54 protein-coding genes and 1 riboswitch (1 of these 55 running past the window's edge) are annotated in these 56,081 nt (G+C 64.9%); of the genes, 28 read left to right on the forward strand and 26 right to left on the reverse strand.

The genetic code is table 11. From position 1 onward, the window contains the following. Positions 1–114: 114 nt before the first annotated feature. From D4754_RS23970 to D4754_RS12680, 3 genes are all read right to left on the reverse strand, one after another. The gene (locus tag D4754_RS23970; RefSeq protein WP_163025897.1) at positions 115–999 is read right to left on the reverse strand and encodes a hypothetical protein; all 885 of its coding nucleotides are present in this window, start codon (positions 997–999) and stop codon (positions 115–117) included. Positions 1,000–1,237: 238 nt separating this feature from the next. Next, positions 1,238–1,666 carry a type II toxin-antitoxin system Phd/YefM family antitoxin gene (locus D4754_RS12675; protein ID WP_121064130.1) on the reverse strand — a complete coding sequence of 143 codons (429 nt, stop codon included), beginning with the start codon at positions 1,664–1,666 and terminating at the stop codon, positions 1,238–1,240. Positions 1,667–1,754: 88 nt separating this feature from the next. Next, positions 1,755–2,354: a MarC family protein gene (locus D4754_RS12680; protein ID WP_163025898.1), complete on the reverse strand. Its 600-nt coding sequence runs from the start codon at positions 2,352–2,354 to the stop codon at positions 1,755–1,757. 332 nt (positions 2,355–2,686) lie between these two features. Here D4754_RS12680 and D4754_RS12685 point away from each other — a divergent pair, with 332 nt between their 5' ends. Both D4754_RS12685 and D4754_RS12690 read left to right on the forward strand, forming a co-directional pair. Continuing rightward, complete coding sequence (locus tag D4754_RS12685) at positions 2,687–3,133, forward strand: hypothetical protein (protein ID WP_121064134.1); 447 nt, start codon at positions 2,687–2,689, stop codon at positions 3,131–3,133. Between the two features lies 1 nt (position 3,134). Beyond that, complete coding sequence (locus D4754_RS12690) at positions 3,135–4,346, forward strand: HlyD family secretion protein (protein ID WP_121064136.1); 1,212 nt, start codon at positions 3,135–3,137, stop codon at positions 4,344–4,346. A gap of 340 nt (positions 4,347–4,686) precedes the next feature. On the opposite strand, the gene D4754_RS12695 is transcribed toward D4754_RS12690, so the two are convergent. Continuing rightward, positions 4,687–5,070, reverse strand: coding sequence for a hypothetical protein (locus D4754_RS12695; protein WP_121064138.1), 384 nt, complete (start codon positions 5,068–5,070; stop codon positions 4,687–4,689). Between the two features lie 373 nt (positions 5,071–5,443). Between D4754_RS12695 and D4754_RS12700 the strand changes: the two genes are divergently transcribed. Then, positions 5,444–6,430, forward strand: a complete 987-nt coding sequence (locus tag D4754_RS12700; protein ID WP_121064140.1) for a hypothetical protein — start codon at positions 5,444–5,446, stop codon at positions 6,428–6,430. Positions 6,431–6,469: 39 nt separating this feature from the next. Further along, the gene (locus tag D4754_RS12705) at positions 6,470–7,537 is read left to right on the forward strand and encodes a hypothetical protein (RefSeq protein WP_121064142.1); all 1,068 of its coding nucleotides are present in this window, start codon (positions 6,470–6,472) and stop codon (positions 7,535–7,537) included. A 13-nt stretch (positions 7,538–7,550) separates the two neighbouring features. Here D4754_RS12705 and D4754_RS12710 read toward each other — a convergent pair whose 3' ends face one another. From D4754_RS12710 to purD, 4 genes are all read right to left on the reverse strand, one after another. Further along, on the reverse strand, positions 7,551–9,383 hold the full coding sequence (locus D4754_RS12710; protein WP_121064144.1) for an FkbM family methyltransferase: 1,833 nt from the start codon (positions 9,381–9,383) through the stop codon (positions 7,551–7,553). Further along, positions 9,367–10,362, reverse strand: coding sequence for a glycosyltransferase (locus D4754_RS12715; protein ID WP_121064146.1), 996 nt, complete (start codon positions 10,360–10,362; stop codon positions 9,367–9,369). Before D4754_RS12715 ends, D4754_RS12710 begins: the two co-directional genes overlap by 17 nt. Continuing rightward, a complete protein-coding gene (locus tag D4754_RS12720; protein ID WP_121064148.1) occupies positions 10,359–10,883 on the reverse strand; it encodes a hypothetical protein in 525 nt (174 codons plus the stop codon). Before D4754_RS12720 ends, D4754_RS12715 begins: the two co-directional genes overlap by 4 nt. Before the next feature lie 196 nt (positions 10,884–11,079). Continuing rightward, positions 11,080–12,357: a phosphoribosylamine--glycine ligase gene (gene purD / locus D4754_RS12725; RefSeq protein ID WP_121064150.1), complete on the reverse strand. Its 1,278-nt coding sequence runs from the start codon at positions 12,355–12,357 to the stop codon at positions 11,080–11,082. A 143-nt stretch (positions 12,358–12,500) separates the two neighbouring features. On the opposite strand from purD, the gene xseA reads away from it, so the two are divergent. After that, entirely contained in the window at positions 12,501–14,063 is a 1,563-nt protein-coding gene (xseA, locus tag D4754_RS12730) for an exodeoxyribonuclease VII large subunit (RefSeq protein ID WP_121064152.1), read from the forward strand. Between the two features lie 6 nt (positions 14,064–14,069). Here xseA and D4754_RS12735 read toward each other — a convergent pair whose 3' ends face one another. After that, the gene (locus D4754_RS12735; protein WP_121064154.1) at positions 14,070–14,477 is read right to left on the reverse strand and encodes a hypothetical protein; all 408 of its coding nucleotides are present in this window, start codon (positions 14,475–14,477) and stop codon (positions 14,070–14,072) included. Between the two features lie 320 nt (positions 14,478–14,797). Here D4754_RS12735 and ftsY point away from each other — a divergent pair, with 320 nt between their 5' ends. From ftsY to D4754_RS12750, 3 genes are read left to right on the forward strand one after another with little or no spacing between them, the layout of a single operon-like run. Further along, positions 14,798–15,880 carry a signal recognition particle-docking protein FtsY gene (gene ftsY / locus D4754_RS12740; RefSeq protein WP_121064156.1) on the forward strand — a complete coding sequence of 361 codons (1,083 nt, stop codon included), beginning with the start codon at positions 14,798–14,800 and terminating at the stop codon, positions 15,878–15,880. 10 nt (positions 15,881–15,890) lie between these two features. After that, positions 15,891–16,793, forward strand: a complete 903-nt coding sequence (locus D4754_RS12745) for an EamA family transporter (protein ID WP_121064158.1) — start codon at positions 15,891–15,893, stop codon at positions 16,791–16,793. Between the two features lie 8 nt (positions 16,794–16,801). After that, positions 16,802–17,446 carry an inner membrane-spanning protein YciB gene (locus D4754_RS12750; RefSeq protein ID WP_121064160.1) on the forward strand — a complete coding sequence of 215 codons (645 nt, stop codon included), beginning with the start codon at positions 16,802–16,804 and terminating at the stop codon, positions 17,444–17,446. 71 nt (positions 17,447–17,517) lie between these two features. Here the strand turns inward: D4754_RS12750 and D4754_RS12755 are convergent, their stop codons facing one another. Next, a complete protein-coding gene (locus D4754_RS12755) occupies positions 17,518–18,114 on the reverse strand; it encodes a TetR/AcrR family transcriptional regulator (protein ID WP_121064162.1) in 597 nt (198 codons plus the stop codon). A 130-nt stretch (positions 18,115–18,244) separates the two neighbouring features. Here D4754_RS12755 and D4754_RS12760 point away from each other — a divergent pair, with 130 nt between their 5' ends. Beyond that, positions 18,245–18,643, forward strand: coding sequence for a RidA family protein (locus D4754_RS12760; protein ID WP_121064164.1), 399 nt, complete (start codon positions 18,245–18,247; stop codon positions 18,641–18,643). A 112-nt stretch (positions 18,644–18,755) separates the two neighbouring features. Here the strand turns inward: D4754_RS12760 and D4754_RS12765 are convergent, their stop codons facing one another. Continuing rightward, positions 18,756–19,691, reverse strand: a complete 936-nt coding sequence (locus D4754_RS12765; RefSeq protein WP_121064166.1) for an alpha/beta hydrolase — start codon at positions 19,689–19,691, stop codon at positions 18,756–18,758. Between the two features lie 408 nt (positions 19,692–20,099). Beyond that, positions 20,100–20,176, forward strand: a riboswitch (SAM riboswitch). A 61-nt stretch (positions 20,177–20,237) separates the two neighbouring features. Between D4754_RS12765 and metZ the strand changes: the two genes are divergently transcribed. Further along, entirely contained in the window at positions 20,238–21,419 is a 1,182-nt protein-coding gene (metZ, locus tag D4754_RS12770; protein WP_121064168.1) for an O-succinylhomoserine sulfhydrylase, read from the forward strand. Between the two features lie 169 nt (positions 21,420–21,588). After that, a complete protein-coding gene (folE2, locus tag D4754_RS12775; protein ID WP_121064170.1) occupies positions 21,589–22,692 on the forward strand; it encodes a GTP cyclohydrolase FolE2 in 1,104 nt (367 codons plus the stop codon). A gap of 649 nt (positions 22,693–23,341) precedes the next feature. Here the strand turns inward: folE2 and D4754_RS24235 are convergent. Next, on the reverse strand, positions 23,342–23,830 hold the full coding sequence (locus D4754_RS24235; protein WP_205589629.1) for a hypothetical protein: 489 nt from the start codon (positions 23,828–23,830) through the stop codon (positions 23,342–23,344). A gap of 114 nt (positions 23,831–23,944) precedes the next feature. On the opposite strand from D4754_RS24235, the gene D4754_RS12785 reads away from it, so the two are divergent. Next, complete coding sequence (locus D4754_RS12785; protein ID WP_121064172.1) at positions 23,945–25,393, forward strand: TrkH family potassium uptake protein; 1,449 nt, start codon at positions 23,945–23,947, stop codon at positions 25,391–25,393. Positions 25,394–25,534: 141 nt separating this feature from the next. Here the strand turns inward: D4754_RS12785 and D4754_RS12790 are convergent, their stop codons facing one another. Further along, positions 25,535–26,815, reverse strand: coding sequence for an O-acetylhomoserine aminocarboxypropyltransferase/cysteine synthase family protein (locus tag D4754_RS12790; protein WP_121064174.1), 1,281 nt, complete (start codon positions 26,813–26,815; stop codon positions 25,535–25,537). 615 nt (positions 26,816–27,430) lie between these two features. On the opposite strand from D4754_RS12790, the gene D4754_RS12800 reads away from it, so the two are divergent. From D4754_RS12800 to D4754_RS12820, 5 genes are all read left to right on the forward strand, one after another. Continuing rightward, on the forward strand, positions 27,431–28,978 hold the full coding sequence (locus D4754_RS12800) for an acyl-CoA carboxylase subunit beta (protein WP_121064756.1): 1,548 nt from the start codon (positions 27,431–27,433) through the stop codon (positions 28,976–28,978). 23 nt (positions 28,979–29,001) lie between these two features. Beyond that, the gene (locus D4754_RS12805) at positions 29,002–29,217 is read left to right on the forward strand and encodes a biotin/lipoyl-containing protein (protein ID WP_121064178.1); all 216 of its coding nucleotides are present in this window, start codon (positions 29,002–29,004) and stop codon (positions 29,215–29,217) included. 303 nt (positions 29,218–29,520) lie between these two features. Then, the gene (acs, locus tag D4754_RS12810) at positions 29,521–31,473 is read left to right on the forward strand and encodes an acetate--CoA ligase (protein WP_121064180.1); all 1,953 of its coding nucleotides are present in this window, start codon (positions 29,521–29,523) and stop codon (positions 31,471–31,473) included. 12 nt (positions 31,474–31,485) lie between these two features. Beyond that, entirely contained in the window at positions 31,486–32,172 is a 687-nt protein-coding gene (locus D4754_RS12815; protein WP_240453871.1) for an adenylate kinase, read from the forward strand. A 153-nt stretch (positions 32,173–32,325) separates the two neighbouring features. Continuing rightward, entirely contained in the window at positions 32,326–32,847 is a 522-nt protein-coding gene (locus tag D4754_RS12820) for a flavin reductase family protein (protein WP_240453872.1), read from the forward strand. Positions 32,848–32,924: 77 nt separating this feature from the next. Here the strand turns inward: D4754_RS12820 and D4754_RS12825 are convergent, their stop codons facing one another. Next, positions 32,925–34,007, reverse strand: a complete 1,083-nt coding sequence (locus D4754_RS12825) for an Mrp/NBP35 family ATP-binding protein (protein ID WP_121064763.1) — start codon at positions 34,005–34,007, stop codon at positions 32,925–32,927. Between the two features lie 205 nt (positions 34,008–34,212). Here D4754_RS12825 and D4754_RS12830 point away from each other — a divergent pair, with 205 nt between their 5' ends. After that, positions 34,213–34,455, forward strand: coding sequence for an HP1242/YdcH family protein (locus tag D4754_RS12830; protein WP_121064182.1), 243 nt, complete (start codon positions 34,213–34,215; stop codon positions 34,453–34,455). Positions 34,456–34,489: 34 nt separating this feature from the next. Here the strand turns inward: D4754_RS12830 and D4754_RS12835 are convergent, their stop codons facing one another. From D4754_RS12835 to D4754_RS12845, 3 genes are all read right to left on the reverse strand, one after another. Continuing rightward, complete coding sequence (locus D4754_RS12835; protein ID WP_121064183.1) at positions 34,490–35,890, reverse strand: helix-turn-helix domain-containing protein; 1,401 nt, start codon at positions 35,888–35,890, stop codon at positions 34,490–34,492. A 43-nt stretch (positions 35,891–35,933) separates the two neighbouring features. Continuing rightward, a complete protein-coding gene (locus D4754_RS12840) occupies positions 35,934–37,160 on the reverse strand; it encodes a multidrug effflux MFS transporter (protein ID WP_121064184.1) in 1,227 nt (408 codons plus the stop codon). A gap of 161 nt (positions 37,161–37,321) precedes the next feature. After that, positions 37,322–38,725, reverse strand: a complete 1,404-nt coding sequence (locus D4754_RS12845; RefSeq protein ID WP_121064185.1) for a M10 family metallopeptidase C-terminal domain-containing protein — start codon at positions 38,723–38,725, stop codon at positions 37,322–37,324. Positions 38,726–38,958: 233 nt separating this feature from the next. On the opposite strand from D4754_RS12845, the gene D4754_RS12850 reads away from it, so the two are divergent. The 9 genes from D4754_RS12850 to D4754_RS12890 all read left to right on the forward strand — a co-directional run bounded on the left by D4754_RS12850 (position 38,959) and on the right by D4754_RS12890 (position 46,251). Then, the gene (locus tag D4754_RS12850) at positions 38,959–40,491 is read left to right on the forward strand and encodes an acyl-CoA carboxylase subunit beta (protein WP_121064186.1); all 1,533 of its coding nucleotides are present in this window, start codon (positions 38,959–38,961) and stop codon (positions 40,489–40,491) included. A gap of 66 nt (positions 40,492–40,557) precedes the next feature. Next, positions 40,558–40,947 (forward strand): RidA family protein, encoded by a 390-nt coding sequence (locus D4754_RS12855; RefSeq protein WP_121064188.1) that lies wholly within the window; start codon positions 40,558–40,560, stop codon positions 40,945–40,947. Next, positions 40,944–41,474: a hypothetical protein gene (locus D4754_RS12860; protein WP_121064190.1), complete on the forward strand. Its 531-nt coding sequence runs from the start codon at positions 40,944–40,946 to the stop codon at positions 41,472–41,474. Before D4754_RS12855 ends, D4754_RS12860 begins: the two co-directional genes overlap by 4 nt. Then, positions 41,471–42,091, forward strand: a complete 621-nt coding sequence (locus tag D4754_RS12865; RefSeq protein WP_240453873.1) for a cupin domain-containing protein — start codon at positions 41,471–41,473, stop codon at positions 42,089–42,091. Before D4754_RS12860 ends, D4754_RS12865 begins: the two co-directional genes overlap by 4 nt. Next, positions 42,088–42,549 (forward strand): DUF6497 family protein, encoded by a 462-nt coding sequence (locus tag D4754_RS12870; protein WP_240453874.1) that lies wholly within the window; start codon positions 42,088–42,090, stop codon positions 42,547–42,549. Before D4754_RS12865 ends, D4754_RS12870 begins: the two co-directional genes overlap by 4 nt. Positions 42,550–42,589: 40 nt before the next feature. Then, positions 42,590–42,955 carry a hypothetical protein gene (locus D4754_RS12875; protein WP_121064192.1) on the forward strand — a complete coding sequence of 122 codons (366 nt, stop codon included), beginning with the start codon at positions 42,590–42,592 and terminating at the stop codon, positions 42,953–42,955. 124 nt (positions 42,956–43,079) lie between these two features. Continuing rightward, complete coding sequence (locus tag D4754_RS12880) at positions 43,080–43,289, forward strand: hypothetical protein (protein WP_121064194.1); 210 nt, start codon at positions 43,080–43,082, stop codon at positions 43,287–43,289. Positions 43,290–43,538: 249 nt separating this feature from the next. Next, the gene (locus D4754_RS12885; protein WP_121064196.1) at positions 43,539–45,584 is read left to right on the forward strand and encodes an acetyl-CoA carboxylase biotin carboxylase subunit; all 2,046 of its coding nucleotides are present in this window, start codon (positions 43,539–43,541) and stop codon (positions 45,582–45,584) included. Positions 45,585–45,588: 4 nt separating this feature from the next. Next, a complete protein-coding gene (locus D4754_RS12890) occupies positions 45,589–46,251 on the forward strand; it encodes a hypothetical protein (RefSeq protein ID WP_121064198.1) in 663 nt (220 codons plus the stop codon). Positions 46,252–46,534: 283 nt separating this feature from the next. Here D4754_RS12890 and D4754_RS24240 read toward each other — a convergent pair whose 3' ends face one another. Then, positions 46,535–47,539 carry a calcium-binding protein gene (locus tag D4754_RS24240; RefSeq protein ID WP_205589630.1) on the reverse strand — a complete coding sequence of 335 codons (1,005 nt, stop codon included), beginning with the start codon at positions 47,537–47,539 and terminating at the stop codon, positions 46,535–46,537. Between the two features lie 107 nt (positions 47,540–47,646). Then, on the reverse strand, positions 47,647–48,120 hold the full coding sequence (locus D4754_RS12900; protein WP_240453875.1) for a DUF4174 domain-containing protein: 474 nt from the start codon (positions 48,118–48,120) through the stop codon (positions 47,647–47,649). 162 nt (positions 48,121–48,282) lie between these two features. On the opposite strand from D4754_RS12900, the gene scpA reads away from it, so the two are divergent. Next, positions 48,283–50,412 (forward strand): methylmalonyl-CoA mutase, encoded by a 2,130-nt coding sequence (gene scpA / locus D4754_RS12905; RefSeq protein WP_121064773.1) that lies wholly within the window; start codon positions 48,283–48,285, stop codon positions 50,410–50,412. Positions 50,413–50,689: 277 nt separating this feature from the next. Here the strand turns inward: scpA and D4754_RS12910 are convergent, their stop codons facing one another. From D4754_RS12910 to D4754_RS12940, 7 genes are all read right to left on the reverse strand, one after another. Next, positions 50,690–51,088, reverse strand: coding sequence for a hypothetical protein (locus tag D4754_RS12910; RefSeq protein WP_240453876.1), 399 nt, complete (start codon positions 51,086–51,088; stop codon positions 50,690–50,692). Between the two features lie 42 nt (positions 51,089–51,130). Beyond that, positions 51,131–52,144, reverse strand: coding sequence for an endonuclease/exonuclease/phosphatase family protein (locus D4754_RS12915; protein ID WP_121064200.1), 1,014 nt, complete (start codon positions 52,142–52,144; stop codon positions 51,131–51,133). 8 nt (positions 52,145–52,152) lie between these two features. After that, a complete protein-coding gene (locus tag D4754_RS12920) occupies positions 52,153–52,866 on the reverse strand; it encodes a molecular chaperone DjiA (RefSeq protein ID WP_121064202.1) in 714 nt (237 codons plus the stop codon). Positions 52,867–52,876: 10 nt separating this feature from the next. Then, a complete protein-coding gene (locus tag D4754_RS12925) occupies positions 52,877–53,398 on the reverse strand; it encodes a GNAT family N-acetyltransferase (protein ID WP_121064204.1) in 522 nt (173 codons plus the stop codon). After that, a complete protein-coding gene (locus D4754_RS12930) occupies positions 53,395–54,012 on the reverse strand; it encodes a VOC family protein (RefSeq protein ID WP_121064206.1) in 618 nt (205 codons plus the stop codon). Before D4754_RS12930 ends, D4754_RS12925 begins: the two co-directional genes overlap by 4 nt. A gap of 300 nt (positions 54,013–54,312) precedes the next feature. Continuing rightward, positions 54,313–54,807 (reverse strand): MAPEG family protein, encoded by a 495-nt coding sequence (locus tag D4754_RS12935; RefSeq protein WP_121064208.1) that lies wholly within the window; start codon positions 54,805–54,807, stop codon positions 54,313–54,315. Between the two features lie 14 nt (positions 54,808–54,821). Next, positions 54,822–56,081: the 3' portion of a Ppx/GppA family phosphatase gene (locus D4754_RS12940; protein ID WP_121064210.1), read on the reverse strand. It continues 348 nt past the right edge of the window; the window shows 1,260 of its 1,608 coding nt (coding positions 349–1,608); the start codon falls outside the window, past its right edge; the stop codon is at positions 54,822–54,824.

Here is a 56,081-nt window from a genome sequence, read left to right on the forward strand (position 1 = left end):
CAAGGCTCGCATAACGGTCCGAAAGATCAAAGAAACCCATCTGCGTCATTGCTGCATCCCCTATATGCCGGTTCACCAAGTCACGATATCGCAGCGCCAAGGTCAGGGCAATTTTTAGAGATGCCCTCTTGATACTAATCCGCTAAATGCGACGAAAAAAACCACTGCCACCACCAAAGATGCGACGATGTACTTCGCTATTTGCCCACTCAGCAGGTAATTAGCTGCAGTTTCAATGGCTTGTTCTCGAGAGGCGTTGTCGTTGGTTGCAAGGAGGAACTTGAAGAATAAATCAAGAATCCAATTTACGATATAGAGGCCAACGAGCAAAGTCGTTAGGATATTGAGTGGACCAGAAAGACGAAATAATACTTTATCCCATATCGAGGGTTCGTCCATTAACGATTCGATATGTGACTTGATATGCCCTTCGAGATCCAAGCCCCATGATGTTCTGGTATGGTTAACAGTGTAGTTAATAACACCAAACTCAGAATTATCATGCCCGACAAAAAATTGGATTTTGTCGCCTGCCATCCGAAAGGTGCTGTCACTTGTGACCATATCGACGGTCTCGGATATCGCTTCCGACGACCTTATTGTGAGGTCGATTTCTTGTCTTTCCTTATCAGCGCTATCAGGAAAGCTCACAAGGTATGATAAATGAATTGTTACTAGAGTTGGGTGTCGTTTGCGTGTCTCAGCGTATTCTTGGAAGGACTTGATGCTGGGAAATTTCCTTGAAGTCCCGTCATTGTAGTAAACAGTAAACTCACAAAGTATGGCGGTAGCGCCATTCTGCTCGCTCACACGTTGATCTACAAGGTGATAGAAATTCTCAATCGAGTTTAGATTCAGATCGAATACACCACGAAGGGCTCCAAATATTACTTTGGAGTCTTTCGTGGATGCTTTCAGCAGTTCTCTGAGTTTTTCGCTTTCGATAGCCTCTGGAGGCGTTCCAGAAGCTCCATCACCAGTTTGTGGAAGTCCATCCATTTGCCCTCTAGTTGACCAACTGCACTAAAACACAGGGAAGTTTTAAAATGAATTAACGCGTCGGTCTCTCGTGAGTTCCGTTGCGTTAAATTTATGCATGATCTGTGTTTCGAGCAAGTTTCAATTTTCTTTACTTTTCATGTACTTGCAGGATTCAGTCTTCTGTTTTCTTGCCATAGCTCAAAATCAGAGTGCCTTCAAGGGTAGTCGAGCTACGGTCAAAGAGAGTTCGGACCGATCACCCAAACCGATCCACCACCCACTGCACCCACCGCTTCTCCGACCGTATCCCGATCTCTCCGCCCTCCACCGGGTCCAGGCCTCCGGCGCGGAGGATGCGGCGTTCCTCGGCGCGGGTCATCTGGATTTCCTGCATCTGCAAGGCCGCCTCGCGCTGGGTCACCAGCTTGCCCTTGCAGCCATAGACCAGATCCCAAGGCGTTTTCGGCGGGCGGCCGCGGTAGCCGGTGAGCGGGTTCCAGAAGCCCGTCTGCTCGTAATCCTCAAGCTGCCAGATCCGCTTCACCTCCTCGATCGAAACGATGGCGGCGATGGCGTTGCCGTGCCGCGTCAGGATGATCGCGTCGCGCGGGTCCTGGGCACGGGTGCACAGCTGGCCCAGGCAGGCGCGGGCCTCGGATATGGTATAGCGACCCTTCACGGACATGGGCGGATGCCTTTGTACAAAACGAAGTTCGGGGTCTGAAATCCTTGTACAAAACGGTTGATTTCGGGTGACGGGGCCGCGCGGTGGGTCAGGCCGCCATGAAGGCCTTGTACCCGGTCAGCGCGAACTGGATGCCCATCGCGACGATGATCAGACCCATGTAGCGCGACGCCATCTCCCGCCGCAGGCTGGGCTTGCCGTCCCCCGGCCCCTTGACCGAGGCTACCATCAGAAGCCCCCATGTGAACACGCAGACCACCGCGATCGACACCAGCGCGGTGACCGGGAACCCGTCCCGCGAATGCGCCGTGGCGATTGTGATCACGCCGGTCATCGTGCCGGGGCTGGCGGCGAAGAGGACCAGCTTGCCGAGGCCGGGATCCTCGTCGGCGGTGTCTCCGGAAGGCGAGGAACTGCCGCCGGCCAGCATGGAAAACCCGATGAACATCAGCACCGCCCCGCCCGCGACGGAAAAGGCATCGAGCGAAATTCCGAACGCTTTCAGCACGTTGGTACCGAACAGAGCGGCGATGGTCAGCACGAAAGCCACGATCGCCATCGCGGCCGTGGCCTCGCGGAAGGCGGCGGCCCGGGGCTTGCCGGCGACGAGGCCGGAAAAGATCATCACGCAGACGACCGGGTTGACCAGCGAAATGATCGTCGCGAGGGCCTGCAATTGTTGGTTCATCCGGGCACCTTTGAAACCTGCGAAACTGGCCCAAGAATTGTCCAGCCCGCCGGGTTTGGCAATCGCGCGCGCCAAACGCGCCCCGCGGCCGTGGCCCGCGTGCCAGCCTGCCCGGGGTGCACCATCACAAGGCGTTGATAGCGCGCGCATTTTCGCGTGTGCCACGGCCTTCCGTTCGACTCCTGCCCGCGTTTCGGGCTTTGTGTTTGGCCCCGGGGTTGCTAATACGAAAGCGGTATAGATCGCCGGCGTGTGCCGCCCGGCGCGGATCTTGTTGAGGCATGGGGCATCGGACGTCGCAGGATGCTGGCAGGACTGGGAATTTTATCCGTATGAGTGACACCACAACCGCGCCGCAAACACCGACCCTGGACCCGGGGCCGGGATCATGGGTCGCTCCGGGTGGGTTCGATCACACCGGCTATGTCGGGCTTGCGATCCTGCTGATGGTGCTGTTCCTCATCATCTATCTTTACGCCGTATTCGACCGGTATTCCGAGCATCGCGGGTCGACAACGCCGCTGCGGACGACGATCCCGACGATGCTGACGGTGGGCCTGGCTTACGACCTGCTGCCGCCGCTGGAAGGGGTGAACTTCCTTCTGCCGCTGTCGCTGATCGTGGGTGCGCTGGCGCGCGACATGGTGCTGTGGTTCAAGCCGCAATCCGGCCCGGAGGTGATCCGCGTCATCGAAACGCGCGAGGTCATGGCCGGGGGGCCGACCGAGGCCGATCAGAACGATACTGCCGCGACGGCCGGCAAGGGCGAGGACAAGTAGGATGATCGAGCTTCTGCTGACCTCGTTCCCGTTCCTGATCCGGATCGCTTACCTGCGGTATCGCGGCTGGGCGATCACGCTTTACAACGTGCACCGTTCGGTCTTCATCTGGATCTGCCTGTTCATCGCGCTGATCTTCACCATCGAGTATTACCATCCCGACACGCACAAGGCGCTGGTGCCCTTCCGCATCGTGCCCGTCGTGCCCGAACGCAGCGGCACCGTGACCTCGATCGCCGTGAAGCCCGGCAGCGAAGTGAAGGAGGGCGATCTTCTCTTCACCATCGAGGACAGCCGCGAGAAGGCGGCCGTCGACGTGGCGCAGACCCAGATCGCGAATGTGCAGGCCCAGATGAAGGTCGCGCAGTCCGAGGTCGACCAGGCGAAATCGCAGGTCACGACGGCGCAGTCGGCGTTGAAGGACATCAACATCACGCTGAACAATCAGGAAGAACTGAAGGCCAAGAATTCGCCCGCCTTTGCGGAAGACAATTACGAACGTGCCAAGGACCGGTCGGAATCGCAGCAGGCGGTTGTCGACGGCGCGAACGCGCAACTGGCAACGGCGCAATTGAAGGCGACACAGCTTCTTCCGGCGCAGCTCGCCTCGGCCCAGGCCGAGCTTGAGAAGGCCAAGGTGCAGCTGGCGCTGACGCAGGTGCATTCCCCGGTCGACGGGCGGATCGCGCAGATCACGCTGAACGTGGGCGACCGGGCATCCCAGGTGGCGCTGTCGCCGTCGATGGTGATCATCCCGGATCGTGCGGCGGACGAGCCGAAGGAGATCGTGGCGGGCTTCACGCAGGTGCAGGGAACGGTGATCCACCCCGGCATGGCGGCCGAGGTCGCCTGCCGCAGCAACATCAACAACAGCATTACCGGGACGGTTCTGCCGGTCCGCGTGACGCGGGTGCAGGACCAGATCTCGTCCGGGCAAATCGCGCCCAGCGGCGGGCTTCTCCAGCCGTCGAACATGCCGCGGCCCGGCGATGTCGTGGCGTTCCTGGAACTCGTCTATCCCGAACAGCAGGACCTGTTGATCGACGGCAGCGCCTGCCTTGTGCAGGCCTATACGACGAAGGTCACGGGCAAGCTTGCCGGGACATTCCTGGGCGAGGTCATCCAGGCATGGGCGCTTGAAAAGGCGGTGGTTATGCGGATGAAGGTCTGGATCATGCTGGCCACCGGCGCCGGTCTGGGCGGTGAGGGCTGAAGGCAGCCGGTGGTGCATCCCTGGCGGGCGCGGGGCTGGCCTGCGCCCTGTCCAGGTCTTAACCGTGGTGACGTGCATGTTGGCCTTCATCCTGCATCTGTTCATCGGGGCCACGCTGGCCGGGTCCGCATCGTGATCGTCCTTGTTGCGGGGTGGGGATCGGCATGGACACTGGGCGGCGCGGTCGTCGCCGGAATGGTGATTGCTTTTCCGGTCGCGCGGATCGTTGCGAAGGCGATCGAATGAGATCTGCCGCAGAATGACCTGAAGGGTCTCGGACGGGAAAACAGACAGGGCCGGCACATTGCCGACCCTGGTGCATCAACTCTGGAAAGGGCTGTTACGAATTGTCGTCGACAGCTTCGGCCTTGGCGGCATTGGCCGCCAGAATGGCGCGCATTTCCTCGATCGTTTCGGTGAATTCAAGCGTGCCGCCCGAAACCCATTCCTTGTCGAGCGTAAAGCGCAGGCCGGCGAATTCGTCTTCCAGTTCTTCGTTGAAGTCGATCAGCAGGCTGTGGTCGCCGGTTTCGGTAACGCTTGCACCCGAGACGGTGCCGATCATGACGCCATTACCGTCATAGACAGCATCGCCAAGAAAGTCGGAGTTCTTTTCGAAAACCGTTTCGCTTTGGTCGCTGGCGGTCACGCCGTTGGAAACAACTTCTGCAGCAGCGGCGGTTGCAAGAAAGGAAGTTGCAGCCAGAATTGCCAGGGTCTTCATGGTGATTTCCTTCGTTGTTGTTATTCATGCAGACAACGTGCACCTTCAGGATCTGTTCCCGTCCCCGCGCGGCTTCCGGAATACGGGAACCGCGGATAAGCGGAACTTTGCCCGCGGTCCGGGGGCGGGCGATCCGCAAGTGCCGAAACGCGTCTGATCGCGGGCGATCCGCACTGTGGCGGCGGGTACGAGACCGCCGGACGCATCGTCGCCACACCACGGGGATGTGGCGGTGGAGCGATCCGGTAGAGAGCGGGCGTCCGGACCCAACTCCCCACTGGCAATTCCGGCACCGACGGTCCACAAATCACCGGATCGGTCGACGCAAGAGCCGGCAAGGAGGAGATGATCTGATGAACGCAGGGGCGCCGAAATGACCAGGAAGACCGTCTATCTTCACATCGGGTCGCACAAGACGGCCACCACGTCGCTGCAAAGCACGTTCAGCGTCAGCGACGCTCTGATGGAGGCCGCGGGCGTCCTGTTCCCGAAATCGGGACGCAAGTACCAGGCGCATCACCCGCTGGCGTGGCAGCTGCGGGATCAGGACACCGTCGATACGCCGCTGGACGCCCTGGGTGACTGGCCGGCGCTGTTCGACGAGATCGACGCCAGCCCGGCCGAAGTGGTGGTGATCAGCTCGGAAGATTTCGAGTGGATCCCGACGCTGGACCGGCTGGAAGACCTGAAACGCCGATACGATCTGCGCGTCCTGTTCTACATGCGCAGCCCGGAAACCTATCTCGAAAGCTTCTACAACCAGATCGTCAAGGATTTCGTCACGCGCGAGACCCGCACGCTGGAAACCTACATGACCGAAGAGGGGCTGTTCTTCCTCGACAACCTGCGGATCCTGAGCCGGTGGAGCAAGGTCGTGGGGCAGGAGAACGTCATCGTACGGCTCTTCGACCCGGACTACCTGAAGGGCGATATCGTCACCGACTTCATGGATGCCATCGGCTGCAAGGCCGAAATCGCGTTCCGCGAGCCGGACGTGTCGGTCCTGCACAAGGTTTCGCTGCCGCCCGACGCGCTGGAATACCTGCGGCTTTGCAACCGGCACCTGACGCAGGAGGACGGGCACCATGCCTTCGTGGTGGACCTTGTGCAGATCGCGCGGACGAACCGCGACGGGCTGATGGAAACGCGCGGCGGGCAGCTTTCGCTGGCCGCAAAGACCGCGGTGCTGCGCCGCTTCGTGCCCATGAACCGCGAGGTGTCGCGCCGCTTCCTTGGCGCCGATCATTCGCCCTACCTGCCGCAGCGCGCGAAGCCGCATCCCGATTACGATCAGCGCATGGCCGTGGCCGATGCCGGGGTTGTTGCCAAAGTCGCTGTCATGATACGTAACCGGGATTGATTTTCGTTCCCAACACCACGTTTTCATACGGCAAAAGCAATGCACGTCATCGTCCATATCGGCTCTTACAAGACCGGCTCCACGGCCATCCAGGCGTCGCTCGACGCGGGTCGGGATACGCTTCTGGAGCAGGGATGCTACTACTACCCGGGCGAGAAACCGGCACGCGTGCAAAGCCTGTCCATGCTGTACGCGCGCGGCGGCAAGGCGCCGTCCGAAGGCCTGCGCCAGTTTTATCCGACGATTGACGAGACCCGCCTGTGGAGCGAACAGTGCTGGCAGAATTTCGAGGCCGACATCCGCGCCCGCAAGCCTGCGCTGACCGTGATCTCGAGCGAGCATCTGTCGGACATCAGCGACATTCCACTTTTCATTGCCCGCCTGCGGCAGACCTTCGACCGCGTGTCCGTGATTGGCTACCTGCGCGAACCACTGGACCTGTATTGTTCCAGCCTGCAGCAGAAGATCCGCGGTGGCGGACGGGCGCTGTCCGAGATCAATTCGCCGCTCTCCTACAACTATCGGCTGCGGCGGTTCTTCAAACAATACCGCGATGCCGTGGGCGCCGAAAATTTCATCGTGCGGAAGTATTCGCGGACCAATCTGAAGGATGGCGACGCGGTACAGGATTTCCTGGCCCAGGTGTCGGCCATCGGAACGCCGGTGTCGGTGCCGTCGGTGCGGGCCAATGAAGCGGTGCCCGGCGCCGCGGTGGCCTGGCTTCTGACGCTGAACGAGACCGGGCTGTCCGCAAAGGATCCGCAGCGGATGGCGATCATACAGCGGTTCCAGAACTCGGACGCGGTCCAGGCCCTGCCCAAGCTGAAGCTGACCGACCCGGCGCTGATCGCGATCATAAAGAACAACACGCATGGTCAATGCGCCTGGCTGAACAAGACCTTCCTGAAAGGGCAGGAGCCGCTGCAAGCCGGGCTGGACGATGATCTGCCCGAGGGCGTCAGCGTTCCGGAAAAGGAAGGCGAGGCACGGGCACTGATGCGGAATTGGCTGCTGGGCTACCTGACGTCCGAAGCGACCCGGACCATCGCCGACGCGGCCATCGCGAAGGGCCGCAGGAAGCCGGACACGGCGCTCGCGGTGCAGTAAGCGCCGCCGCGTGTCATCGTGAGGCCTGCATCATCCGGATGAACTCCGGCTGCCAGCGCCAGTTTTCCATCTGCGTGAAGTTGTAGTCGGTCTTGTCCTCGACCATCGCCTGAAGGCGCAGCTCCGTCAGGAAATCCAGCCCGTCGATCCCGACACGGGCCAGATTGACATCGGCCAGCGCCTCGCGCCCGAAGGTCCGGGCGATCATGGCAAGGAACTCGACCGCCGCATCCTGGTAGATCGGCTTCAGATCGGGGCGCAGCCCGTCATAGGACCAGTGCATCGTGTTCAGAAGCGATTCGACGGCGGGGCGGATATCCAGCCACGCCTCGGCCTGCGCCCGCTGGAACACCTGCCGGAACATGTCGAAGCTGTAGAAATGCCGCTCGTCGCCTTGCTTGATGTCCTGCGCGGCGTGCTGGCGGTAGTGGTAGCTGTGCCCGAACACATGCGCCGCGCGTCCGCAGTGATAGGCGCTGAGCAGCTGGAAGATCTGGTCGTCGAAGGCCCGGACATGTTCCGGGAAGACGATATCCCGATTGTCGAGGAAATCGCGCCGGTAGACCCTGCGCCAGATCGACGGCTGGCCGTGCATCGCCTGGATCCCGTCGAACATCGCGTAGCGCAGCCCGCCCAACTGGCGGTCGGGCCCGCGCTTCCACGTGTCCTTTTCGTAGCTGGGCCGGAATTGGTCGTCGCCGTCCTCGTCCACGTCGAAGAACACGAACTCGCCTTCGACCATGTTCAGCCCGGTGTAGCGCGCGACCTCCAGCAGCGACGAGAACAGGCCCGGATCGACCCGGTCGTCGGCATCGACGAAGGCGATATGCGCGGCCTGCGAATGCAGCCGGCCGTAGTTCCGGGCCGACGCACAGCCGCCATTGGCCTTGGGCAGCAGCTTCACCCGCGGGTTGCCGTCGAACCGCCGCGCGACGATGTCGCCGCTGTCGTCGGTCGAGCCGTCGTCGACCACGAGAATTTCGATATCCGGGTTGCCGTCGGCCAGCAGGCTGTCGATGCATTCAAGGATGTAGGCCCGCGCATTGTACAACGCGACCACGATGTCGAGCTTGGGCTGGCGGTTGTCGAACCCGTCCTCGAAATCCCGCCGCACCACGTGGCGACCGTGGGGCAGGTAGATCTCGCGCTTCCGGCGCGCGTCTTCGGGCAGCAACAACCGGCTGGGCACGTGGGTGTAGAGCTTGCCCGTCAGGAACGTCGTGGGCGCGCCGTGCAGCGCCTGCGCCAAAGCGGTTTCGACACCGGGCGCATCCAGTTTGACAAGGTCGGGGCTCGCGGCGGCCAACAGGGCCGGGGCGATGCACGGGGTGTCCACGATCGCGCCGCCCTGGACGTCGCCGGCCGGGGCCAGCCTGAAGCCTATCCCGGGCAGGCGGCGGAACGGGGCAGGCTCGCCCGCGCGCATGGCGTCCACCAGGGTCTTGGAAAAGCCGGGCTCGGGCAGGTTTTCGAGCGCCGCGTCCGGGTGAAACGCCGCGTGGATGCAGGTTACGTTCTTGAACTTGTTGTACTGGACCGTGGCTTCCAGGCTTCGGAAGCAATCGGCGTCGGGTTCGAAACACACCACGTGCCATGACGGGAACGCCTTGGCGAAGGGCAGGGCGAACCAGCCGGCGCCGGCGCCCACATCGGCCAGCAGCCCGTCCTTCGGGATCACGCGCGACGCAAGGAAGGGCTCGTAGACCTCCCGCACCTCGGCCAGTCGCGTCCGCGCCTCATGCGCGTCGCCGGAATGCAGGATCTCCATGTCCTGACCGAAGGCACTGACGTTCGCGATCGTCAGGTCTTCGGGGGGTGTGTTGAACAGTTTACGCCGCAGGTTCATCCGTGGCCCCCTGTAACTGAAGATGCTCGCGCACGAAGTCCTGCAACATCTCGCGTTCGTCCCGCGGGTCGGGGGCGCTTTCCGAGATCACGAAGAACCGCGGATCGACGCTGCGCAGGGCCTGCCGCAGCACGGCCCGGTAGGATGCACGGCGATCCAGCGATATCGTCATCTCGCACCAGCGCAGCAGGCGCAGCACACCGATGGAGACCGCGCCGCGCATCCGTTCGTTGGCAAAGGTGGGGTGGGCGGCGAAGATTTGGAAGGTGACGGTCGCCACGCCGATGATGTCATAACGGATGGTCTGGTTCGATCCGGTCAGCTGAGGGCGCAGCTGGCGGTGGAAATAGGTGAAGCTGCGCGCGTTCAGGAATTCGATCGATTGCGCGTGCGCGACCGCCATCGTGTGGAACATGATGTCTTCGAAGAAATGCCCGTTGGGAAAGCTCAGCTTGCCCCGGTCGATCAGCGCGCGGGCGATGAACTTGTTGGCGGATTGCGGCTCGAAGCTCGCGGCCCACGCGCGCTTTGCGGCGATGTCGAGCTTGCCCGTCTGGGCGACCTCGTCCTCGGCCCCTTCGGCGCTGACTTCGTCCATGAAGAATTCCAGCGGCCCGTGCGGGCGGGCCATCACGCCGCGCACCAGCAGAAGCTCGGCGCCCGAGATCTCGATGGCGCGCGCGGCTTCGGCAAAGGCCCAGGGCGCGCGGGTGTCGTCGGCATCCAGAAAGCACACGTATTCGCCGGTGCAATGCCGCAGCCCGCGGTTCCGGGCCGATGACAGGCCGTCATTCGATTGTTCGATAATCCTGATCCGCGGGTCGGACAGGGCGGCGAGTTCGGCCTTCGTCTCGGCGCTGCCGCCATCGTCGACGATGATCAGCTCCAGATCCTCGTGGGTCTGGTTCAGGATCGATGCCACGGCCTGCCGCAACAGCTTGCCTTCGTTGTAGGCCGTCATGACGCAGGAAATCTTCATCGTGCCGTCATCCCGGTGCCGTGGCCGTCCAGTGCCGTGACCGCAAGGTCATGAATGCGGATTTCCCCGTTCTTCGGCGGCAGGAACAGGTGCAGATCCATCGCATGTGCCTTTCCGATCAACCACGCAGGGACCGTGATCTCGAACCCGTTCGTTTCCGTCCTGGTCGAAAGCGTCATCGTTTCGCGCGCGAAGACGTCGTGGAAGCCTTCCTCGGGCAGATGGGCGCGCAGGGCCGGGCGGATCTCCATCTCCGGACCGGCAGAGGCGCGCAGCCGGACGGCGTACCGGTCGCAGGCCAGCCAGTCGCCCGCGCCCAGGACAAGCGCGATCTCCAGCCACGCGGCATCCTCGGCCACGTCCCGGAACCGCAGGTCGATGGCGGCGCTGTCCCCGCCCTCGATCAGCCCCTTCCCGGGATCGATGGCCGAACGGATGCCGTCGGCGATGAGCAGATGGTCCATGGGTTCCGGCGGGGGCGGCAGCCGTTCGGGAGAGGAAAGCTCGAAATTCACAAACATCTCGCGTCCTTTCCTTGAAACACGGGGCCGGTCCGGACCGGGCGGTTGTGGGGCCCCGTATCGCATGCGTTCCCTGACCTTTCGGCCCGGCAACGCGTCCGGTCAGCGATAACCATCTTGGTCAGACACGGCAACACGATAGGCCATTGGTCGAAGGCAGTCTGTGGCGCGCAGGGCATAGTGTGCGGGCCGGGTCTCATGAGGCCTCCGGTTCAAGCGTCCGCCAGCCGATATCGCGCCGGTAGAACCCTTCGGGCCAGTCGATCCGGTCGATCATGGCATAGGCGCGGTCGCGCGCCTCGGCCAGCGTGTCGCCCCGCGCGGTGACGTTCAGCACCCGGCCGCCCGACGCGGTGATCTCTCCCCGCGTGCCTGAAGTTCCGGCGTGAAAGCACATCTCGAAGCTGGTTTCGGGCAGATCCTCCAGCCCCCGGATCGCGGTGCCCTTCTTGTAGGCCCCGGGATAGCCTTGGGCCGCCATGACAACGGTCATCGCGTGATCGTCGGCCCAGTTGACCTGCATCTTGTCCAGTCGGCCGCGCGCCGTCGCCAGCATCAGGTCCAAGGCCTGACCGCCCAGCCGCATCATCAGCACCTGCGCTTCGGGGTCGCCGAAGCGGACATTGTATTCCACCAGCCGCGGCGCGCCGTCCCTGATCATCAGGCCCACGTACAGTACCCCCTGGTAGGGCGTGCCGCGCCGCGTCATCTCGGCCATGGTGGGGCGGACGATCTCGTCCAGCGCGCGGGTCGTGACGGCGTCGCTCATCACCGGCGCCGGGCTGTAGGCGCCCATGCCGCCCGTGTTGGGACCGGTATCGCCTTCGCCCACGCGCTTGTGGTCCTGCGCCGTGCCGATGGGCAGCACGGTTTCCCCGTCGCAGAGCACGAAGAACGAGGCCTCCTCGCCCTCCATGAATTCCTCGATCACCACCTCGGCGCCCGCGGCCCCGAACTGGCCGGAAAACATCTCGTCGATGGCATCCAGCGCGTCCTGTTCTTCCATCGCAACGACGACGCCCTTGCCGGCCGCCAGCCCGTCGGCCTTCACCACGATGGGCGCGCCCTGGTCGCGGATATAGGTCTTGGCGGCCTCGGCTTCGGTAAACCGTGCCCAACCGGCCGTCGGCGCGCCGGAGGCATCGCAGACCTCCTTGGTGAACGCTTTCGACGCTTCAAGCTTTGCTGCCTCGGCGGACGGCCCGAAAACAAGCAGCCCGGCATCGCGCAGCCGGTCGGCCACGCCCGCGGCCAGCGGGGCTTCGGGGCCCACGATGACGAAGTCCATGGCGTTCTCTTCGGCAAAATTGGCGACCGCGCCGCCGTCTTCGATATCCAGCGCGGCGCATGTGGCGATCTGGGCGATCCCGGCATTGCCCGGCGCCACGATCAGCTTGTCGCATTTCGGGTTCTGCAACACGGCCCAGGCCAGCGCATGTTCGCGCCCGCCGCCGCCGAGGATCAGGATGTTCATGCGCGCCTCCGCCGGTTTCGCCCCGGCCTTCTAGGCGGCGGGCCGGTCGGCGGCAAGTCCGGGCTTGGGGCGGTACCGGCCCTTTCGGGCCCGGAGCGGCTGGGCTAGGGTCGGCGGACCTGACCCAATGCGACACCGGTGCCATGTCCGATCTGATCGACGACCCGACCCCCGGCGGCAACATGCCGGAATTTTCCGTCTCCGAAGTGTCGGGGGCGATCAAGCGCACGCTGGAAGACCAGTTCGGCCGCATCCGCGTGAAGGGCGAAGTGGGCCGCGTGTTCCGCGCGCGGTCGGGACACCTGTATTACGACATCAAGGACGACCGCAGCGTTCTGGCCTGCACCACGTGGAAAGGCCAGGTCGACAAGCTGTCGGTGGTCCCCGAGGAAGGCCTGGAAGTCGTCGTGACCGGCCGGCTGACGGCCTATGGCGCGCAATCCAAGTACAACATGAATGTCGACGAGGTCGCAGTGGCCGGGCAGGGCGCGCTGATGGCGCTGCTGGAAAAACGCCGCAAGACGCTGGCCGCCGAAGGCCTGTTCGACCCGGCGCGCAAACGCCCGGTGCCGTTCCTGCCCGAGGTCATCGGCGTCGTCACCTCGCCCTCGGGGGCCGTGATCCGCGACATCCTGCATCGTCTGCGTGAACGGTTCCCCCGCAAGGTGCTGATCTGGCCCGTCGCCGTACAAGGCAACGCCTGCGCGCCGGAAGTCGCTCGCGCCATCGAGGGGTTCAACCGGCTGACCCCGGGCGGCGCGTTGCCCCGGCCCGACCTGATCATCGTCGCCCGCGGCGGCGGCTCGGTCGAGGACCTGTGGGGTTTCAACGAGGAAATCGTGGTCCGCGCGGCTGCGGCGTCCGACATCCCGCTGATCTCGGCCGTGGGGCACGAGACGGATACCACACTGATCGACCACGCTTCCGACCTGCGCGCGCCCACGCCCACGGCGGCGGCGGAACTGGCTGTGCCCGTGCGGCTGGAACTGATGGCCACCGTCGACGGCCATGGCAATCGCCTGATGCGCGCCGTGACCCGCGGCGCGACGCTCTCCCGCCAGCGGCTGGGCGACCTGTCCCGTGGGCTGCCCCGGCCCGAGACGCTGTTCGACACGCCGCGCCAGCGGCTGGATCAATCGGGCGAGGCGCTGGGGGCCGCGCTGGAACGCTATGTCAGCCGTCGGCGGGTGACGCTGTCGGAACTCGGCGGCGGGCTGAGGCCATCGGTCCTGAACCGCCTGATCGCAAACGAACGTCGCAGCCTGACCGGCACCGCCGCGCGCCTTGGTCCGGGTCTTGCCCGCTCTGTCGCAGCGCGCCGCGACCGGTTCGATGCCCGCGCCCAGCGGCTGACGCCCCGGCCCCTGCAGCGCGACGCGGCGGACAAGGCAGAAAAGCTGGAAACCCTCACCCGCCGCCTGTCCCGCGCAGGCACGGCCCAGCTCTCGGCCCTGCAATCGCGGCTCGAAGCGGCGGACCGTCTGCGCGAGACGCTCAGCTACAAGGCCACGCTGGCCCGCGGCTACGCGGTCGTGCGGGCAGGTGAGGACGTGGTGACCGACCGGGCGGCGGCCGAAAGCGCGCCGCTTCTGGAAATCGAGTTCCGGGACGGCCGCGTGCAGGCCATTCCGCAGGGCGACAAGCCGGTCACGAAACCGAAGACGAAAGCCACTCCGAAACCGCCCGAACAGGGAACGCTGTTCTAGCCCCCGTCAGACGCCGACATCCGGCCCCTTGCACATCATCTCGTCCCCGGTGTCCTGCGCTTCGTAAAGCTCGGTCGCGGTCGGATTGTCCTCGAACCGCGCGATCAGGCCGCCGGGGCCTTCCCGGAACGTCCAGCATTGCGGCTCGATCCGGTCCTCGTAGACGAAACAGATCTGGCCCGAGGTCTCGTACCACGTGCCGTACTTGCATTCGCCATCGAGAAACGACCAGATCACCTGCCGCCCGTCCAGGTACCGTTCCGCCCCGTAGGCCGTCCCGTTCTGGGCGTAGAAAAGCGTCTTGCCCCGCGTATAGGCATCGAATTCCGCGGCCGACATGGTCTGGGCGGCAGAGGGGAGCGCGCTTGTGCCCAGAAGGGCGGCGCAGACGGGAATCAGGTACGGAAATCGCATAGGGAATATTTGCAGATCCCGCCTGCGCGCGCCACTGCGTCCCGGTAATTCGGCCACCATGGGGGCCGATCGGCAACCGCCCGCTGCCGCCGGATGCGCCTGAACCCGGCCCGGTCACGTGTTGCGGCGCGGCGGGCTGCCTCCGGCGGAGGTATTTTGGGACCAAAGGCGTCAGGCACACGTCCCGGCTTCTTTGGTCCCCAAATACCTCAGCTGCGTGGGGACAGCGTCCCCACGCACGGACCCGCCAGGCGCGCGGCGTGCCTTTCCAATCCGCGCGTTCCGCATTAGGTGAAGTGAACGCCACCGAAGGGATCCAGATGTCGTTCTTTGCCAAACTCAAGGACCGCATGTTCAAATCGTCCTCGAAACTGGGCGACGGGCTCGATGCCATCGTGTCCGAGGGCGAAGACAAGGCGCCGCCCGCGGACGTGCCGGAGGCCGCGGCCCCGGAAGTAGAGACCCCGGAAGCGGATGTACCGGCGCCGAGAGAGCCCGCGGCAGAAGCCCCGGCAAGACAACGTACCGGCGTCATGGGCCGGCTGCTGGGCCGTGACGACACGCCCCGCCGGGTGCTCGACGACGATATGTTGGAAGAGCTGGAAGAGCTCCTGATCCAGTCCGACATGGGGGTCGATACCGCGCTGCGTGTCGCGGCCAACATGGCCGAGGGCCGGTTCGGCAAGCGTCTTTCGGTCGACGAGATCAAGACGCTGCTGGCGGCCGAGGTCGCGCGGATCATGGAGCCCGTGGCCCGGCCCATGCCACTTTATCCCAAGCGCCCGCAGGTGGTGCTGGTCGTGGGTGTGAACGGGTCGGGCAAGACGACGACAATTGGCAAGCTCGCCTCGCAGTTCAAGGCGGCTGGCAAATCCGTGGTGATCGCCGCGGGCGATACGTTCCGTGCGGCGGCCGTCGAACAGCTGCAGGTCTGGGGCGACCGTGCCGGCGTTCCGGTTCTGACGGCACCCGAAGGGTCCGACCCTGCCAGCCTCGCCTTCGACGCGATGACCAAGGCCGAGGCCGAGGGCGCCGACCTGCTGCTGATCGACACCGCGGGCCGGCTGCAGAACCGCGCCGACCTGATGGAGGAGCTGGCCAAGATCGTCCGGGTCATCCGCAAGAAGGACGCGACCGCGCCCCACAACACGCTCTTGGTGCTCGATGCGACCACAGGGCAGAACGCGCTGCGGCAGGTCGAGATCTTCCGGAACATCTCGGACGTGTCGGGCCTGGTCATGACCAAGCTCGACGGCACGGCCCGTGGCGGCGTGCTGGTGGCGCTGGCCGACAAGTTCGGCCTGCCGATCCACGCCATCGGGGTGGGCGAACAGATCGACGATCTGGCCCCGTTCGATCCGCAGGACTTTGCCGCAGCCCTGACCGGCCAGACCGGCAGATAGGCCGCGCGAGGTGGATTTCGACATTCTTGCCATCGCCGGGACCGAGACCGGTCACCTCGTCGCGCTGGGGCTGGCGCTGCTTGCCGCCATATTTCACGCGATCTTCGGCGCGATCCAGAAGGGGCGGTACGATCCGTGGCTGTCGCGCGGGGCAATCGACATTTCCTATTGCCTGATGGCCGCGCCCATCGCGCTGTTCGTGGTGCCGTGGCCCGCGCCCGACATGTGGCCGATCTTTGCCACCGTGGTGGTGATCCACATCGTCTACAAGATCCTTCAGGGTTTTGCCTATGTCTCGGGCGACTATACCGTCGTCTACCCCGTGGTGCGTGGCCTTGGCCCGCTGTTCACCGTGATCGGCGCCTATTTCATCTTCGGCGAGACATTCACGCTCACCCAGTGGCTGGGCGTCGCGGTGCTTCTTTCGGGGATCTTCGGGCTGGCCGTCTACAACATGATTTTCCTGGAAACCAACCGCGAGAAACTGCCCCTTGCGCTGACCTTCGCCATCGGTACTGGCTTGTTCGTGGCGCTTTACACCACGGTCGACGCTTATGGCATTCGCGCGGCATCCGATCCGTTCACGTTCCTCGCGTGGTTCTTCATGCTCGACGGCATGACGATGCCGTTCTATGCCCTGTACCGCTGGAAGAACATGGAAACACGGCCGCCCCTGCCCCCCCTGATCCGCAAGGGGATCATTGGCGGGTTTCTGGCTTTCGGCAGCTTCGGGTCGATCATGCTGGCCACGCGGCTCGACAAGGTGGGGGAAGCCGCCGTCCTGCGCGAGACATCGACCGTCTTCGCCGCGGCGATCGGCTGGATCTTCCTGAAGGAAACCGTCGGGCCGCGCCGCCTGACATTGATGGCGCTGATCGCGCTCGGCGCCGTGATCGTAGAATTCGGCAGCTAGGAGAGCCCATGTCCGACAAGCCAGTCAGCCCCCGCGGCAGAGAGCGAACCGAACGGACGGAACGCAAGGTCAACCCGGTCCTGAAACAGGTGCTGGAACTGGGGCCGACCATTGCCTTCTTCCTGATCTACCTGCGCCTGCGCGAAGAAAGCTTCTTCTTCGCCGGCAATGAATATTCGGGCTTCATCGTTGCCACGATCCTGTTCGTACCGATCCTGCTGGCGGCGATGGGGGCACTATACTTTCTGTCCGGTCGGCTCAGCCGCATCCAGATCTTCACCGCGGTGATGGTGATCTTCTTCGGCGCGCTGACGGCATGGTTCAACGATGAACGCTTCTTCAAGATGAAGACGACGCTGGTCTACGGCACCTTCGCACTCCTGCTGGGGATCGGGCTGTTGCAGGGCCGGTCCTACCTGGCCTTCGTGCTGTCGGAAATGCTGCCGATGGAGCAGGAGGGCTGGATGATCCTGACCCGCCGCCTGTTCCTTGTCTTCATCCTGCTGGCCGCGGCGAACGAGTTCGTCTGGCGGACCATGTCGACCGATACCTGGGTCAAGATCGAAACCTTCGCCTTCCCCATCGCGCTGGTGGCGTTCCTGTGGATCCAGATCCTGTCGATGCAGAAATACCTGATCGAGGACGACGAGTAGGTTACCGTTCGCGGGGTAGCCGGGTGCGGTGCGTGGGGACCACGCACCCTGCGGCCAGCTTTCCCCGTGGGTCATGGTTTTCGGGCGAGGATACCCGTGGCCAGACGTTCGAAGGCGCCCCGTGCGCGGGGCAGGGTGGCTTCGGGATCTTCGCTGGCGGCGATCCAGAGCGCCGCGTTCAGCGCTGCACCGTTGAGCAACCGCGCCGTGGCCTCGATATCCAGCGGTTCCACCGTGCCATCGGCGATCAGCGCCTCAAGCACCTCCATCGTGGCGGCCAGGCAGGCGTTCTGGCTGGGCCATTGCGACGGGTCGCCCAGGAAGGCGGGGCCGTCCCGCAGGACGATCCGCTGCACCTCCGGGTTCAGCGCCATCTCGATATAGGCCGCACCTTCGGCCATCAGCGCCTCCCACAGACCGTCCTTCCGCTGCCCGATCTCGCGGGCGCGGGCGGCCATGTCGGCGTCGATCTGGTGGACCACTGCGGCCAGAAGCCCGGTCTTGTCCCCGAAATTGTGATAGAGCGCGCCCCGGGTCAGTCCGACGGCCGCGGTCAGATCGTCCATCGACGCCGCCGCGAAACCCTTCTCGGCAAAGGCCTTCCGCGCCGCGGCGATCAGCTTGGCGCGGGTTTCCTCCATCTTTTCCGCCCGGCGTCCCGTGGCCATCGCGTCCCTCCGAATACACATACGCTTCGTATGCGAGTTGACATACGCCGCGTATGTGATGCAGTTTGCATACGGCTCGTATGTGAGTCGCTTCTCGCATCCTCTCCACCGCATCACAAGGATCAACCTGATGTCCTATATCCAACCCGTCTTCCCCGAAGGCCGCCATGCGCTTTATGAACAGCATGGCTATTCCGCCGCGATCCGGTCAGGCGATCTGCTGTTCGTGTCGGGGCAGGTGGGCAGCCGCACCGACGGCTCGCCCGAACCGGATTACGCAGCGCAGGTGGATCTTGCCTTCGAGAACCTGAAACGCGTGCTGGCCGCGACGGGCTGCACCTTGGCAGACCTGGTGGACGTCACCACGTACCACACCGACCCGGAGGCGCAATTCGAGGCGTTCATGGGCGTGAAGAACCGGCATTTTCCGGCCGCGCCCTATCCCAACTGGACGGCCGTGGGCGTCACCTGGCTTGCCGGGTTCGATTTCGAGATCAAGGTGACAGCGCGCATTCCCGACGCGGCCTGAGCCGCAGGGTGCGTGGGGACCACGCACCCTGCGGCAAGGGTCCCCGGCCGGGGATCGGATTCCGACGGTCGGTATGGTGCGTGGTTTCCACGCACCGCGTCCCCCGACACGATCACGACGCCTTGGCCACCGGGGGCAAGGGGCGGGGCAGGGCGGGCATGGCCACCAGCCGCGACCAGCGCGGATCGGGCTGTTCTGGCAGGCCGCGGCGTAGGCGGTCGAAGGTGAAGATCTCGGGCCGCCGGATCAGCCGGTCGTAGAAGCGCAGCACGCCGGGGCGGCTGTAGGCCGACCAATGGCAGACCCGGCGCTGGGAGGGTCCCACGGGGCAGCCCAACCGATCAAGATGCGTCAGCGTCTGCGCGCTATCCAGTTGCAGAGTCAGCACGTTGTCGTGCGCCAGCCCCAGTCCGATGGCCCGGTCGCCGGGCCGGGGTGGCGCGATCAGGCGTTCGTAGAGGAAATCGAACGTGTCGTTCTCGCGGCTGGTGACGTTGATGAATTCGGCCCGCGCGCCCGCCTGGGTGGCAAGCGCCGCCTCGACCCGGCTTTGATAACAGGCGCCGGTCAGCGACAGGATCCGCGACACGGCACCGGGCGGCAGATGGTGCAGCGCCTCCAGCGCCACGCCCGTGCCCATCGAATGGGCCACGATGTGCACGGGGCGGTCCGGGCACTGCCGGTGCAGTCGCTCCAGAACCCGGGCCAGCGCGCGCCCGGCTTCGGTGGCGCGGGCCTGGGCCGTCCACAGCGCGCCGCGCGCGTTCCAGCCGAACCCGATCCCCAACCCTTCGTCCGCGCGCCCGGTGCCGAAGCCCAGTTGCCGCGGCCAGCTGGGCGCCCCGCGCGCGGTGTGATCGGAGAACGGCGACAGGATCCCGCGATGCGGGCAATGGTATCTGTCGCCGGGACGGTACTTGTAGCCGTGGATCATCACCACGACCGGCCCCGGCGCATCGGACACCCGGTCGAAGCGCGATCCCAAAAGCGCCCCCGTCCCGTGCCATACGGGAGCGTCACCCTCTGCATTGATCCGGAGAAAAGGCATGTCGGCCCCGCCCGTTCCGCTTTGTCGGAGCAAGTGCCGCAAGCGTATGAAACGCCCGTGAAGCCAAGGTTACACCACCGTGACGTTGCCTTAATGACCCACCTGCAAAGCCGCCCCTGTCCCCACCTCGACCCGGTCCCGAAGCCATCTTCGCGGAGCCGCCGTCGCGCTGCCGGAACGGGCCGGGGCGGGTTTCCCGTCAAGGGGGCGCGAGCCCCGCGCGGATGCGCGGCCTGCCCTTGACGGGGAAGGCGGCCTGGTCCCGGGCAGCAGAAGCGATGGCGGGTGCGTGAAGATGGCGTGGGTCATCTACGTGGTGGGCCCAGAGCATCCACCAACCGGCGCTCAAGTTCCCAGACTGCCCAAATATGCCGCAACTGCATTGACCGGTCTCAACCCACGCGCTACCAACTTGGCCGTGGCGATTTGTTACCGGATTGCGGGCCACGTAAAACATCCCGCTAAAAGGTCAGACGAAAGGCCCCTTTCGCTTGACCGCGTCTGGGGCTTTTTGTTTGCGCCCGTGGAAGGGCTGAAAGGATCATCATGAGTAAAGACTGGAACAAGCGAACAGCCGCCGTCCATGGCGGCACGCGCCGCAGCCAATATGGCGAACTGAGCGAAGCGATCTTCCTGACCCAGGGCTTCGCCTATGACAGCGCCGAAGCCGCCGAGGCGCGGTTCATCGAGACCGGCGAAGACGAATACATCTATGCCCGCTACGGCAACCCGACCGTGCGGATGTTCGAAGAACGCATCGCCGCCATCGAGGGCGCCGAGGATGCCTTTGCCACCGCCAGCGGCATGGCCGCCGTTTCGGGCACGCTGTTGTCGATGCTGAAGGCCGGGGACCATGTCGTGTCCTCGAAGGCGCTGTTCGGATCGTGCCTCTACGTGCTGGAAAACGTGCTGGGCAAGTTCGGGGTCGAAGTGACCTTCGTCGACGGCGCCGACAATGCGGCATGGGACGCGGCGATCCGGTCCGATACCAAGGCCGTGTTCTTCGAATCCGTCGCCAATCCGACGCTGGAAATCGTCGACATCCGCACCGTGTGCGAGCTGGCCCACAAGGTCGGCGCGCTGGTGGTGGTCGACAACGTCTTCGCCTCGCCGGTCTTTTCCGATGCCATCGCGCAGGGGGCGGATGTCGTGGTCTATTCGGCCACCAAGCATATCGACGGGCAGGGCCGGGTTCTGGGCGGCATCGTGCTGGGGACCGAGGAATTCATCCGCGGCACGTTCGAGCCCTTCAACAAGCATATCGGCGCCTCGCTCAGCCCGTTCAATGCGTGGGTGATGCTGAAGGGGCTGGAAACGCTCAGCCTGCGGGTCAACGCGCAATGCGATACCGCGACGGCGCTGGCCAACAGGCTGGACGGCCACACCAAGGTCGCGCGCGTGCTGTTCCCGGGGCTGGAAAGCCATGCACAGCATGAATTGGCCAAGACGCAGATGAAGCGTCCCGGAACGGTCGTGTCGATCGACCTGGCCGGCGGGCAGGCGGCGGCGTTCAGCTTCATCAACGCGCTGAGGATCATCAAGATCTCGAACAACCTGGGCGACGCGAAAAGCATCATCACCCATCCCGCCACGACGACACATCAACGCCTGACGGAAGAGCAGCGACAGGCGCTTGGCATCACCCGCGGGCTGGTGCGGATCTCGGCCGGGATCGAGGACACCGATGACCTGCTGGCCGATGTGGCACAGGCGTTGGACGCGGTCTGAACTGGCCCCCGGCCGGAGCGGCGGGTCAGCGTTGGCCCGCCCGGCGCGGACTATGCGTGCGCGAGCCTGACGGTCGGCGAAAAGGGTCCGGGGCATTGACACTTTGTCATGGCGGACCATCTTTGGCCTGCGTCGTTCCATCGGCGCAGTGCCGAAGGGGGACAGCCTGATGAACGTCCATGTATCGCCCGAAGACGGACCGGCAGACCGCAAAGATGTGGCCGAGGCGCTGGATCTCCTGCGCCGCTGGGCCGAAACCGCCGCGCCCGAGGATCTGGCCGCGCTCGACCCGGTGACACGCCGGCTGATGAGCGGGGAATCGAATGCGGGCTATCCGCTGCTGTCGCGGGCCTATCCCGACGATTTCGTCGTCGACGGCGACTACCGCGCGCGCATGCCCGACCTGCAGAACGGGCCTGCCAGCCTGATCCGGGGCGAAAAACGGGTGATCCAGCATGTGGGGATCTCGAACTTCCGCCTGCCGATCGGGTTTCACCGGCGCGACGGGCGTGACCTGACGTTGGAGACCTCGGTCACCGGGACGGTGAGCCTTGAGGCCGACCGCAAGGGCATCAACATGTCCCGCATCATGCGCAGCTTCTATCGACACGCGGAAAAGAGCTTCAGCTTCGAGGTGATCGAGGCGGCGCTGGACGATTACAAGGCCGATCTCGACAGCCTGGATGCGCGGATCCAGATGCGGTTTTCCTTCCCGATGAAGGTGGACAGCCTGCGGTCGGGGCTGGAGGGCTACCAGTATTACGACATCGCGCTGGAACTGGTCGAGGCCGAGGGCGTGCAGCGCAAGATCGTGCACCTGGATTATGTCTATTCGTCGACCTGTCCGTGCTCGCTGGAGCTTTCGGAGCACGCCCGTTCCGAACGTGGACAGCTGGCCACGCCGCATTCGCAGCGTTCGGTCGCGCGGGTGTCTGTGGCGCTGGAGCCCGGTGGCGACTGCCTGTGGTTCGAGGACCTGATCGAACTGTGCCGCCGCGCGGTCCCGACGGAGACGCAGGTGATGGTCAAGCGCGAGGACGAACAGGCCTTTGCCGAGATGAACGCGGCCAACCCGATCTTCGTGGAAGACGCGGCGCGGCTGTTTTCGGCCGAATTGCAGGCCGATCCGCGGATCGGCGATTTTCGTGTGGTCGCCAGCCACCAGGAAAGCCTGCACAGCCACGATGCCGTGTCGGTGCTGGTGGAAGGGGAGACCTTCCGCGCGGCGTCGCTGGATCCAAAGCTGTTTTCGACGCTGTTTCACGTGGGCTGACACGCGGGCCCGTCGGGGATGCGTCCGCATCGCGCCCGCGGCGGCCCGCCCACCCACCCCCGTCGGATCGCTGGCGCGATCCTCCTTCCCGCCGCCGGCGCGATGCGCGCGGTGGGGAGCTTTTGCCGGTATCGGCGGAGACGGCGTCGGCGACCCAAGGACCCCATGCAGGACTGATGCCGCATTGCAGCATTTCGATGCTGCGTTTGCGAAGGATACGGTGTATGGTAGGTTCAGGACGTGCCGGATCGGGCATGTCCGGAAGACCGGGGCAGCGACACGCCCCGTGCCAGGGCGTCGGGCGATTTCTGTCAGAGATCCCCTGCGCTTGTCCGGTCCGCCAGGAGCGAGCACCATGTGGACACGTTCATTCGAAACGAGCCCCGGCCAGGTTGCGGCCTGCACCGTTGATTCGATGGGACTGGCCGCACTGCGCGGGGCGGGCCTTCTGGACCGGCCGGGGCGCTCGCCCCACCCCGCATCGGTGCGCAGGCGAACCCGCCGCGGCTGGCTGGGGCTCACACACAGTTTCACTGCGCGCATGCAGCGGGCCGGACGGCCCGGCGTGCCGACGCAAACGGAGTAGGACCATGATGTCACCCCTTAGAACACACCTGCAATTTCAGGCGGCCTGCATGCGCATGGCAGGCTACACGATGGCCGCGCACATGCAGCTTCTGCGCAGCATGACGAAATCGGCCGTCGAGGCACAGAGCCGGACGACAAGGGCCTTCAGGCTTCGGTCCGTTGGTCTGCCCGTCGAAGCCTCAGCGGCCGCACCGGCCCCGACGGCGGCGACGGCGGCGCCGGAAAAGCCCAAGGCCCAGGCGGCAAAGCCCGCGGCGGCCAAGGCCAAGGCGCCACCGAAGAAACGTGCGGCCCCGGCGCGCCCCAAAACGCCTGCCGCCAAGGCGAAGAAGCCATCGGCGAAACCGGCCGCAAGAACGGCGGCGGAGGCGGCGCCCAAGACCGCGAAGACCGCCACGGCGACGGCCGCGTCGAAACCGGCCAAGAAGGCTGCAACGCCGGCGGCGACGCCGAAACAGGCGCCGAAGCCGGCCCCGAAACCGGAGGCGAAAGCCTCCGGGGCGGCAAAACCGGCGGCCCCGACCGGGACGACGACCCCGACACCTGCCAAACCCGCGGCAAACCCGAAAACGGGTACCAGGACCGCCCCGAAGGACCAGGGCTGAGCCCGGGCCCGGTGACTGCTGCTTGACAGCGACAGGGCGGCGCGCCAAGGCTCTCATCCATGCCGGACTTGCGCCCTGTCGGATATGTCATCGGCCTGTTGGTCACCATATTGGGCGCGACGATGGTCGTGCCCATGGCGGTCGACTTGATCGAAGGGCAGGGCCACTGGACGGCCTTCCTGGAAGCGTCGCTGATCACCATGACGACAGGCGTCGCCATGTCGCTCGCCTGCGCCAACGGCGTGAAGGAAGGGCTGACCATCCAGCAGACCTTCCTTCTGACCACGGGCGTCTGGGTGGCGCTGCCGATCTTCGGCGCATTGCCGATGATCCTTGGCGCGACCGATGCCGAATTCGTCGACGCGTTCTTCGAGGCGATGTCGGGGCTGACGACCACCGGGTCGACGGTGCTGGTCGGGCTGGATGACCTGCCGAAGGGGCTGCTCTTGTGGCGCGGCATCCTGCAATGGCTGGGCGGCATCGGGATCATCGTTGTCGCCATGGTGTTCCTGCCTGAACTGCGCGTGGGCGGCATGCAGATCTTCCGCGCCGAGGCCTTTGACACGATGGGCAAGATCCTGCCCCGCGCGACCGAGATTTCGGCCCGCATTTCAAGCATCTATGTCGGGCTGACGGTGCTGTGCGCGCTGTCCTACGGGGCTGCGGGGGTGGGCACGTTCGATGCCATCGTGCACGCGATGACCACCGTGGCGACCGGGGGGCTTTCGACCTACGACAATTCCTTTGCCGAGCTGCCGCCGGCCGCCGAATACGTGGCCGTGGTGTTCATGCTGCTCGCCGCGATGCCCTTCGTGCGGTACGTGCAGTTCCTGTCGGGCACGGCACGGCCCCTGTTCCTGGATGCCCAGGTGCGCGGGTTCTTCATCGTCCTGGTGATCATCGTTCTGCTTCTGACGCTGTGGATGATGCCCGAGGCCAACGGCAATTATGCCGACACGTTCCGGGCCGTGCTGTTCAACACGACGTCGCTGATGACGGGGACGGGGTTTTCCAGCGAGAACTACATGGAATGGGGCAGCTTTCCGGTCATGGTGCTGTTCTTCACCGGGCTGATCGGGGGGTGCGCGGGCTCGACCGCCTGTTCGATCAAGATCTTCCGGTACCAGCTTCTGTTCGCGTCGATCCGAAGCCAGATCCAGCAGCTGCGATCGCCCCACGGGCTGTTCACCCCGCGCTTCCAGGGGCGGCCCGTGGCGCACGACGTGCTGAGCTCGGTCATGTCGTTCTTCGTCTTCTTCATCGTGACCATGGGTGCCGTGGCGTGGATGCTGAGCTTCACGGGGCTGGATTTCATCACGTCGGTGTCGGGGGCTGCGACGGCGCTGGCCAATGTGGGGCCGGGGCTGGGGGACGAGATCGGGCCGGCGGGCAATTTCGGCGGGCTGAACGATTCCGCCAAGTGGATCCTGTGCGGCGCGATGCTGATCGGACGGCTTGAACTGATGGTCGTCTACACGATCCTGACGGTCAGGTTCTGGCGCGTCTGAGGCCGTGCGTGTCCGCCCGTTCCGCCCGCGCGCGGGCCGGCCCACCCGCCCAACCCCCGCCGACCGCCCGTTCGGGCGGCCGGCTTGCCGTCCCGCGCGTGGGCGGAACGGGCGAGGGCAGGTCGTGAATCAGGCGGTGAATCAGGCGGTGGCCTGGGTCAGCGCCTGGTCGAGATCGGCGATCAGGTCGTCGGCATCCTCGATCCCGATGGAGACGCGGACCATGTTGGGTTCGGCCCCCGCGGCCTTCTGCTGTTCTGGGGACAGCTGGCGGTGGGTTGTCGAGGCCGAATGGATGATCAGCGAGCGCGTATCGCCGAGGTTCGCCACGTGGGAGAAGATCTCGAGCGCGTTGACCAGCTTGATGCAGGCCTCGTACCCGCCCTTGACCGCGAAGGTGAAGAGACCGCCGGCGCCCTTGGGGCAGATCTTCTCCACCCGGTCGTAATAGGGCGAGGAGGGCAGGCCGGCATAGGTCACGCTTTCGATCCGGTCGTCGGCTTCGAGCCAGGCGGCGACCTTCTGCGCGTTCTCGACATGTCTTTGCATGCGCAGGGACAGCGTTTCGATCCCCATCAGCGTGTAATGCGCGCCCTGGGGGTTCATCGTCATGCCCAGATCGCGCAGGCCCACGGCGATGCCGTGGAAGGTGAAGGCCAGCGGGCCGAACGTCTCGTGGAATTTCAGCCCATGATAGGCGGGCTCGGGCTGGGACAGGGACGGGAACTTGTCGGAGGCCGACCAGTCGAACGTGCCGGAATCGACCACCACGCCGCCGGTGACGGTGCCGTTACCGGTGAGGTACTTCGTGGTCGAATGGACCACCAGCGAGGCGCCGTGTTCGAACGGGCGGCAGAGGTAAGGCGTGGCCGAGGTGTTGTCGACGATCAGCGGCACGCCGGCGTCGTTCGAGATCGCGGAGATGGCATCGAGATCGGTGATGTAACCGCCGGGGTTGGCGACGGATTCGCAGAACACCGCGCGGGTGTTTTCGTCGATGGCGGCCTTCACGGCGTCGGTGTCGTCGAAATCGACGAAAGTGGCCGACCAGCCGAAGCGCTTGATGGTCTGGCTGAACTGGGTGACCGTGCCGCCGTAAAGACGGGTCGAGGCCACGATATTGCAGCCGGGCTGCATCAGCGGGAAGAGCGCCATGATCTGCGCCGCGTGACCCGACGAGCAGCAGACGGCGCCGGCGCCGCCTTCCAGCGTCGCGATGCGTTCCTGCAGGACGGCGACGGTGGGGTTGGTCAGGCGGGAGTAGATGAAGCCCACTTCCTGAAGATTGAAGAGCGCGGCGGCATGATCGGCGTCGCGGAAGACATAGGCCGTGGTCTGGTAGATCGGCGTCTGCCGGGCGCCCGTTGCGGGATCGGGCTGCGCGCCGGCGTGGATCTGCAATGTGTCGAAACCATGGGACATGGGGTATTCCTCCTTCGGATGGGCGCAACGTTGCGCCGCGCGGGGCGGGCGTCAACTCTGATATGGCGTATGGCGGCGACAGACGGTTTCTGCTTCGGCTCACCACGTAGATGACATCGCCACCTTAGCGGCGCCGCCATCGCGCTGGGTACCTGACACCTCCGGCACGGTCCATCAAGGGCAAGCCGCCGGTTCCGTTCCGGGCGGGGTGTCGCGCTTCAGGGCTTGCCGTGGAAAAGAGTCAGGGCGGCAACGTGTTCGACGTTGCCGCCCCGCGCCCTATGCAGGGCTCGGGCATCGATGCCCGATCGCGCATGAAAACCGTCGGCGTCATCCACAGGAGCGACCCGTGGCAACTTCAGGTCCTGAATTCCGAACCGCGTGGGGCGAAATTTATCGCACTCTCTTCGCGGTTTGCGGGTGGGACCGTCATCGGCGCCATGCGCACCTCCCCTTCCTCCAAGACGGGACTAGATCGCGACATTATGCCCGTGTCAAGCTTTCAGAAAGGATGACTGGGGACCTTGAAAAATGCGGCAGCGCAGCATTCGCGGTGCGGCTGACGGATGACAGCCAGAGTTGACACGGGGCGCCGACAGCGCCTTGATGCGCGCCATGAGCTGGAGAGACGAAGCCGACAGGATCGCCGCCCGACGGGCCGCCGCCACCGCGCAGGGCGGGCCGGAAGGCGTTGAGAAACAACATAATGCCGGGCGCCTGACGGTGCGGGAACGCATCGACGCGGTGCTGGATCCCGGGTCGTTCGACGAGGTCGGGCGCACGGCGGGCGATGCCGAAACCGGCGAGAACGGGGAGCTTCTGTCCTTCGATCCCGCGAATTTCGTGCTGGGTTTCGGAGAGATTGACGGCCGGCCCGTTGTCGTCGGCGGGGAGGATTTCACGCTGCGGGGCGGGTCGCCCACATTGGCGGGGCTCAGGAAGAGCGTTTACGCCGAGAAACTTGCGCTGGAGTACCGAATCCCGCTGGTCCGCCTGCACGAAGGGTCGGGCGGCTCGGTCGGCACGCCAAAGCGTCCGACGCCGCCTTCGCCCGTGTTCGATGCGCCGCGATTCCGGACGGTGGCGGAGACGCTGGCGACGGTCCCCGTGGCCTCGGCCGCGCTGGGCGCGGTGGCGGGGTTGCCCGCGGCGCGGCTGGTGTCTTCGCATTTCTCGGTCATGTCGAAGAGCACGGCACAGATTCTTGTGGCGGGGCCGGTGGTGGTGAAGCGCGCCATGGGCGAAGACCTGACGAAGGACGAACTGGGCGGCGCACAGGTCCATGCGAAGAACGGCACGGTCGACAACGCAGCCGAGGACGAGGCGGCCAGCCTGGCCGAGATCCGCACCTTCCTGAGCTACCTGCCCGGCAATGTCTGGGAGCTGCCGCCGGTGATGGCGTGCGATGACCCCGAGGACAGGGCCGAGGATTCGCTGGTGGATATCGTTCCGCGCGACCGGCGCCGGGCGTTCGACATGCGCAAGGTCATCGGGCCGGTTGTCGACACGGGATCGTTCTTCGAGATGGGCCGGGGATACGGGCGGTCGCAGATCACGGGGCTTGCCCGGCTGGGCGGACGGCCGGTGGGGATCTGGGCCAATGACGGGCGGTTCCTGGCGGGGTCGATGACTGCCGATGGCGCGCAGAAGGCGCGGCGGTTCCTGGAGCTGTGCGAGACGTTCCATCTGCCGGTCATCAGCCTGATCGACGAACCGGGCTTCTGGATCGGCTCGCAGGCGGAAAAGGACGCCACGATTCGCCATGGCGCCAACGTGGTGCTGACGGCGGCGATGCTGTCGGTGCCGTGGGCCAGCGTGATGATCCGCCGGTCCTTCGGCGTGGCACAGGCCGCGCATTACGGGCCGGGCGGCTACGTGCTGGCCTGGCCATCCGCGGAAACCGGGCCGCTGCCCGTGGAAGGCGGTGTGGCTATTGCCTACCGGCGCGAGATCGAGGCGGCGGCGGACCCCGATGCGAAACGGCGCGAGCTGGAAGAGGCGATGGCCGCCAAGCAAAGCCCCTTCCCACGGGCCGAGGCCTTTGCCGTCCATGAACTGATCGACCCGCGGGAAACGCGGGGGCTGCTCTGCCGGTGGCTGAAACGGCAGGCGCCGAAACTGGAAACGCTGAAGGGCCCGCCGCGCTTTCTGCCGCGGCCCTGATCTGAGGAAACGGAGCCGGAGACATGGCTGTGAATATCGAAACCGAAACCGGCGGGACGATCTGGAAGTGCCTCGTTGAAAACGGGCAATCGGTGGCCGAGGGCGATGTGCTTTTCATCATGGAGGTGATGAAGATGGAGGTCCCCTACGAGGCACCGGTTGCCGGCACGGTTTCCGATCTGGCGATTGCCGAAGGCGACGCGGTGCCCGAGGATCATCTGGCGCTGGTTCTGACATGACGTACCATTTGCCGCAGCATGGGCGCGGGGCGCCATCTGCCCTGCGATGTGTTGACGGGTCGCATCTTGCCGTTACGGCATTGACAGGCAATGGGCTTGAGGGCCAAGACAATTCCGCCGTGTCAAACCACGGCTTTACAGAATGCTGCGGCGTGACGAAAAGTCTTTACAAACAAATCGTTTCTTTCCCGTGCCTTATTTAATAATTTTCCAAGCCCGTTAAGATGCGCGGCAAAGGCGTGGTGAAGAATTGGTGAGGATCCTTCGCCGCGTGCAGATGACTGGGATTGGGAGGAGCCTGAGATGACCAGCGAAGTTGCGAGCTATCCGCCGTCGGCAGATTTCGTGGGCGGCGCTCATGTGGACGCCGCCAAATACGACGAGATGTACAAGGCCTCGATCGCGGATCCGGAGGCGTTCTGGACCGAGCATGCCAAGCGGATCGACTGGATAGAGCCCTTCACCAAGGTGAAGGATGTCAGCTTTGCGCCGGGCAATATCGACATCAAGTGGTTCGAGGACGGCGTGCTGAACGTCGCCGCCAACTGCGTCGACCGTCACCTGGAAACCCGCGGCGACCAGACCGCGATCATCTGGGAGCCGGACGATCCGTCCGACCCGGCCATGCACATCACCTACAAGGACCTGCACGCATCCGTTTGCCGGATGGCCAACGTGCTGGCCAAGCTGGGCGTGGGCAAGGGCGACCGGGTCGTCATCTACATGCCGATGATCCCGGAAGCGGCCTATGCGATGCTGGCCTGCGCGCGGCTGGGCGCGATCCATTCGGTGGTCTTCGCGGGCTTCTCGCCCGATGCGCTGTCGGCGCGGATCAACGGGTGTGACGCGAAGGTCGTGATCACGGCCGATTATGCGCCCCGCGGTGGCAAGGCCACGCCGCTGAAGTCGAACACCGATGCGGCGCTGCTGCACACCAAGGACAGTGTCAAATGCCTGATGGTCCGCCGCACCGGCGGCCAGACCACGTGGATTGCCGACCGCGATTACGACTACAACGCGATGGTCCAGGAGGTCGACGATTACTCCGAACCCGCGGAGGTGAACGCGGAAGATCCGCTGTTCATCCTGTATACCTCCGGCTCCACCGGTCAGCCCAAGGGCGTGGTGCATTCGTCGGGCGGGTATCTTGTGTATGCCGCGCTGACGCACGAGGTGACCTTCGATTACCACGATGGCGACATCTACTGGTGCACGGCCGATGTGGGCTGGGTCACCGGGCACAGCTACATCGTGTATGGCCCGCTGGCCAATGGCGCCACGACGCTGATGTTCGAAGGCGTGCCGACCTATCCCGACGCCTCGCGCTTCTGGCAGGTGTGCGAGAAGCACAAGGTGAACCAGTTCTACACCGCGCCGACCGCGATCCGCGCGCTGATGGGGCAAGGCAACCAGTTCGTCGAAAAATGCGACCTGTCTTCGCTGAAGCTGCTGGGCACGGTGGGCGAACCCATCAACCCCGAGGCGTGGAACTGGTACAACGATGTCGTGGGCAAGGGGAAATGCCCCATCGTCGACACGTGGTGGCAGACGGAAACCGGCGGCCACATGATGACACCGCTGCCCGGCGCCCATGCGGCCAAGCCCGGTGCCGCGATGCGGCCCTTCTTCGGGGTGGAACCCGTGGTGCTGGAGCCTCAGACGGGCGAGGAGATCCACGAAAGCCCCACCGAAGGCGTGCTGGCGATCAAGGCCAGCTGGCCCGGGCAGATGCGCACCGTCTGGGGCGATCACGAACGGTTCGAGAAGACCTATTTCTCGGACTACAAGAACTACTATTTCTCCGGCGACGGCTGCAAACGCGATGCCGATGGCGATTACTGGATCACCGGGCGTGTCGATGACGTGATCAACGTCTCGGGCCACCGGATGGGTACGGCCGAGGTCGAAAGCGCCCTTGTCGCCCACGTGAAGGTTGCCGAGGCCGCGGTGGTGGGGTACCCGCACGACATCAAGGGGCAGGGCATCTATTGCTATGTCACCCTGATGAACGGGGTCGAGCCCTCCGACGAGCTGCGCAAGGAGCTGCGCGGCTGGGTCCGGAACGAAATCGGGCCGATTGCGTCGCCCGACGTGATCCAGTGGGCGCCGGGACTGCCGAAGACGCGGTCGGGCAAGATCATGCGGCGGATCCTGCGCAAGATCGCCGAAAACGATGTCGGCGCGTTGGGGGATACCTCGACTCTGGCCGAGCCGGCCGTGGTGGACGACCTGATCGCCAACCGGCCTGACGCATAAGAAGGGGAAGACATGGACGGATCGAACGCCATGGCCGCACCAGCCGTACTGATCCTGCTTGGCCCTCCGGGCGCCGGCAAGGGCACCCAGGCCCGCAAGCTGACCGACCGCTTCGGGCTGGTGCAGCTTTCCACCGGCGACCTGCTGCGCGCAGCGGTCGCTGAAGGGACAGAGGCCGGAAAGCAGGCCGAAGCCGTCATGAAAGCCGGCGGGCTGGTGTCCGACGACATTGTCATCGCCATCCTGCGCGACCGGATGAGCCAGCCGGATTGCGCGGCCGGCGTGATCCTGGATGGCTTCCCGCGGACGGCGGGGCAGGCAAGGGCGCTCGATTCGCTTCTGGCGGAATCGGGGCAGGAGATCGCGGCGGCGATCAGCCTCGAGGTCGACGATGCGGCGATGGTCGAACGGGTGTCCGGCCGCTACACTTGCGCGAAATGCGGCGAAGGCTATCACGACAGCTTCAAGCAGCCGGAAACCGCCGGGGTCTGCGATGTCTGCGGCAGCACCGAATTCAAGCGCCGACCCGATGACAATGCGGATGCCGTGGCGACCCGGCTGGAAGCCTATCACGCCGAAACCGCGCCCCTGATCGCCTATTATTCCGACCAGGGTGTGCTGAAGACGGTCGATGCGATGGCCGATATCGACAGCGTGTCGGACCGGATGGCCGGCATCGTGCAGGACGCGTTCGCCTGAGGCAGGCGGATCCCGCCGGTCGGTGGCCCGCCTCTCGCCCTTGACGCCGGGCGCAGGATCGCTCAGGCCATGGGGGCTGTGGCGGGGTCTCGATGTGGCGGGCCGTGTCGCGGCAGTTGCGCGTATTCGTTCCGGCAAAGGCAATTCCGTCCGATGACAGATCCCGACCCGTCCCGGCAGCTGTCGGAATTCACCCCGAAACCCGGGACGACGAAGGCCTTTCGCGAGGCGCTGGGCTGCTTCGGCACAGGTGTGACAATCGTCACGGCGCTGAACCACGGCGCGCCGGTGGCGATGACCGCCAATTCCTTCTCCGCCGTGTCGCTGGATCCGCCGCTGGTTCTCTGGTGCCCGGCGCGGAAGTCGCAGCGGCATGACTGGATGGTCGAGGCGCAGCATTTCTCGATCCACGTCGTGGCCGAGGACCAGGAGGATCTCGCCGCACGCTTCGCCAGGACGGGGGACGATTTCGACGGCGTGGACTGGGTGAAGGGACCGGAAGGCGTGCCACATCTGGCGGGCTGTCTTGCGCGGTTCGACTGCCACCGCCACGCGGTGCATGACGGGGGCGATCATTCGATCATCGTCGGACATGTGGCCCACGCCGCCTACCGTGCCGGCCAGGGCCTGATCTTCAAGCGCGGCCAGTATGGCGGGTTTGCAGGGCCGATTTGAGCCTGTGACGGCCCGGCGCTTGGCGGGGCGACCGCACCCGCCGGATCATGTGTGATCCGGGTCGCGCCCGACCCTCCCTAAGCGTCCGCCATCGCAACCAGCGCCCGGGCGATCTGCGAGAACACCTGCGTGCTTTCCCCGCCCGTGGCCGCGACCGGCGTGCCGCCATCGCCGCTCAGCCGGATGTCCAGATGCAGCGGCACGGCGCCCAGCAGGGGCACGCCCATCTTCTCGGCCTCAAGGCTCACGCCGCCATGGCCGAAGATGTGCTCCTCGTGCCCGCAATTCGAACAGATATGGGTCGACATGTTTTCGACCAGGCCAAGGATCGGCACGTTCAGGCGGTTGAACATGTCGATGGCCTTGCGCGCGTCCAGCAGCGCCACGTCCTGCGGCGTGGACACGATCACCGCGCCGTCGATCACGAATTTCTGGCAGAGCGACAGCTGCACGTCGCCCGTGCCGGGCGGCAGGTCGATCACCAGAACGTCCAGATCGCCCCACGCGACCTGCATCATCATCTGTTGCACCGCGCTCATCAGCATGGGCCCGCGCCAGACGACGGATTGCGCTTCGTCCAGCATCAGCCCCATCGACATCATCTTCACGCCATGGGCCTGCAAGGGATCGATCACCTTGCCGTCGGCACTGGCGGGCCTGCGCGACACGCCCATCATTCGCGGTTGTGACGGCCCGTAGAAATCGGCGTCGAGCAGCCCCACGCGCTGCCCTTCGGCGGCCAGCGCGATGGCGAGGTTGGCCGACACGGTCGACTTGCCCACACCGCCTTTCCCCGAGCCCACGACGATCACCCGCCCGACGCCCGGCACACGCTGCGGCCCGGCCGGGGCCGGTTGCCTGGGCGTCTGCGCGGCGCCCTTGCCCTTCAGGTCGGGCGGCGCCTTGGCACTGTGGGCTGTCAGCAGGACCGACGCTTTCGCGACGCCGGGCAGGGCGGCAACACGCGCTTCGGCTTCCGCCCGCACGGGTTCCATCTTTTTCGCTGCGTCGGGCGCGATTTCCAGCACGAAGCGCACCGTATCGCCATCGACCGTCAGTGCGCGCACCAGGTCGGCGGCGATCAGATCCTTGCCGCTCACCGGGTCGGTGACCTGTTTCAGCTCTTCCAGAATGCGGTCCCGCAGGGTGTCGGCGCTCATCAGATCTTTGTCCTTTGCAATCACTGCCCCCTGTATATCGCCGCCTGTCGCGGTCACAAGGCGATGCGGCGCATTCTGGTGCACCAGGAACCACAACCTGCCGGAAACCGCGGAAAATTTCTTTTCCGGGGACGGGGTTTGATCCGGGTCAATGTCGTCCCCATGTGTGTTCTTCAAGATCGCGTTGACCATAAAGGAGGGCAGAATGACCCACACTCCCCACGAACTCGCCGAAGAGTTCCCCGACAAGGTCGAGGCGATGCACAAGCTGAAGTCCTCGGACGCGCATTTCGCGAAACTGTTCGAGGAATATCACGAGCTGAACCGCACGATCCACCGGGCCGAAACGAATGTCGAACCGATGGAAGACCTGGCCGAAGGCGAGTTGCGCAAGAAGCGCGCGGCGCTGAAGGACGAGATCTCGCGGATCCTGGCGAAAGCCGCCTGATAAGCTGAACGGCGCCGGGCCCACGGGTCGGGCGCTATCCCACCTCGTAGGGTAGCACGCCGCGCGTGTCTGCGTCGATGGTCAGCTGCCGCTCCAACGGCGGGACCGACCGCTGGTGGCAATTCTTCCGCTCACAGATCCGGCACGAGATGCCGATGGGCTCGAACGCGGTGGCCTTCGTGGTGTCCAGCGTGTCGGCATAGACAAGCGACGCCGCATGGCGCACCTCGCACCCAAGCGCAATTGCATAGCGCCGGACCGGCGCGCCGTAGGAGCCGCCCGGCTTCGACACGTCGCGCGCAAGGCTGATGTAACGCACGCCGTCGGGCGTTTCGGCCAGCTGGCGCAGGAAATGACCCGGGGTTTCAAAGGCCCGGTGCACGTTCCACAGCGGGCAGGCGCCGCCGAAGCGGGCGAATTGCAGGCGTGTGGCGGAGTGGCGCTTGGTGATCGTGCCCGCCTGATCGACCCGGACGAAGAAGAACGGAATGCCCTTGGCGCCCGGTCGCTGCATCGTGGACAGCCGGTGCGCGACCTGTTCGATCGAGGCGCCGAACCGGCCCCCCAGTAATTCCAGATCGTGCCGGCATAGCTCGGCGGCCTCAAGGAACGGCGTGTAGGGCATCAGCGCGGCGCCGGCGAAGTAGTTCGCCAGCCCGATCTTGGCGATGTCGCGGGCCGTGTCGCTTTGGAAGCGGGCGAGATCCAGCGTCGCCTCCAGCAGCGCGTTCTGCTGCACCAGCGCCAGTTGCAGCAGCAGCTGGAAGCGGCGGGTTTCGGGGGGCACGCGGTTCGACAGCGTCAGCTCTCCGGTCGCGCCGTCGAAATGGCGCAGACCGGGCATGTCGGCAAGCGTTACGGTGATGTTGTGGGTACGCAGCGTAGCGGTGGCTGCATCGGCGATGTCGCGGTTCGCAGCGACCGATGTGCCGAACCGTTCGGCAGCACGATCCACGGCATCGATGTAGTTGTCGCAGTAATGAAAGAAATCGCGCACCTCGTCCCACGGACTGGCGGGGGCGCTGGCATCCGCGCGGCCCAGTGCTTCGTCGAGTGAAGCCAGCCGTTCGTGCGTCTGCCGGTAGCGTCGGTGCAGTTCCAGGAAGGCGCGCGCCAGTGCCGGCGCGTTCGACGCCGTCAATCTCAGATCCGCCATCGGGGGCGCGCCATCGGCGAAGACGGGATCGGCGAGCGCCTCGCGCATGTCCGACACCAGACGTTCGGCATCGCCTGTCGACAGCTCGGTCACGTCGACGCCGAATTCCATCGCCAGCGCCAGCACCACCGTCGTGGAAACGGGGCGGTTGTTGTTTTCCATCTGGTTCAGATAGGGCAGCGACACGCCCAGCTTGGCGGCGAAATCCTTCTGGGTCAGGCCGAGACGGGTGCGGATCTCGCGCAGCTTGGCGCCGGCGTACAGCTTCTGGACGGTCATGGGTTTGCTTCTTTGCGGATATGTTGCCCGCACTTTGCAAAACCTATTGCGGTGAGGAAAGCCCCAATTGCCGTTCGCGGAAGATCACCACCAGAACCGAGAAGAAGCCCAGCACCGCCGTGATCAGCATCATCCAGATCAGCGGGTAGGGACCGGTTTTCTCCGTCAGAAGGGCGCCTGCCAGCGCGCTGAGCGCCGCGCCGCCGCCCAGCATGATCGCGCCCGACAGGCCGGATGCGGTGCCGGCAAGGTGCGGCCGGACAGACAGCGACCCGGCCATGCCGTTGGGCATCGTCATCCCGTTGCCAAGGCCCACGCTGATCATCAGCCCGAAGAAGACGAAATGGCTGTCGAAGCCCAGCGAGAACAGCGCCAGAAGCAGGATCATCGTGACCCCGGTCACGATGCAGCCGGCGATCATCATGTTGTTGATCCCGATCCGCATCGAGAACGTGCCCGACAGGAAATTGCCGACGATATATCCAATGGCGGGCGCCCCCATGAACAGGCCCAGAAGGCCCGGCTCCAGGCCGAAATAGGTGGCGCCGATAAAGGGCGCGCCGCCGAGATAGGAAAAGAACGCCCCCGACGACAGCGCCGTGGCCAGCGAGTAGCCCCAGAAGCGGGGCGAGGTCAGAAGCTCGGGATATTCGCGGAACTGCTGGCCCAGCGTCTTGCCGCTGGAGCGCGCGGTTTCGCCGAAATCGGCGCGTGTCAGGAAATAGCACAGGATGCCGAAGCCGATCAGCAGCAGGAAGTTGGCCTTCCAGCCGAACATCTCGCCCACGGCGCCGCCGATGACGGGCGTGATCATGGGCGCGATGGCGAAGCCCATGGTGACGTAGCCTATGACGCTTGCCGCCTGGTCGGCTGGGTACATGTCGCGCACCGCGGCCCGGCTGAGCACCATGCCCACCGTTGCCACTGCCTGCGCCATGCGGAAGGCAAGGAACACCTCGACCGTGGGGGCGAAGATGCAGCCGATGGTGGCCAGAATGAAAAGGACGATCCCCCACAGGATCACCGGCCTGCGCCCGTACTTGTCCGACACCGGCCCGATCAGTGCCTGCAGGATCGCGTTCACCAGCAGGTAGAGCGCGACCGACAGCTGCATGATGCCATAATCCGTGCCGAAATAAGCTGTCATCTGCGGCAGGCTGGGCAGGAAGATGTTCATCGCGATCGGCGCCAGGGCCGACAGGAAGATCAGGGTTGCGATGTGGGGCGGTGTCGAGGAATCGAGGAACCGCAAACGCTTTGGCTGGGACATGTCGGGTGGCGTAGCGCCACACCTGCACGTTGTCCATCCTGACGGCACGGCCGGGCAAGTCGCCGCAGGTCAATGAAACAAGGCCCTGTGCGATTCCGCACAGGGCCTTCTACGAAAAACATCAATATTCTTGGGGCAAGTTCAGACGCCAAGACCTGCCGCTAAAGTCCGATATCGTCGCTGACGGCGCGGATCGTCGTATCCTCGACGGTCAGCGATCCGCGGTTGCCGAAATCGAAGATCACGTCGTCACCCACCTGCTCGGCGTTGTTGTTCAGGATCTTCTTGACGTTGCCGAGGTTGACGAACCGGATCTCGTCGATGCCGTTCTGGAAATCCTTGAACGTGTCCTGACCGTCGTTCTTCTTGAAGACGATGGTGTCGGCGCCGCCCTGGCCAACGAGCTTGTCATTGCCCTTCTGCCCGCGCAGCAGATCGGCCCCGTCGCCCCCCTTCAGCAGGTCCTTGCCCTTGCCACCGAACAGCTTGTCGTTTCCGTTCTGACCCAACAGCTTGTCGCGGCCTGCCTGACCCACCAGCTTGTCTTTCGCACCGCCGCCATTCAGCGTGTCGTTGCCGCTTCCGCCTTTCAGTACGTCCCGCTGACTGAACCCCAGCAACTTGTCATTGCCGCCGTCCCCGAACAGCCGGTCGTTTCCGCCAAAGCCCTTCAGCTTGTCATTGCCGCCGGCGCCGCGCAGCGTGTTGCCCAGCCCGTTGCCAAGGAGCTTGTCGTTCCCGCTCCCGCCGGTTGCGTTCTCGATCTTCGTGCCGAAGGTGATGACGACATCGTCGGTACTGTCGAAGCTGGAGAATTTCCCTTCGCGCAGGTCGATCGAAACGTCGTTTCGCCGGTCGCCTGCGGTGAACGTGTCGGTGCCGCCGGTATCCCAGACCGCGTAGACCGTATCGTTGCGCGGCCCGTCATACGTCGTGTCGCCGGTATTGTTCGCGGCCTCGCCCCACGTGTCCTGCAGGGCAAGGATATCGTAAAGCTGCAGCCCGTCCGAACGCTGCCCGTTGTCCGGATTGGCGACGTAGGACATGACGGTGAACTTGTTGTTTTCCTGGGCCGCAGGCAGGGCCGGGGGGCTGTCTGGGTGTTTCAGCCCCAGCGCATGGCCAAGTTCGTGCAGCAACAGGTTTTCCGTGGTGTTGCTGCCATCCGCCAAATTCAGCGTGTTCTTGAACACGGCGAAGGCCTCGTAGGACACGATGGTGTCACCGATCGAAGAACTGCTGTAGCCGCCTTTGCCCGTTGTCGTGCCTGTCAGGTCGATCTTGCCGACATCCAGCACCGGGTCGGCCTGGCCCCTGACCTCGACAAAATTGACATTGATCACCGATTCCAGCTCGGCCAGCGCCTTCTCGAACGCGGTCCTTTCAGAGGCGGAGAAGGGCGTCCAGCCGCTGTACTCGCCCGGCCTCGGGAAATTCGAAGGTTCGGACGTCGTGGCGTACTGGTACGTGATCGTATAAGCCCGCGCGCCAGTCGTGTTGATCGCGTTCTTGCTGTGGATGCCTTCGAACTGCATCTCGGCGATGATGGAGGATTTGTTGGGCACGGTGTTTTTCCTTGTCGTGACTCAGCCTATATTGATGACTCGCCCCCGCATCGCCACCCTTTCTCATGGAAAAGTGTAACGATGTCATTGACAAGTCATCAGCGACCAAATTTGCTAATTTGCTTTTCACATTTTTGAAGCTGTCAATGATTTGCAAATTTGCGGAAAACCGCTTTGGTTCGTTGCCACGCAGCGTTAAGGTCTTGCAAAATTGCAGCAAGGGACCGGGCAAGATGAAGGATATTCTATCCGAACTGGAAGATCGGCGCGCCGATGCGCGTCTGGGTGGTGGCCAGCGCCGGATCGATGCGCAGCACGCCCGCGGCAAGCTGACGGCGCGCGAGCGGATCGACCTTCTGCTTGATGAAGGCAGCTTCGAGGAATTCGACACCTTCGTCGCCCACCGCTGCACCGATTTCGGGATGGAAGAACAGCGCCCCTATGGCGACGGGGTCGTCACCGGCTGGGGCACGATCAACGGCCGGCAGGTCTATGTGTTCAGCCAGGATTTCACGGTCTTCGGCGGCTCGCTTTCGGAAACCCACGCCCAGAAGATCTGCAAGATCATGGACATGGCGGTGCAGAACGGCGCGCCGGTAATCGGCATCAACGATTCCGGCGGCGCGCGGATCCAGGAAGGCGTGGCCTCCCTTGCCGGCTATGCCGAGGTGTTCCAGCGCAACATCATGGCCTCGGGCGTCGTCCCGCAGATCTCTGTGATCATGGGGCCCTGCGCGGGCGGGGCCGTCTATTCGCCGGCGATGACGGACTTCATCTTCATGGTGAAGGACAGCTCGTACATGTTCGTCACCGGTCCGGACGTCGTGAAGACCGTGACCAACGAACAGGTGACGGCCGAAGAGCTTGGCGGCGCTTCGACCCATACGCGCAAATCCTCGGTCGCCGATGGCGCGTTCGAAAATGACGTGGAAGCGCTGGCCGAAGTGCGCCGGCTGGTCGATTTCCTGCCGCTGAACAACCAGGAAAAGCCTCCGGTCCGTCCGTTCTTCGACGATCCGGCGCGGGTGGAGCAATCGCTGGATACGCTGATTCCGGCCAATGCCAACACGCCCTACGACATGAAGGAACTGATCCACAAGGTCGCGGACGAAGGCGATTTCTACGAGATTCAGGAGAATTTCGCCAAGAACATCATCACCGGCTTCATCCGTCTGGAAGGTCGGACCGTGGGCGTGGTGGCGAACCAGCCGATGGTGCTGGCGGGGTGCCTCGACATCGACAGTTCGCGCAAGGCCGCGCGCTTCGTGCGGTTCTGCGACTGCTTCGAAATCCCGATCCTGACCTTCGTCGATGTGCCGGGCTTCCTGCCGGGGACAAGCCAGGAATATGGCGGCGTCATCAAGCACGGCGCGAAGCTCCTTTTCGCCTATGGCGAGGCGACGGTGCCGAAAGTGACGGTCATCACCCGCAAGGCCTATGGCGGCGCCTATGACGTGATGAGCTCGAAGCACATCCGGGGCGATTTCAACTATGCCTGGCCCACGGCGGAAATCGCGGTGATGGGCGCCAAGGGCGCGACCGAGATCATCCATCGCGGCGACCTGGGCGATGCGGACAAGATCGCGAGCCACACGAAGGATTACGAGGACCGCTTCGCCAATCCCTTCATCGCGGCCGAACGCGGCTTCATCGACGAGGTGATCATGCCTCAGTCGACCCGCCGCCGTGTCAGCAAGGCGTTCGCGTCGCTTCGAAACAAGACGCTGAAGAACCCCTGGAAGAAGCACGACAACATTCCGCTGTAAGCGCAGTGGTGCGGCGACTCGGTCCAGTTCGGGCGGGGCGGTTTTTCTGGTGCGAGGGCAGAGCCGATGATCGACTTTCACATGATCCCGGGCGGGCCGCGGCCCGTGGCGCCGTTCTCCCACGCGGTGGAGAGCGACGGCTGGGTCTTCCTGACCGGGCAGATGCCGACCGACCCCGACGCGCCGGATGCGGCCCTTCCGGAGGAGATCGAGGCGCAGACGGAACGGGTGATGGAGAACCTGAAGATCGTGCTGGCCGGGCTGGGCCTTGGGCTGGAACATGTCGTGCAATGCCGCTGCTTCCTGACCGAATTCGAGCGTGACTATGCCGGGTTCAATGCCGTCTATCAGGGCTATTTCCCCGAAGACCGCCGGCCGGCGCGGACAACGGTGGGCGTGACGGCGTTGGCCGTGGGCGCGTTGGTCGAAGTCGACTGCATCGCGAAGCGGCCGTGAAGAAGGCCCGCTGGCATATCCTGAGCGAGGGCGAGACCCTTGTGCTGGCCCGGCGGTTGCCGGTGCGAATGGATGTGTCTGCGGAAACCGTGCTGGCGGATTCCAACCGTCTGAAGATCGCCCAGCAGGTCCGGCAGGACCTGTGGCGCGCGCTGCAACGGCTGCGGGGATTTTCCCCGGTGGTCCGGGTGACGCGGACCGGGGATGGGTTGCACGTGTGCGCCGGTGGGCAGGTGGATGGGGCGGTTTCGGCATCGGTGGTGGAGACTATCGAAGGTGTTCTGAACGATCCACGCAAGCGGAAGCGTTGGGTGCGACACGCAACTCGCATGACGACGATCACAAGCGATGAGGGGCGCGCCGACCCGCGGGGGGGCGCATCGCGCCGCCCGTCGAGCCGAAGGCACGCCAATGGCGTGACGGGGGGCGGGTCGGCGCGGCCCGGCGTGAACGCCGGGCGGGAGGATGATCAGCGGATCGTCGCAACAATTCGCCACGAAGCTGCCAGTAGCGGAGGTCAGCCATGACGAGGTGTTGGGTCTACGAGAACTGGACGCTTAAGAAAGCCATTTTGCATCTGCCAGAGTGCGGGTATTGCAACAATGGTGAAGGTATCCACGCTGACAAAAGCGACAAGAACAGCAAGTGGCATGAGTTCAGTACGTTGGATGACGGAATGGCGTTTGTACGCGCGTCAGGCTACGAAAACGCAAGAACTTGCAAGTCATGTTTGGACTACAGGATTGCTGATGGAGGGCTCTGGAAAAACCAGGCGTTCTCCATTGCTCATGCCGACAAGGGGCCGTTCATCGGCGGGCTGCGCGCTTTCTTCGAATACCGCGACCTTGGCATCAAGGACGCGACCCGCGGCAAGTACGGCGCCCATGTCATTCGCGCTGTGCCGGGAATGGAAAGCCCCGGCGGCTGGCATACGCATGATCTCGACTTCCAGGTGGTCTACGTGACGAAGGGCTGGGTCGTCTTCGAATACGAAGGGCAGGGCGAGCACATGCTGCGCGAAGGGTCCTGCGTGCTTCAGCCCCCCGGTATCCGCCATCGCGAGGTCCGGCACTCCGACGACATGGAATTGTTGGAAATTATCTCGCCCGCCGAATTCCCGACCGCGGAGGCCGCCGTCCCATGATCCGTGCGCCGCGTTCTCCTGCAATCCGCCGCTGCGGTCCCCACGGGCGCGCGCCCGTCCGGGCGTGCTGGGGCGGTGCGGCGGCGTTGGCCCTGATCCCGACCTTCCCGGCGGCCGAGGAAGTTGCCATCGACGTGCCCTCCGGCCAGCCGGTGGCGTTGTTCGAAGTGCTGATGGACGACACGCCCGGCCAGCTCTGGGCGCGGTTCCGCTTCGTGGCGCCCCGGATCGGCGGCGATGCGGGGCGGGTGAGCTATGATGTGACCATGCTCGACATGGACTGGACCTGCGACAACGTCGTGCTGCCCTACCTGGCCGAAACCAGGCTGGAACCGGAACGCGTCGTGATCTCGTTTTCCGACCGGATGCTGCCTTTCGGCGAAACGGCGCACGAGGCGGCGCAGTTCTTCGAATTCTACCGGCCCGCCAGGACTGGCTGCATCTGGGTGGAGTACTGACCATGACCGCACCCGCCATCCCCCGACCGGAGACAGCCCCATGCTGAAACACCGCGGTTTTCCCGGCCGGCTGCCCGGCACGGATTTCCAGTTCACCATCCGCCGCGCCAACCCCAAGGGCGTGACGCCGATCACGTCGCGCGAACGACACGCCGACCGCCGCCCGGCCGACCGCCGCGCCGATGCGGGATTCATGAAGGCGCTGTGGCAGCAGTTCGGCACCGAACCGTTCGAGCGCGGCAACCTCGATGCGGGGCGGATCAGCTGGCTGTTCGGGCGCGAGGTCCTGCCCGTCGAAGACCCGTTCGACCCGGCAAGCTATGATGCGCTTCTGATCATCGACGAGGCCGCAGCGCGCGCCAGCTTCCCCCAGGCCTTCGAGCCGGACGAGGAGGACTGGGCATGACCGGCCGGTTTTTGCCGACCTTGCCGTCCTGCGGGAAAGCCGGAAGAATGATATGGAACAACATTGCGGACCGGCCCGTTACCCCTTTCGAGACCCAGATCTTGAAACAAAGGGGAACGGATCCATGCCTTTCGTCAAACCGGCTCTTCTCATCGCTGTCATCGGCGGCGGCCTCGCGGCCTGCGGCGACACCACCGGCAAGCAGGCGCTTTATGGCGGCGGCGCGGGTGCGGCCGTTGCCGCGGCCACGCAGAACAACCCGGTCACGGGCGCCGTCATCGGTGCCGGCGCGAACATTGCAGCGTGCGAGTTCGGCAACCAGCCATGTGAATGACACAGCTCTCCCGGCCCGGCCGCCGCGCATGAAGCGCGTGGCCGGGCCTTGGGGCCGCGGCCCCGCCCGGCGCAGCAGCGCTCCTTTCCCAGATCAAACCCGTTTCCGGCCGCCGTGCGCATCGCACAGAGCGGCCTTTTCGCGTTTTTCCGCGCCGGGGCCTGCCCCTTCGTGCGCGCCGATCCGCGTGGCGGCAGGCCCGGACGGACAGCCCCGCGCCAACAGACCCTCGAAACCAAAGGACGTTCCATGTTCAACAAGATCCTGATCGCAAACCGGGGCGAGATCGCCTGCCGCGTCATCAAGACCGCGCGCAAACTGGGGATTGCCACCGTCGCCGTCTATTCCGATGCCGACCGCGACGCGTTGCACGTGGAAATGGCGGACGAGGCGATCCATATCGGCCCGCCGCCCGCCAACCAGTCCTATATCGTGATCGACAAGATCATGGCCGCGATCAAGGAAAGCGGCGCGGAAGCGGTGCACCCCGGCTATGGCTTCCTGTCCGAGAACGCGAAATTCGCCGAGGCGCTGGATGCCGCGGGCGTGGCCTTCGTGGGCCCCCCGGTGAAGGCGATCGAAGCGATGGGGGACAAGATCACCTCGAAGAAGATCGCGCAGGAGGCGGGCGTGTCGACCGTCCCCGGCTACATGGGCCTGATCGCGGACGCGGACGAGGCGGTGAAGATCTCTGGCGAGATCGGCTACCCGGTGATGATCAAGGCCAGTGCGGGTGGCGGCGGCAAGGGCATGCGGATCGCGTGGAACGATGATGAGGCGCGCGAAGGCTTCCAGTCGTCCAAGAACGAGGCGGCGTCGAGCTTTGGCGATGACCGGATCTTCATCGAGAAATTCGTGACCCAGCCGCGGCATATCGAGATCCAGGTCTTGTGCGACAAGCACGGCAACGGCATCTACTTGGGCGAACGGGAATGTTCGATCCAGCGCCGGAACCAGAAGGTGGTGGAAGAGGCGCCGTCGCCCTTCCTCGATGAAGAAACTCGCAAGGCGATGGGCGAACAGGCCGTGTCGCTGGCCAAGGCCGTTGGGTACGCCAGCGCGGGCACGGTGGAATTCATCGTCGATGGCGACAAGAACTTCTACTTCCTTGAAATGAACACCCGCCTGCAGGTGGAACACCCGGTGACCGAGCTGATCACCGGTGTCGATCTTGTCGAACAGATGATCCGCGTCGCCGCCGGCCACGAACTGGAGATGACGCAGGACGACGTGAAACTGACCGGCTGGGCCATCGAGAACCGGCTTTACGCCGAAGATCCCTATCGCGGGTTCCTGCCGTCCATCGGCCGCCTGACCCGTTATCGCCCGCCGCAGGAGGTCGCGGCCGGGCCGCTGGCCGACAACGGCAAATGGCATGGCGATGCGCCCACGGCCGCGCAGGCCGTGCGTAACGATACCGGCGTTTTCGAGGGTGGCGAGATCTCGATGTATTACGACCCGATGATCGCGAAGCTGTGCACATGGGGCGCGACGCGGGAGGCGGCGATCGAGGAAATGCGCGTGGCGCTCGACAGTTTCGAGGTCGAGGGCATCGGGCACAACCTGCCGTTCCTGTCCGCCGTGATGGATCACCCGCGCTTCGTGTCGGGCGAGATCACGACGGCCTTCATTGCCGAGGAATATCCCGACGGTTTCGAAGGGGTCGAGCTGCCCGAGGCGGAGCTGAAACGCATCGCAGCGGCCACGACGGCGATGAACTACGTGGGCGAAGTCCGCCGCACCCGGATTTCCGGCCGGATGGACAACCACGAACGCAAGGTCGGCAACAACTGGGTCGTGACGTTGCAGGGCAACAGCTACAAGGTGACGATTGCCGCCGAAGCCGGTGGCTCGACCGTGACCTTCGAAGACGGGACCGACCTGCGCGTCGAAAGCGATTGGCGTCCGGGCCAACCGCTGGCCCGCCTGACAGTGGGGGGGGCGCCCCTGGTGCTGAAGATTGGCAAGATCTCGGGCGGGTTCCGGGTGCGCACGCGCGGGGCCGACCTGAAGGTCCATGTCCGCACGCCGCGTCAGGCGGAACTGGCGGCCCTGATGCCCGAAAAGCTGCCGCCCGACACATCGAAGATGCTGCTCTGCCCGATGCCGGGCCTGATCGTGAAGGTCAATGTCGAGGTCGGCGACGAGGTGCAGGAAGGCCAGTCGCTGTGCACCGTCGAGGCGATGAAGATGGAAAACATCCTGCGCGCCGAACGCAAGGGCACCGTGTCGAAGATCAACGCGGGCCCGGGCGACAGCCTTGCCGTCGACGAAGTGATCATGGAGTTCGAGTGATCCAATGACGCGGGCCAGGCTTCTTTGGGTGGCATTGTTCGGCATCGTCGCGATACTCGTGACGGCGCTGATCCTGATGCCGCTCGACTGGAGACAGGTCCGCGTCCAGCAGGCCGCCATTGCCGCCGTAGTCGTGGCCGCAGGCTGGTTCGCGGCGTTCCTCTTGCGCGAGTTCAGCCAGCAACTGGGCCGGTCGGAGCGGTTGCGGGACGTACACCGCGCGCTGAAGGCCGAGATCGGGCACTACATGGGCGCGCTGCGCAGCGTCGAGTACCTGACCGAGGTCCGCAACGAGATGCTGGACCAGATGGAAGGGCCCGAGGGTTTCATCCCCTTCGTCCCGCGCGAACGCAACGACACGGTTTTTCAATCCATCGTGGGCGAACTGCACATCCTGCCAAGGTCGAGCATCGAACCCGTGGTGGCCTATTACAGCCAGCTTGCCGCGCTGGACACGTTGATCGACGATATGCGCGGCGAAGGGTTCAAGGCGCTCACGCCGCGGCGGCGGGCGCAGATCTATTCGGATTACATCAACCTGAAAGCGGCGGCGCTGGATTACGGCACCCATGCGCGCGCGATGATCGACCTGTATCACGAACAGGGATGGCGCGCGGCGGATGCAGCACACCGGGCCTACATGAAAGGCCGGTCAGATGGTGGTTGAAATGGTCGACCCGGCGCGCGGATCCGGCGCTCAGTACCCCGGGCGGGGACCGTTGCGGCCGGAGACTGGCGTGCGCGGGGCGTTCTTGGCGGAAGCACTCATCGCTATGTCTCCTTCACTGCGGGGCAAGGGGACCCTGCATCATCAATATAGGCGTTTCGGGGCGGTCTTGCAATCTGGCACGGGTTGCGCGCCGCTCCAGTCCTCGCGCTTCGCGCCCTGCCTGTCCCTGCCAGGGGAGAGATGGGCGGCCCGTCGCGACACGCCGCCCGTGCGACCGGGATCAGAACAGGAAATCGCCGGGGCCCAGATCGTCGGCGTCGATGCCGACAAGGATCATCTTGCCCGCGTCGAATTCGACTGCCGCACCCTTCTTGGTGTCCTTGATGGTCAGATCCTTGAAACGGTCGGCGTGCTGGATGCTGATCTTGTCCTTGCGATCTTCGAAATCCTTCACGATATCGCGGCCCTTCCGGCCAAAGACGAAGACATCTTCCCCCACGCCGCCGATCAGCGTGTCGTTGCCGGCCTGGCCCAGCAGTACATCCTTGCCGCTGCCGCCGCGCAGCGTGTCATCGCCCGCGCCGCCGGCCACCCTGTCGGCGCCACCGCCACCGCTGGCAAAGTCCTGACCTGCGCCGCCCTTCAGCTTGTCGTTCCCGCTCTTGCCAAAGAGCGTGTCCTGTCCCCCGCCACCTTGAAACTTGTCGTTGCCGGCGCCGCCTTTCAGCGTGTCTTTGCCCCGTCCGCCCTTGAGGAAGTCGTCGCCGCTGCCGCCGAAAAGGATATCCCGGCCGGCCTGCCCAAGAATCACGTCGTTTCCGTGGCCGCTGAAGAAGCGGTCATCGCCGCTGCCGGCCTTCATCGTGTCATTGCCGGAAAAAAGGAACGGGCCGAAGGGCCTGAGAAAATCGTCCGAATAGTCTTGCCCGAACACCCGGTAGTCTCCGTCGTTGGCCTTCGCCAACCATGGGCCGGTGTCGAACCTGTAGCCGTTCGCTGCGGCAACAAGGACCTCTCCCGGTTCCACCGTGAAACCGGAGAATTCCAGGCTGATGCTTTCACCGCCCCGGTCGTAAAAATTGATTGTTGTCGTGAGGATGGTATCGAGATGGGTTCCGGTCGAGTTAGGGCCAAAAAAGAGCACCGAGGCTCCGAAGACGTTCTGATAGATTTTGCCCCGAAGGAATTCGTAGCCGGTCTCAATGGTCGGCCAGATGATCTCTCCGATCTGGGAGAACGCGGACTGAATGCTCTGATAGCTTCCGTTTACTTCAAGTCTAGGCAAATCGCTAACTCCCAATACTGCGCGCACATATCGGCTGTTGCGCATTTAGGCTGGAGGCAGAGTGTCCGTCCAGTTGGTTACATCGTACCGGCGCTTGGGCGCCGCGGTCAGTTCCCGAAATTCACTCCACGCCGTTCTTCCACCTCGCGTTGGCGGGCGGGCTGCTTGTCTATGGTGCGGGTAATCTCGCGCACGCTCGACGGGAATGGCTTGCGGGCGATGATCGTGCCGTCCTTCGCGATCACCACCAGCTGGAACCCCCGCGGCCGCAGCTGTTCACGTATAGGGCTCAGCACGGACGGGTCGGTGTCGGTCAGGACGACCACGTCGCGTTCGGCAAGGCGTTCGATCTCGGCCTCCAGCATTTCGATCTGGTCTGCGAAGCGCGGATCGGCGGGGCTGTCGGCCAGAACCACGATGGGCCGGTGCGTCCACAGGAAGCTGTCGAGCGACGTATCGCCCGCCGGCCGGATCAGCGGTTCGGCCTCGGACAGCTGGCCGTCGGCCGCGTGGACGGCCGGGCCCGTCAGGCCGGCCAGCAAGGCCATCAGGATGGCGCGGCGTATGATCGAAAATCCCATGCACATGAATATAAGCCCGCCCGCGGCGAATGCGATCAAAGTTCCGCTACGGGCGCAAAGAAATCCCGATCCGGTGCCGATATGGCCCGGACCCGATCCAAGGCAGGGCGCAACCGTGTCCCGCCCGTTCCCAATTCAAACGACATGCAGGAGGAAGTCGCCATGACCGACAAGCAGGCAGAATGGCGCGCCATTGCCGAAAGCGAGCTTCGGGGTAAAAGCCTCGACGATCTGACGTGGAAGACGCTTGAAGGCATCGACGTCCAGCCGCTTTACACCGAGGCCGACACGGAAGGCCTGCCGCACATGGGCTCGATCCCCGGCGCGGCGCCCTATACGCGCGGGCCCAAGGCCACGATGTACGCGGGCCGCCCCTGGACGATCCGGCAGTACGCGGGCTTTTCCACGGCCGAGGAATCGAACGCCTTCTACCGCCGCAACCTTGCCGCCGGTCAGCAGGGCGTGTCAGTCGCGTTCGACCTAGCCACCCACCGCGGCTACGACAGCGACCACCCGCGGGTGGAAGGCGATGTCGGCAAGGCGGGTGTGGCGATTGATTCCATCGAGGACATGAAGATCCTTTTCGACGGCATCCCGCTGGACAAGGTCTCGGTCTCGATGACGATGAACGGCGCGGTGATCCCGGTGCTGGCGAACTTCATCGTGGCCGGCGAAGAGCAGGGACACGACAAGTCGGTGCTGTCGGGCACGATCCAGAACGACATCCTGAAGGAGTTCATGGTCCGTAACACCTATATCTATCCGCCCGAACCTTCGATGCGGATCATCGCGGACATCATCGAATACACCGCGAACGAGATGCCGCGCTTTAATTCGATCTCGATCTCGGGCTACCACATGCAGGAAGCCGGCGCGAACCTGGTGCAGGAGCTGGCCTACACGCTGGCCGACGGGCGGGAATATGTCCGCACGGCGATTGCAGCGGGCATGGACGTGGACAAGTTCGCCGGCCGCCTGTCGTTCTTCTTCTGCATCGGCATGAACTTCTTCATGGAAGCAGCGAAGCTGCGCGCCGCGCGGCTGCTGTGGCACAAGATCATGTCGGAGTTCGAGCCGAAGAATCCGAAATCGTCGATCCTGCGGACACACTGCCAGACTTCGGGCGTGTCCCTGCAAGAACAGGACCCCTACAACAACGTTATCCGCACGGCGTACGAGGCGATGTCGGCGGTCCTGGGCGGTACCCAGTCGTTGCACACCAATGCGCTGGACGAGGCCATCGCGCTGCCCACCGATTTCTCGGCCAGGATTGCGCGGAACACGCAACTGATCCTGCAGGAGGAGACGGGTGTCACCAATGTCGTCGATCCGCTGGCGGGATCCTATTACGTGGAGAAACTGACCGCCGATCTGGCCGAAAAGGCGTGGGAGCTGATCGAGGAGGTCGAGGAAATGGGCGGCATGACCAAGGCCGTGGCCTCGGGCATGCCCAAGCTCCGGATCGAGGAGACGGCGGCCATGCGGCAGGCCAATGTTGATCGCGGGGACGAGGTGATCGTCGGCGTCAACAAGTACCGCAAGGACAAGGAAGACCCGATCGACATCCTGGATGTGGATAACGTCAAGGTCCGCGCCAGCCAGATCGCGCGGCTGGAGAAACTGCGGGCCGAACGCGACGACGCGGCCTGTACCGCCGCGCTGGACGAACTTGCGCGCCGCGCGCGCGAGGGCGGAAACCTTCTGGAAGGCGCGGTCGAGGCCGCGCGGGCCCGGGCAAGTGTTGGAGAGATCAGCATGGCGATGGAAAAGGTGTTCGGCCGCCATCGGGCCGAAGTGAAGACGCTGGCAGGGGTCTATGGCAAGGCCTACGAGGGCGACGAGGGCTTTGCACAGATCCAGAAGGACATCGAGACCTTCGCCGATGAAGAAGGCCGCCGCCCACGGATGCTGGTGGTGAAGATGGGCCAGGACGGCCACGACCGCGGCGCCAAGGTGATCGCGACGGCCTTCGCCGATATCGGTTTCGACGTCGACGTCGGGCCGCTCTTCCAGACTCCGGCCGAAGCGGCACAGGACGCTGTGGACAACGACGTGCATATCGTGGGGATTTCCTCGCAGGCGGCGGGGCACAAGACGCTGGCGCCGCAGCTGGTGGCCGAGCTGAAGAAGGCGGGCGCCGAGGACGTGATCGTGATCTGCGGCGGCGTGATCCCGCAGCAGGATTACCAGTATCTGTACGATAGCGGTGTGAAGGCGATCTTCGGCCCGGGGACCAACATCCCGAAGGCCGCGCGTGAAATCCTGGAAATCGTGCGCGCCACCCGCACCTGAAACGCGCCCTCAGCGCCCCACCCACCTCCCCCCGGCGGTCCCCTTCGGGGCCCGCCTTGGCGCTTCGGGCGCGAGATGTATGGTCCCGGACTTGGCACCGAAGGGCCTGCCGCTACGCCTGTCCGCCTTCGGCGGAGGTAATGGGAGACCAAAGAAGACCGGGCGTTGAGCTCGTACTTCTTTGGTCCGGATACACCTCAGGGGCGGGGGGAAAGCGGCCGCACGCATCTGGAGGCGATGGCAGGCGATTGCATGCCATCGGGCCCGAGAAGGTGCGTCAGATATCTGTCGTTGTGTCCGGATCTTGCGGGACGGGCAGCGCGGGGGTGTCTGCCGGGGGCTCGGGCTCCGGCAGTTTGCGGCGGATGATGATGTCGCCGTTGGGCAGCATCTCCGGCGCCTCGTAATTGGCCCAGTCCTCGACCTGATCGATCAGGTCGGTGAGGGCCGGCCCCATTTCTTCGACGAAGTCGCGCATGCCGGGGCCCACCTGGTCGGCGAGATCCTGAAACTGGCGGAGGGTCGGGGCTGCCTCATCCCGCAGGCCGTCCAGCAGCATGCCCAGCCCGCGCTGGATCTTCGAGGCGCCGTCCTCGACCGGATCCTGCGCCGCGGCAGGCGCGGTCAGGCAAGCAGACAGGAACAGGGCGGCGGGCAGGCGGTATGGCATGGCCATGGAGATAGGGCGCGTTGTCACAGCCTGCAAGTGTGGGGCGGGTCAGATCTCCAGATCGACCGTCACCGGGAAATGGTCGGACGCGGCCAGAAGCGCATCGCGCAGGGCGGGGGTTTCCCAGCATTCGACATCGTCGAACGGATGCCAGACCCGCCAGCGCGCGCCGCGTTCGACCAGCCCGGGCGACAGCATCGCGTAGTCCATCAGCGCCTGGGCATAGCGCTTGCCATCCTCGAGCTTGTAGCGCGTCGTCGTCGGATGCCCGGCACCCGGGCGCTGGAGGGCCGCGCGGGCGTGCGGATCGTGCATCTCGCGCCCCAGCAGGATTTCGAAGGACGAGCGGCTGAACAGGTCCTCGAACGCGAAGAGGCCGGGGCCGTCGTTCAGGTCGCCCATCAGGATGACGTGGTCGCCTTCGGCCAGGTGCATGTCGATCCGCGAGCGGATCCAGACGGCCTGCGCCAGCTGCTTGCGGCGGTCGGCGATCAGGCGAGCCATGATCTCGTCATGGGTGCCGGTGCGCCGGGGCGAGAGCGATTTCAGATGCACGCCGATCAGGCGCAGCGCGGTGCCCGAGGCGGTGGTCAGGGCAAGCTCCATAGGCGGTTTCGAGAACCGCACCAGATCCTGTTGTCCGTCGGCGTCGAGATCGATCCGGAAGGCGCCATCGAAGCGGGGCGCGCGGGCGCTGCCGTCGGGGCCGGCGACGCGGCCACGGGGATCGTGTTCGGCCGACAGCTTCGCAGGGTCATAGAGCAGCGCCAGTTCCTGGTGGGTGGGGCTGGGAAAGCCCATCGCGGCGGCGGTGGTGCGCAGGCCGTATTCCTGTGCAAAGCCTTCCAGGGCGCGGATGGTGTTCTGCTTGCGCCCGGTATTGGGCGCCTCGACGATCATCAGCGCATCGGCATCGAGCGCGCGAAAGACGGTCGCCAGGGCTTCGGCCTGCTGGGCGCGGCTGGAGCCGTCATGGCCCGATGGCAGATCGTCGGCCGTCAGGTGATCGGCGCGGTCGAAGAGGTTGGCGAACCATTCGATATTGTAGGTGGCGATCCGCATCGTGCCCGTCAGGCCGGATCGGGCGCGGCGTGGCGCTGGTCGCCCCTGCGATGGCGGCCGATCTCTTCCCAGGCGGAGTTGATGTCGGCCATGCGGCGTTCGGCCAGGCGCACCGCTTCGGGCGGCACGCCGCGGGACATCATCGCATCGGGGTGGTTCTCGCGGACGAGCCGCTGGTAGGTGCGGCGGATTTCGTCGGGCGGGGTGTCGGGCGTGACTTCGAGCACTGTGTAGGGATCGCGCGGCAGGTTGGGCACGAAGCGGGCGCGCATCGCCTTGAAGGCGGGATCGGGAATGCCGAAGATCTCGGCCACGCGGGTCAGGAACTCGTCCTCGTCGGGGTGATAGTCGCCATCCGCCAGGGCGATGTGGAACAGGCCCTCGACAAGGTCCGACAGGGTTTTCGGATCGTCCCGGAACATCGCGGCAATGCGGCGCGCGTAGACGTCGAAGCCCGCGACATCGGTGCGGGCAAGGTTGAAGACATGGGCCGCGCCGGCTTCGTCTTCGGGGGCGATGTGGAAGACCTCGCGGAAGGCCGTGACCTCGTCCTTGGTGACGTGGCCATCGGCCTTGGCCATCTTGGCGCCGATGGCGATCACGGCAATCGCGAAGCCGACCGAGCGTTCGGGCGGGGTGCGCAGACGTGCGAAGACTTCGGCCAGGCTTTCGCCGTGGCGAAGAGCGGCGATCGCCTGCGCTATGCGTGTCCAGAGTGACATGGGGGGCAGATTAGCCTGTGCCGGGCAGACTGTCAGGGCCGTCTGGGCCTGCGGGGCGAAGAAATTTCTGAAGCAATACAAGATCCAGCCTCCGGCCGAATTTCTGGCCGACTGCGGGCAGACGACCGGTTTCGGTGAAACCGATACGGGTGTGGAAGGCAAGTCCGTCGCGGTTCGTGGCGCTGACGCCGCCGATGAGGATATCGACCCCGTCCGCAAGGGCAACCCGTTCCAGCTCCTGCATCAGGGCGCGGCCGATCCCGCGGCCCCATGCGGCGGGGGCGACATGGATCGTGTGTTCGCGCACGAAGGCGTAGCCCGGCCCGCTGCGGAACGGACCATAGGTGGCAAATCCCGCGATGCCCGTCCCGGTTTCCGCGACAAGGAAGGCCGGAAGGCGTTGGGCGATCCGGGCCGCGATGTCGGCCTCCGCCACTTCCTCGGTGGTGAAGGTGATGTCGGTCTCGCGGATCGCGCGGTTCTGGAGCGCGGCGATGGCCGGGGCGTCGGCGGGATCGGCCGGTCGGATCATGTCAGGACGCGGCGGCCGTGCGGGGTTTCGAACTCGGCGCTGAGGCTGGCCGGGCCGGTCGCGAAGGACAGCCGCGGATCGTCGAGATGCGGCGTGAGCCGGGCCGACAGCTGCGCCGCGTCGGGGTGGCGGATATCGAGACGCAGGAGCCTGCATCCCGCATCGGCAAGCCGCGCGGCGGGGTGGGCGGTGCCCTCCCACTGGATCAGGGCCGGGTGCAGGCCGTCGAAGGGCAGGGCGCCATCATCGGGAACCGACATCTGCCACGCAAGATCGCCGCGGGTGAGGGCCACGGGGCTCCCTGCATCCTCCATGCCGGGGGGCAGGTCGGCAAGATCGTCGGTGGCGCAGATCCAGGTCGTCAGGCGGGCAGGGCCGCCGAACTGGTCAAGACCGAACCAGCGCGGGCGGTCGGGTTTCGGCGCATCGGGATCGATGGCGATGGCTTCGAGGTAGAGACCGTCGGCCAGCCCGAGGAGCGTGTTGTGCGTGCCGAAGCGGGGATGCTGGCCGCCGGGCTGCAGGGACACACCGAGAGCGTCTTCGATATGGGCCTTCGCTTCGGCCAGCGTGTTTCCGGCGACGGCGATGTGATCGAGGCGGAGGCGCGTCATGTTGGACTTCCCTTGTCGTTGGTCCGGTGCTTCCCGGTTTCGCGAGGAGTGCCCGGGATTGCGCTGCTCCGCAAGGCGTCGCCGTTCTGCCTGTCTCTGTCCCGCCTCTGGCCCACGCCCGGGACCGGCCCGCCTGCCCACCCCCGTCGGATCCCGTGCCGGGATCCTCCTTGCCGGCCCCGGGCGTGGGCCAGAGGCAAACCGGGCGCCCCGGCAAAGCGGCGCTTGACCCGCCGGAGACGGCGAAACTGACGCAGATAGCCTTTTGTGTCCGGAAGCCTGATCGGGCGCACTGCGGCGTCAGAAGGTCCGTGCGGCCCAGCTGAGCCCGGACCATATCAGGGCCAGGACCGTCGCATAGAAGGTCCCGGCGAACCCCATCGACCGGAAGGGCGGGGCGGCGTGGTAGCCGAGCCAGAAGATGGTACGGAAGACCGCGAAGCCCGCGCCGAGGACGATGACGGCCGCACCGCCCTGAACCATCGCGACGAACGGCCAGACAAGCGCCGCGATCAGCGCCTGTTCGGCGGTGTTGGTCAGGACGCGCTGATCGATCTCGGCTGCCGTATGCGGCGCTGGGCGATCCCCGTCGATCAGGTCTTCATCGAAGAACCGTCGTTGCGCGATCCGGCCGATGACGGCGACCAAAATTATCGCGGGAAACAGGTACGCCACCGGCAGCGCCTGCATCGGTGTCAGGTCCGGCAGGGTCACGACGGCGGGCAGCAGAACAAGGCAGAGCGCGCATACCGCCCCCATGGCCATTCCGATGGCGATGGTGCGCTGCTGGCCCATACTCCGTCCCCCCCCTATTCGTAGAGCGACACCGACAGGTCGGCCTGAAGCGCGTTGGCAAGCGAGGTCAGCCGGGATTCGGCCACCTCGCCATACAGCGCGCTGACATCGCGGCGCATGTGCATGTGCAGCTTGCGCGCCTCCGGATCCCAGTCCAGCGTCGCCATCTGCGCTTCGGGTTGCATCCACAGCATTGCGCCGAAGCGCAGGGCCTTGCCCAGGATCTCGGCCTCTTTCCGGCTGTCTTCGTCCAGCAGATCGTAGAGCGCCTCGAACGGGGTGCCTTCGCGGTTCTTGCGATAGCGGTGCAGGAGCGCGAGCCCGAGGTAGATCCGTTCCCAGTGTTTCAGCCCGCCAAGGTTGGCGCGGGTGGCGTATTCGAAACAGACCTCGGCCCGGTAATCGGGATGCGACCGCCACGACACGTCGTGCAGCAGGCAGGCGGCGCGGATGAGACGCAGACGGGCGGGCTCCGCATCGGGAAAGAGCGGCAGGACGAAATCGTAGAGCGTCCGACCGAACCCCGGCAGGCGGGCATCCTTGGCTTCGAAGAATCGGCAGGCCTCGATCAGGGGATCACGGTCCTGCAGCTTCTTGGGCATGTATTCGTACAGCAGCCCTTCGCGGATCCCGTAGGACGACACCGCGATATCGGCCGGCTTGAAGACCTTGACCAGTCGGCCCAGAACCTCGGCCGCGATGGGGACAAGCGCCATCCGGTTGTTTGAGATACCGGCCTGAAGGCGCAGCTCGGCCGGGTCAGATCCTGCGATCAGGTCGACGGTGGCCATCACGTCGTCATAGCTCATCCGGTATTCGTGCAGCACCTGTAGCGGATAGGCCCGGCGCATCATGTCGATCCGGGCGATTGCGCGCCAGCTGCCGCCGACTAGGAACAGGCGGTCGTGCTGGGGGCCGAACTGGTCGGACATGCGGTCCAGCGTGTCCTTGATCACCTTGGCGCGTTCGGGTCCGTCGCCATCGATGTCGCGCAGTTTCAGGGGGCCGAGCGGAGAGCTGGTGGTTTTCTTGACGATGCCGTCCCGGATCTCGGCCAGTTCCATGGACGAGCCGCCGATATCGCAGACCAGCCCGTAGGATCCGGGCCAGCCCAGCAGCACGCCCTGCGCGGAAAAGCGCGCCTCCATCTCGCCCGAGATCACCCAGATCTTCAGGCCGGTGACGCGACGGGCCTCTTCGCAGAAATCGGGGCCGTCGATGGCATCGCGGACCGCAGCCGTGGCCACCACTGTCAGCGACGGCAGGCCCATGCC

Origin of the sequence: Chachezhania antarctica (assembly GCF_003646465.1) — a bacterium.
GTDB lineage: Bacteria > Pseudomonadota > Alphaproteobacteria > Rhodobacterales > Rhodobacteraceae > Chachezhania > Chachezhania antarctica.

What these genes read in the sequence shown, in the direction of transcription:
- D4754_RS23970 (WP_163025897.1), bottom strand. Translation starts at nt 999, where the DNA reads ATGGATGGACTTCCACAAACTGGTGATGGAGCTTCTGGAACGCCTCCA.
- D4754_RS12675 (WP_121064130.1), bottom strand. Translation starts at nt 1,666, where the DNA reads ATGTCCGTGAAGGGTCGCTATACCATATCCGAGGCCCGCGCCTGCCTG.
- D4754_RS12680 (WP_163025898.1), bottom strand. Translation starts at nt 2,354, where the DNA reads ATGAACCAACAATTGCAGGCCCTCGCGACGATCATTTCGCTGGTCAAC.
- D4754_RS12685 (WP_121064134.1), top strand. Translation starts at nt 2,687, where the DNA reads ATGAGTGACACCACAACCGCGCCGCAAACACCGACCCTGGACCCGGGG.
- D4754_RS12690 (WP_121064136.1), top strand. Translation starts at nt 3,135, where the DNA reads ATGATCGAGCTTCTGCTGACCTCGTTCCCGTTCCTGATCCGGATCGCT.
- D4754_RS12695 (WP_121064138.1), bottom strand. Translation starts at nt 5,070, where the DNA reads ATGAAGACCCTGGCAATTCTGGCTGCAACTTCCTTTCTTGCAACCGCC.
- D4754_RS12700 (WP_121064140.1), top strand. Translation starts at nt 5,444, where the DNA reads ATGACCAGGAAGACCGTCTATCTTCACATCGGGTCGCACAAGACGGCC.
- D4754_RS12705 (WP_121064142.1), top strand. Translation starts at nt 6,470, where the DNA reads ATGCACGTCATCGTCCATATCGGCTCTTACAAGACCGGCTCCACGGCC.
- D4754_RS12710 (WP_121064144.1), bottom strand. Translation starts at nt 9,383, where the DNA reads ATGAACCTGCGGCGTAAACTGTTCAACACACCCCCCGAAGACCTGACG.
- D4754_RS12715 (WP_121064146.1), bottom strand. Translation starts at nt 10,362, where the DNA reads ATGAAGATTTCCTGCGTCATGACGGCCTACAACGAAGGCAAGCTGTTG.
- D4754_RS12720 (WP_121064148.1), bottom strand. Translation starts at nt 10,883, where the DNA reads ATGTTTGTGAATTTCGAGCTTTCCTCTCCCGAACGGCTGCCGCCCCCG.
- purD (WP_121064150.1), bottom strand. Translation starts at nt 12,357, where the DNA reads ATGAACATCCTGATCCTCGGCGGCGGCGGGCGCGAACATGCGCTGGCC.
- xseA (WP_121064152.1), top strand. Translation starts at nt 12,501, where the DNA reads ATGTCCGATCTGATCGACGACCCGACCCCCGGCGGCAACATGCCGGAA.
- D4754_RS12735 (WP_121064154.1), bottom strand. Translation starts at nt 14,477, where the DNA reads ATGCGATTTCCGTACCTGATTCCCGTCTGCGCCGCCCTTCTGGGCACA.
- ftsY (WP_121064156.1), top strand. Translation starts at nt 14,798, where the DNA reads ATGTCGTTCTTTGCCAAACTCAAGGACCGCATGTTCAAATCGTCCTCG.
- D4754_RS12750 (WP_121064160.1), top strand. Translation starts at nt 16,802, where the DNA reads ATGTCCGACAAGCCAGTCAGCCCCCGCGGCAGAGAGCGAACCGAACGG.
- D4754_RS12755 (WP_121064162.1), bottom strand. Translation starts at nt 18,114, where the DNA reads ATGGCCACGGGACGCCGGGCGGAAAAGATGGAGGAAACCCGCGCCAAG.
- D4754_RS12760 (WP_121064164.1), top strand. Translation starts at nt 18,245, where the DNA reads ATGTCCTATATCCAACCCGTCTTCCCCGAAGGCCGCCATGCGCTTTAT.
- D4754_RS12765 (WP_121064166.1), bottom strand. Translation starts at nt 19,691, where the DNA reads ATGCCTTTTCTCCGGATCAATGCAGAGGGTGACGCTCCCGTATGGCAC.
- metZ (WP_121064168.1), top strand. Translation starts at nt 20,238, where the DNA reads ATGAGTAAAGACTGGAACAAGCGAACAGCCGCCGTCCATGGCGGCACG.
- folE2 (WP_121064170.1), top strand. Translation starts at nt 21,589, where the DNA reads ATGAACGTCCATGTATCGCCCGAAGACGGACCGGCAGACCGCAAAGAT.
- D4754_RS12785 (WP_121064172.1), top strand. Translation starts at nt 23,945, where the DNA reads ATGCCGGACTTGCGCCCTGTCGGATATGTCATCGGCCTGTTGGTCACC.
- D4754_RS12790 (WP_121064174.1), bottom strand. Translation starts at nt 26,815, where the DNA reads ATGTCCCATGGTTTCGACACATTGCAGATCCACGCCGGCGCGCAGCCC.
- D4754_RS12800 (WP_121064756.1), top strand. Translation starts at nt 27,431, where the DNA reads ATGAGCTGGAGAGACGAAGCCGACAGGATCGCCGCCCGACGGGCCGCC.
- D4754_RS12805 (WP_121064178.1), top strand. Translation starts at nt 29,002, where the DNA reads ATGGCTGTGAATATCGAAACCGAAACCGGCGGGACGATCTGGAAGTGC.
- acs (WP_121064180.1), top strand. Translation starts at nt 29,521, where the DNA reads ATGACCAGCGAAGTTGCGAGCTATCCGCCGTCGGCAGATTTCGTGGGC.
- D4754_RS12815 (WP_240453871.1), top strand. Translation starts at nt 31,486, where the DNA reads ATGGACGGATCGAACGCCATGGCCGCACCAGCCGTACTGATCCTGCTT.
- D4754_RS12820 (WP_240453872.1), top strand. Translation starts at nt 32,326, where the DNA reads ATGACAGATCCCGACCCGTCCCGGCAGCTGTCGGAATTCACCCCGAAA.
- D4754_RS12825 (WP_121064763.1), bottom strand. Translation starts at nt 34,007, where the DNA reads ATGAGCGCCGACACCCTGCGGGACCGCATTCTGGAAGAGCTGAAACAG.
- D4754_RS12830 (WP_121064182.1), top strand. Translation starts at nt 34,213, where the DNA reads ATGACCCACACTCCCCACGAACTCGCCGAAGAGTTCCCCGACAAGGTC.
- D4754_RS12835 (WP_121064183.1), bottom strand. Translation starts at nt 35,890, where the DNA reads ATGACCGTCCAGAAGCTGTACGCCGGCGCCAAGCTGCGCGAGATCCGC.
- D4754_RS12840 (WP_121064184.1), bottom strand. Translation starts at nt 37,160, where the DNA reads ATGTCCCAGCCAAAGCGTTTGCGGTTCCTCGATTCCTCGACACCGCCC.
- D4754_RS12850 (WP_121064186.1), top strand. Translation starts at nt 38,959, where the DNA reads ATGAAGGATATTCTATCCGAACTGGAAGATCGGCGCGCCGATGCGCGT.
- D4754_RS12855 (WP_121064188.1), top strand. Translation starts at nt 40,558, where the DNA reads ATGATCGACTTTCACATGATCCCGGGCGGGCCGCGGCCCGTGGCGCCG.
- D4754_RS12865 (WP_240453873.1), top strand. Translation starts at nt 41,471, where the DNA reads ATGACGAGGTGTTGGGTCTACGAGAACTGGACGCTTAAGAAAGCCATT.
- D4754_RS12870 (WP_240453874.1), top strand. Translation starts at nt 42,088, where the DNA reads ATGATCCGTGCGCCGCGTTCTCCTGCAATCCGCCGCTGCGGTCCCCAC.
- D4754_RS12875 (WP_121064192.1), top strand. Translation starts at nt 42,590, where the DNA reads ATGCTGAAACACCGCGGTTTTCCCGGCCGGCTGCCCGGCACGGATTTC.
- D4754_RS12880 (WP_121064194.1), top strand. Translation starts at nt 43,080, where the DNA reads ATGCCTTTCGTCAAACCGGCTCTTCTCATCGCTGTCATCGGCGGCGGC.
- D4754_RS12885 (WP_121064196.1), top strand. Translation starts at nt 43,539, where the DNA reads ATGTTCAACAAGATCCTGATCGCAAACCGGGGCGAGATCGCCTGCCGC.
- D4754_RS12890 (WP_121064198.1), top strand. Translation starts at nt 45,589, where the DNA reads ATGACGCGGGCCAGGCTTCTTTGGGTGGCATTGTTCGGCATCGTCGCG.
- D4754_RS12900 (WP_240453875.1), bottom strand. Translation starts at nt 48,120, where the DNA reads ATGGGATTTTCGATCATACGCCGCGCCATCCTGATGGCCTTGCTGGCC.
- scpA (WP_121064773.1), top strand. Translation starts at nt 48,283, where the DNA reads ATGACCGACAAGCAGGCAGAATGGCGCGCCATTGCCGAAAGCGAGCTT.
- D4754_RS12910 (WP_240453876.1), bottom strand. Translation starts at nt 51,088, where the DNA reads ATGGCCATGCCATACCGCCTGCCCGCCGCCCTGTTCCTGTCTGCTTGC.
- D4754_RS12915 (WP_121064200.1), bottom strand. Translation starts at nt 52,144, where the DNA reads ATGCGGATCGCCACCTACAATATCGAATGGTTCGCCAACCTCTTCGAC.
- D4754_RS12920 (WP_121064202.1), bottom strand. Translation starts at nt 52,866, where the DNA reads ATGTCACTCTGGACACGCATAGCGCAGGCGATCGCCGCTCTTCGCCAC.
- D4754_RS12925 (WP_121064204.1), bottom strand. Translation starts at nt 53,398, where the DNA reads ATGATCCGACCGGCCGATCCCGCCGACGCCCCGGCCATCGCCGCGCTC.
- D4754_RS12930 (WP_121064206.1), bottom strand. Translation starts at nt 54,012, where the DNA reads ATGACGCGCCTCCGCCTCGATCACATCGCCGTCGCCGGAAACACGCTG.
- D4754_RS12935 (WP_121064208.1), bottom strand. Translation starts at nt 54,807, where the DNA reads ATGGGCCAGCAGCGCACCATCGCCATCGGAATGGCCATGGGGGCGGTA.